Consider the following 55,744-nt stretch of genomic DNA (forward strand, 5'->3'; position numbering starts at 1 on the left):
CCTTGTCGGAAAGTTGCTGGCTCTGGCAGAAGAAGAGGCCCGCAGACGCGGCTGCAAGGGCGCCCATATCCAGACAGCCAATCCCGCCGCCACAACGGCCTACCAAAAATACGGCTATGAGATTTTCGGGACAATCGATCATTTTATCGATGATTTCGCTCTCACAATGATGATGAAGCGCTTTTAAAGATATCGACAGGTTAGCGGAGAACCGTGATGGAAAAACTCGAGGTCTTCGACGACATCTCCGAAGAGAACGAGGCTTTCATCGATCGCGTCTTGAGCGATTACCATGATGAGATGCTCGGCGGTCCCGCCAACCTGCAAAAGCTCTTCGTCCCCCTCCATGATGCCGAGGGAAAGCTGGAAGGCGGGCTGTTTGGCCGCACTGGACGGCAATGGTTGTTTATCGCCATGCTGTTCGTGCCGGAACATCGGCGTGGTCACGGCTTGGCCGGCCAGTTGCTGGCCGCAGCGGAAGAAGAAGCCCGCAGACGTGGCTGCAAGGCTGTCTATCTCGATACAATCAATCCCGCTGCCCGCCGCGTCTATCAGCGGCACGGCTATGCCGTCGTCGGCAGCCTTGAGGAGTTCGTTGAGGGATACAGCGTCACCTGGATGCGCAAAGACCTGCCCTGATCTGTATCATCCTGCATTGTTTGTATGCACTTTGTCCCGTCGAACGGTAGACGCAGGATTTTTCTGAGTTGAAATTCTGCAAGAACTTGACACGTCAAATGTTTCGTGTCGAAATTCGCGAGAATAGCTGAATATATTATTGCATATTATTACGCCTTCACGAGCGTAAAGCCCTGCGCATTTCTCCTAAATATATCTTCAAAGGGTATTTTGATGTCGCAAGCTTTCTATATCGAGCAGACGCCACCGGCAAAGCGGACCGACTGTCACCAGAGCGATCCGGCAGCCATCATTAAACAGCTATATGATTCCGAAACATTCCGGCTGCTGGCGCAAGTGGTCGTCGGGCGGCTGAGCGACCATCTCGAACAGGTCCAGAGCCGCAATGGCAAGGTGATGACGGCACGTCCGCCACGGCTCAATCTGCTCGATGCCCGGGCATGGCTCGATGCGGCAACGGCAGCGACACCAAGCGATGCAAGGACACTGGCCGACCGGGCGGGCACCATGATCGACGACCTGCTGGCCAACAGCCAGCGCCTGCATCATCCCGGCTATATCGGTCATCAGCTGGCCCCGCCCCTGCCGCTGGCCGCAGTGTTCGAGCTGGCGGCAGCCCTCGTCAACCAAGGCATGGCGATCTACGAGCTCGGCCCCTGGACCACGGCGGTCGAGAAAGCCATGGTGGAGCGGTTGGGCGAACAGCTGGGCTTTGTCCCTGGCAGCTTTTCCGGCCTGGTGACCTCAGGCGGCACGCTCGCCAACCTGACCGCCCTGATCGCAGCGCGCAACAAGCTGTTGGGCGATGCTTGGAGCCAGGGGCTGACAGGACTGGAGACGAAGCCCGTGGTGATCACCCACATGGAATCCCATTACTCCATCGCCCGGGCGGCGGGCATTATCGGGCTCGGCGCCGAGCAATGTCTGTATGTGGCGTCGGATGCTGCCGGCCGCACCGATCCGCAGGCCTTGGCTGATCTGCTCGACGACCTCAAGCGCCGCGCCGTCCCCGTAATCGCCGTCGTCGCCTCGGCTGGCGCGACCCGCACCGGCTCCTTCGATCCGCTGCCGGCCATTGCCGATCTCTGCGAACATCATGGCATATGGCTGCATGTCGATGCCGCCCATGGCGGCGCGGTGAGCTTCTCGAAGGCGCATCGCCATCTGATCGAGGGCATCGAGCGGGCCGACAGTGTCATCTGGGATGCCCACAAGATGCTGTTCGTGCCGACGCTCTCCACCTATCTGTTCTACAAGAACCCCCGCAACAAATATCTCGCCTTCAGCCAAGACGCGCCCTTCCTGTTCGTCGAGGACAGCGACGATGCCCATGAATTCGACTGTGGCCTCGCCACCGCCGAATGCACCAAACGCGCCGCCGCGCTCTCGCTCTGGGCGGTGATGTCCCTCTATGGCGGCTCGGTCTACGAGACCCTGATCGACCGCATCTGTGAGATCACCGCATTGTTCGTCGCCAAGCTCGCCGCCATCGAGCAAGTGGAAATGCCGGTCGAGCCCCAGTTCAACATCGTGCTGTTTCGCTACGTGCCGGAGCGGCCGGACATCGATGTCGATGCCTATAACAAGGCGCTCCGGGCCTTCATCGTCGAGGATGGCAGCCTGTATCTGACCACCACCACCTATCGCGGCGCGCTCTATCTGCGCTTCGTAGTGATGAATCCGCTGAGCAACGAGACGGAGGTTGAGGCGCTCATCGAAGCACTCACAACATTTGCCGCGCGGCATGATGGCGATGGTGATGCGGCCTTTGCGGCGGAAAGGACGGGGCAGTCGCATTTGAAGGTGTAGACGCAGGTATGCTCCCTCCGCCCCGAGGGGCCTTTCAGACCTTACACTCTCGATTTTGAGATGAGCTTCTGCGCCGGTTTGCGATGGCTTTCTCGATACCAGGGACGGCGTGGCGATCGAACCAGGTGACCATCTTTCTAATGTCATCTTCTGCTGGAGCCTTGGGCTGGTGGGATCCGATTATTTCCGCTGCGGCTTGGGCCATGGCGATAAGTATGCGGGAAGCTTCCGGCACATAGGCGCGATCGTCTGCCTGATCATGTCTTTCTCGGATGATCGCGTATCGAATATTTTCCGGGTAGGTCCACGCGCTTGTCAGAAAATCCTGGATGCTTACGTCTACGCCTCCCACATTAGCAACCGCGTCCCTGTCGTCCTCATCGTATCCAGCAGCCTCTACCCGCTCGCATGTATCGATCGCTGCCGCCATCATGTCTCGGATAAGATTCCAGTCAGTCATCCATTCCCTCCAGTTTCGCTTTTTCCCGTTGCCCGAAAGTCGACAGACCGGCCCCTTGCGGTAACTCTCGACCTGCACTTTGCTATGGCATATCGTTCGGGAACAGACGGCTCGCGGCGGCTTCCCCGGCATGAATTATGTCAAGCAGCGAGGGCGAGGCCAACAGGTTTGAACGCCTATGACAGAAAGAAAGGCCAGCGTGGAAACCATCCGGATTCATGATGTGAGCGAGAACGGCACCTTGGCCTTTGACCTCATCGATTTCTTGGCGCTTCTCGCACCGCGATCGATGCAAGCCGTGTGGCGGGTCTCGACAATCAAATCCGTCCTGCCCCAACTCGAGCGGTTCGACGCAACAGGCGAAGGTGGCGAGAAGCTGGAAGCCTTTGCAAACACGGATGAAACGCTGACCGGTCGACATCTACGGGCTTTGGCCAAACAAACCACGCAAGTTATCTGGGGTGAATTCACAGCGTATCTGTCAGGCAAAGATCGGCAAGACTCCGACCACGGCCCGTGGCTGACGATCCGCGCCATCGACAGCAGCTACTTCGAGATTGCCACCGGTGATGAAGCCGCGTTGAAAACACTGCGAGGAGCTTTCAAGCAAATCGGCCCTGCCGATCCACCCTTCACTCTCCGATCCTAGACATTGCGCAAGGAATCACGGCTAGCTCTGCCCACCTGTCGGCGACGAACCAAGATTGGGGGATACAACAAGAAAGCTCTTGATGCCTATCGATTCAAGGCATCGCACGGCGCTGTCGGTGGTCTCGCCAACCCCATTGTGCTAGTGCCGCCTCGGCCCCTTCGGCAATGGCAGAATTCTCGAGAAATGGGGAAATACGGATGTCCATCCAGATTGTGCCGCCACGACCAGAGTGGGCGACGGAATTCAAGGTCATTTCCGAGACATTGACTGAGGCCTTCGGCACCCTGGCCGTCAGAATTGAGCATATCGGCTCCACCTCGGTACCGGGACTGGCAGCCAAAGACATCGTCGACGTGCAGGTCAGTGTGCATTCCCTCGATCTTCCCGAGGATATCAGCACCCGCCTCTCAAGGCTTGGCTTCAATCTGTTCGAGAATATTTGGAGGGATCACGTCCCTCCAAACGAAGATCCGAACCCAGAGCTTTGGACAAAGCGCTATGCAAAATCCATGGCCGGTACGCGGGCTGCAAATGTCCATATCCGGCGCCTTGGCGCTCCGAACGAACGTTATCCGAGGCTGTTTCGGGATTATCTGCGTGCCTGTCCCGCAGCCGTGGCAACCTACGCCCTGATCAAGAGAGAACTGGCGGCGAGGCATTCAGACGATCTCGACGCCTATTACGCGATCAAGGATCCGGTCTGTGATCTGATTATCGGCGCGGCAGAGCAATGGGCAGTCGAACACTGGATCGATCAGACGCCGCAGTGATTGATCAGCCGTTGGCGACCAGCAACACCGGCTCGTAATCCTCGTCATCGGCCACATCTTCGACGGCAATGGTCTCACCCTGGCGCCAGGCGATGGCGCCTTTCAGCCGTGCATGAACGTTTTCCACGAGCGGCACGACCAGAACCCTGTTCGGATCGACAGGACCAGGAAATTCCAGGGCCTTGTAGGCGATTTTTTCAAAGCCGAGCGGCATGTAATAGGGGGGATCGCCGACCAGGATCACCGCTTCCGAACCGGCCCTGCGGGCAGCCTCGATGGCGATGCGCACCAGTTCCCGGCCAATGCCGAGACACTTATGCGAGGGGCGCACGGCGAGCGGGCCGAGCATGTGGCCTGTGACGCTTCCGGCCAGGACAGGCGTCATCCGCACCGATGCGATGGTTTCGCCCCGGTCGGCGCAGACGAAGGACAGCGTCCGGTCATGCGGGCCTTGCTCGCGGATACGGGCGGCGGCCTTGACGAAGCGGCCGGGGCCGAAAGCTTCTGCATTGATGAGTTCGATGATGGCGTCGTGCGACGCGTCCTCGGTGAGGTAGACGAGATCGTGGCTGTTCATGAAAACCGGAACCGTAAAGCGAATTGCGCAAAGAGTGGTCACCACCAGCCAGGGTGGTTCAGCAGCATCAGCGTCGTCGCGGGTTCCGGTTAAGGGTCATGGGATCAGCGTCCTTTTTCAATGGCGATTTGCATAACAACAAAAATTCTGCCCGTCCATCCCAAAACACACTGTTCATCGGCAAGGCCATCGCAATTCGTGACCGCTGTCGCATATAAGACTACTGAAAACTTCAATAAAGTAACGGAGGAAACACCTTATGGGCATGCTGGTCGATGGCGTCTGGAGCGACGCCTGGTACGATACGAAAGCCACCAAGGGCCATTTCCAGCGTTCGGCAAGCCAGTTCCGCAACTGGCTGACGTCAGATGGCGCGCCGGGACCGAGCGGCAAGGGCGGCTTCAAGGCCGAGGCCGGGCGCTATCATCTCTATGTTGCGCTCGCCTGCCCCTGGGCGCATCGCACCCTGATCTTTCGTCGGCTGAAACAGCTGGAGGACCTGATTTCCGTCTCTGTCGTGCATCCGCTGATGCTGGAAAACGGCTGGACCTTTGTGAAAGACGATGCGGCGACGGGCGATGATCTCTTCGGCTCGGATTACCTCTGGCAGGTCTATCTGAAGGCCGATCCGCATTATAGCGGCCGCGTCACCGTGCCTGTCCTGTGGGACAAGCAGAATGAAACCATCGTCTCCAACGAATCCGCCGAAATCATCCGCATGTTCAATTCCGCCTTCAACGGCTTGACCGGCAATGACGCGGATTTCTACCCCGAGCCTTTGCGCGCAGAGATCGACGCGCTCAACGACCGGATCTACGACACGGTCAACAATGGCGTCTACAAAGCCGGCTTTGCCACCACGCAAGGAGCCTATGAAGAGGCGATTGCGCCGCTGTTCGAGACGCTCGACATGTTGGAAGCCCGGCTGACAGGTCAGGACTTTCTGTTCGGACAGACGCTGACGGAGGCGGATTGGCGATTGTTTACGACGCTGGTGCGCTTCGATGCCGTCTATGTCGGCCATTTCAAATGCAACATCCGCCGCATTGCCGATTACCCGGCCCTGTCTGCCTATCTGTCCAGGCTCTATCACTGGCAAGGCGTGGCCGAGACTGTTAATCTCGACCATATCAAGCGGCACTACTATGGCAGCCACAAGACCATCAACCCGACCGGGATCGTCCCCGTCGGCCCTGACCTGCCGTTCCTTCACCAGAGATCGGGATAAGGACCGTTGGTTTCCAGTTCCCGCAGCCGGCGCAGCGTCGCCGGCGTCACCCCCTCGGGCAAGGCGTCGAGGGGGAAGAAACCGCATTCAGCAATTTCCCGATCCGGCAGGCGCGGTGCGGTCTGGCGGACGGTGACGCGGTAAAACAGCACGTGATCACGCCGGCTGGCGGTGCGGTTGAGGCAGCATTGCAGCAGATCAGGCGGCGCCGTCATCACTAGATTGCCCTCTTCGCGCAATTCCTTTTCCAGCGCCTCTGAGGCTGTCTCGCCGCGCTCCACGCCGCCGCCCGGCATGTACCAGCCCGGCAGATAGGTGTGGCGCACCAGGAAAATCCGGCCTTGCGCGTCAAAGCACGCCGCCCTCACCCCAAGCGTCATGCCGCGTGTCAGCGCAAAATACACGTGCAGCAAACGGATCACAGCTTTTTTCACGGAACCGAGCGGCTTGTCATCCGGTTGAGGTGCAGGCTGTTTCACAATTGCGTCGGCCCGAAAATCGGCAGCCGGTTTTCGGATCCTTCGCGCAAAACCAAACAATGTCATTGCGCTTGCCCCGCCTCCTGGATGGTATAGATACGTCTCATGTTCAAGCTCGCTCATATCTCCGATATCCATCTCGGACCCATGCCCCATCTGACCTTCCGGGAACTGGCGTCGAAACGCATCACCGGCTATGTCAACTGGCATCGCAACCGGGCAAAACATATGGGCTCGGGCACGCTGGATGCGCTGGTCGCGGATATCCACGCGCAGGCACCCGACCATTTGACCGTGACCGGCGATCTCGTCAACCTCGCGTCCGGCCTGGAAATTAACAAGGCGGCCGACTGGCTGCGACAGCTTGGCAACCCGGAGACCGTTTCTGTCGTCCCCGGCAATCACGACGCCTATGTACCGGGCGCCCATGAAAAGGCGATGCACGCCTGGTATGATTATGTGCGAGGCGATACCGACCCTCAAACATGGCGCAAGGAATTCAAGCTTTGGCCCACCCTGCGCCGGCGCGGCCAGGTGGCACTGATCGGTTGCTCCACCTCCATTGCCACCCCGCCCTTTTCCGCCAGCGGCTATTTCAGCTCCCGCCAGGCCCGTGAGACCGCGCAATTGCTGCGCGAAGCCGGTGAGGAAGGCCTGTTTCGCGTGGTGCTGATCCACCATCCGCCGATCCGGGGTGCGGCTTCCCAGCACAAGCGGATGATCGGTATCCGCCGCTTTGCCGCCGCCGTGTCGCTTGGTGGAGCCGAACTGGTCCTGCACGGCCACACCCACCTCAACACCCTGAACTGGCTGCACAACCGCCATGGTCGCGTGCCTGTGGTCGGCATCGCATCGGCGAGCCAGGGGCCAGGCAGGAGCAAGCCACCGGCGGCCTATAATCTGTTTTCGATTTCGGGCGAAAAGGGTGCCTGGGTGCTCGATTGGGAGCGGCACACGCTGGGTGAAGATGGCAAACCGCTCACCGTCACCGACAGCCAGCGGCTGAGCGATTAACGGTCACTCTGCCGGATCAAGCCGCCAGCAATTCGGCCTTGGCAAGCGCCTGCTGCAGCGCCTCGATGCAGGCCGCGTCATGGCTTGTGCCAGCACCCTCCCAGAGAATGTCGAGCGCATTGCGCACCGTCATCGCCGCCCGGTAAGGTCGATCGGCGGTCAGCGCATCGAAGACATCGGCGGTCGAAACGATCCGGGTTTCCAGATTGATCGCATCGCCTTTCAATCCGCGCGGATAGCCTCTGCCGTCCAGCCGCTCATGATGGGCGCCGCCGATAACGGCTAGATCGGCAAAGGCTGCGATTCGAGACAGGATGTTTTCGGACAGCTCGGCGTGGCGGCGCATGGCGGCCCATTCCGCCTCGTCGAGCTTTGCCGGTTTGTCGAGCACGCTGTTGGACACGCCGAGCTTGCCGATATCGTGCAGCAGGGCCGCCCGTTTCAGCCGCCGGCGCTGCATGTCATCAAGCCCCATCTGTTCGGCGATCAGGTCGGTAAACAAAGCCACCCGATCGCTATGGCCAGATGTATAGGGGCTTTTCGCATCGATCACCCTGGCAAAGGCGGCGGCGATGTCGTCGAGATAATCCTCATCGGCCATGATTGCATGACGGCCGGGCTCGGCGCCCAGCACTATCCGCTCCAGATCCGGCGACGATAGCTCCGCCCAGAAAGCGGGATTGACCGAGATGCCGGCAAATGCCTTGACGATCGCAGGATCGAACCAGGTGCCCGACCGGCTTTCCACTTCGCGCACCGCCGCCTCAGAGCCGCCGGCCTTGAAGAACACGTCGGCGACCTGGGCCAGTAGCGCTATGCGCGCAAACATGTGGATGTCGGCGCCTGCAATCCGCATCGGCAACCCACCGCCGTCGAAATGTTCGTCGAGATCGCGGATGCCGAGCGCTACATCCTCGGAAAATCGCATCTGACGGGCAATATCGGCGCCGCGCTGGCAGCGGGTCTGGATCATCTCCACCGCATGCTTGCTGCCGTTTTTCATGACACCGAGCAGCACGCGCAGCCGCTCCGCCAGCCCGGTCTGCATCCCGGTATGCGACAGCAGGAACTGGATGACCTGGCGGAAACTGCCGTCGACCAGCTTGAAGTCGCGTTTGAAGGCAATGTCGTCACCGAGATAGAGCTCGCAGATCCGTGCCGCATTGCTGGAACAGCCGAGATCCTTGAGCATCAACGCATAATAGAGATCGTGCAGGCTCTGCTCGGATAAGCCAAGCGCCCGTCCGACAGTGGTGCCGATATGGCAGCAGCGGATGCAATGGCCAGCCGGCTGGCCCTCGGTCATATCGAGAGCATAGCTGAGCGCTTCGATGATTTCGGCAAGACGAATGCGTGACGGCATGGAAGGTCCTCTTGCAAAATCCTATAAATCAAGAGGGGTTAACCACAGGTTTTAGCTGATCCTAAATCTTGAAAGGTAAGCCAAATATCAGGGCGGAAATCATCTATGTCGATCCTAGAGCGGCGTGCTTTTAATCAGAAACGCCCGACGCTCTAGGTTCCTTTTTTGCGCATCGGGTTCACGAAAAACCGGATTCCACTTTTTCGCCCGATACTCTAACCTCCTGTTCACCTCTTCCATGCTTGTGTTTTTCCAGCATTGTTTTAAGCCTTGAGACGCACTATGTGCGGGTAAGCAAAACGCAAGTGAGGATTGCCGAATGAACGAAGAAGACGACGACAAGAGCAAGGAACTGCCGCTCGGCAAGGAAACGGAAGCGAATCTTTTCAAGTCGCGTTCGATCTTCATCTATGGCGGCATCACCATGGAACTGGCCCAGAAGGTCTGCACGCAGCTCGTGGCGCTTGCCGCAGCCAGCGACGAAGATATCAGGGTTTATGTCAATTCCCCGGGCGGCCATGTCGAGTCGGGCGATTCGATCCATGACATGATCAAATTCATCAAGCCGAAGGTCTGGATCATCGGCACCGGTTGGGTCGCTTCCGCCGGCGCATTGATCTACGTATCGGTGCCGAAAGAACAGCGGCTTTGCCTGCCCAACACCCGCTTCCTGCTGCACCAACCCTCTGGCGGCACCCGCGGCATGGCGTCTGACATCGAAATCCAGGCGCGCGAAATCATCAAGATGAACCACCGGCTGATCAAGATCTTCTCCAAGGCCACCGGCCAGACGGAAGAAAAGATCGCCAAGGACATCGACCGCGATTACTGGCTGTCGGCCGAAGAAGCCAAGGACTACGGCCTGGTATCGAAGATCGTCGAAAGCCAGGCAGATATCGGCTGATATCGCCTGTTTCCAAAACAAACCCCGTCGGAGCGATCCGGCGGGTTTTTTGTTTGCAGGCCGCTATCCACAGCTCGCCCTACCAGCGCAACATCCGCCTTCCGACACCGTAACCCGTCGCCGTCACGAGGCAGACGGCAAGTCCGTACCAGGTAGCGACAAATAGCGGGCTGTCGTCAGGGCAGTGCCAGGCATAGATGGCAGCAGCAATGGCGGACGCTGCAAGGCCGGCGCTGGCCCCGGCAAGACCTGGATTGCTTGGCGCGCCATGTTTCAGCGCGGCTAGCAGGCCAAAGAGTGGCGCCAGCGACAGGACCGGAATGAAGAAGACGCAGAAGGCAGCATGAACGCCGACAAGGCGACTCGACCATTCTGCGCTCGGAACCGCCGTCAGCTCCAGCCCCATCGCGAGAATCAGCAGCGCGAGCGGGATTAGCAGGCAAAAACCGAGCGGCTTCAGGCTTGCATCGGGCCGGCCGACGCGCAGGACGAGGCAAATAGCAGTCACGGCCAGAAGCAGCGTCAGCGTCACCTTGAAGGCCACCCGCAATGTCTCGAGTGCTGCAGTGATATTGGGACGAAGCCCGACCGTTGCCAGCAGCAGGACTGCAGCAACGACGGTGCCGACGCCAAGCGCCAGCCCCACCCGCCGCCCCAATGGGAACCGAACAGGAGCATCTTCTGCCATGAGGCGAATGAGATCGTCTGTCTTCACTGCATGTCACTCCGATAGATGGCCGCCAGGGCTTTCAGCGCCCTGTGAAGCGTCACCCGCACTGCACCTTCGCTCATATTGAGGCGTGCTGCGGTTTCGCGCACCCCGGCACCGTTGAGCGAAATCGACCTGACGATGTCGCGCTGCGGGTCCTTCAGCTGTTCAAGCAGGCGTTCTGCGTCCATGTGATCGGTGGCGTCGGCCCCGGTTTCTTCGGCCAGCGTCGCCGCCACGTCTTCGATCGGCACTTCGACATGACGACCGCGCCGACGCAGGCTGTCGATCAGCTTGTTGCGCACGATCACCGTCAGCCACGGCCCGAGCGGCCGCGACGGGTCCCAGGTGCCGCGTTTGAGATGGATCGCCAGCAGCACGTCCTGAACTACGTCTTCCGCCTCGCCCTTGGGCGCGCCGAACTGGTCGCAGCGCCGCCGGGCCATGGCCCGCAGATGCGGCGTCACCGCTACGAGGAAACGCTGATAGGCCTGCTGATCGCCCGCCATAGCGGCCCGCAGCCAGTCTGCCCATTGCTGTTCACGCGCAAAATGCTTCACCACTCCCCCTATACGATGGCGCATCGGCGTTTGTTACAAGCCCGGGAAACATTTCTTCGACGCTGCCCGGCCGGGTGCTGTTTTAGCAGTTTCACCACGACCCAGTGAATTTTTTTCTGAGCAATCTGTAACGAAAGCTTGCGGCGGCCCGTAGCCCCAGATGTCAGCCAATCACGGCCGATCATCCGAGGAGAACATCATGACCAACCGTATCGCCGCCTTCGCTCTTGCCGGCTCGCTCGCATCCGCTCTTGCCGCCGTTGCCGCTCCCGCCAGCCAGGCCGCCGACATGTCCGGCAAGGAAAAATGCTATGGCGTTGCCATGAAGGGCCAGAACGATTGCGCCGCCGGCAAGCACGACTGCGCCGGCAAGTCGACGATGAATTACGACAAATCGTCCTTCAAACTGGTTCCGACCGGCACCTGCACATCGATGAAGACACCGCATGGCCACGGCATGCTGAAGTCGGCCTAATCCTCGCCGTCTATCGAAACCTAGACCATAGAAACCAGGGACCATATCCATGAACAAGCTCCCCATGACCCTTGCCGCCTCGCTCACTGCCGCTTTGGCGCTGTCCGGCAGCCTCCCCGCCCAGGCCGCCGATGCAGCCAAGGAAAAGTGCTACGGAATCGCCATGAAAGGCCAGAATGACTGCGCCGCAGGCGCTGGCACCACCTGCGCCGGCACGTCAAAGATCGACTACCAGAAGAACGCCTGGAAGCTGGTGCCCGCCGGCACCTGCGAGACGATGAAGACCCCGAATGGTCATGGTGCGCTGACCCAGGGCCCCGCCCCGGTCTAATAGCCCGCCCAACACGGAAGGAAGGCGGGCACCGCCCCGCCCGCCTCCTCTCCAACCCATTCTTTTACCACCCACTTTGCCAGGAATTGCCACCATGAAGGCCTCGCATCTGCCATTGCATGCCGGCACCGGCTTCAAGCCGGAGCATTTCGCCAGCATCATCGAAGCCCGCCAACCGCTAGGCTTTTTCGAAGTGCATGCGGAAAACTACATGGGTGCGGGCGGTCCGCCGCATGCGCAACTGGCAAAGCTCAGGGCCGATTACGCGCTCTCCATCCATGGCGTCGGCCTGTCCATCGGCTCGATGCAACCGCTGGACCGCGACCATCTGGCCCGGCTGAAACTACTCTGCGACCGCTACGAGCCGGAGAGCTTTTCCGAACATCTCGCCTGGTCCTCGCATGACACAGTGTTTCTGAACGACCTGCTGCCCCTGCCCTATACACGCCGGACGCTCGATTGCGTTGCCGACCATATCGATCAGGTGCAATCCTGCCTGAAGCGGCAGATGCTGCTGGAAAACCCGGCCACCTACGTGATCTTTGAGGAGAGCACGATAGAGGAAGTGGATTTCCTGGCGGAACTCACCGCCCGCACCGGCTGCGGACTGCTGCTCGACGTCAACAACGTCTTCGTCGCCGCCACCAATCACCGGCTCGATCCGCGCGCCTATCTGGCACGCTTTCCGCTGGACAAGGTGCGGGAAATCCATCTGAGCGGCCATAGCGAAACCGTGGACGACCAGGGCGCACCGCTGCTGATCGACAGCCACGACACGCCGGTCAAGGACCCTGTCTGGGCGCTCTATGAAGAGGTGCTCGCCCGCACCGGGCGCCGTGCGACCCTGATCGAATGGGACAATGACGTGCCGGACTGGCCGGTGCTGCTGGCCGAGGCTGAGGCAGCTGAGGCGCTGCTGGCAAGGTCGGCGCAAACCGGCATCCGGGCGGCATGAGGTAGATGATGTCGGTCTTCCCATCCCCATCCGACACGGCAGCCGCGCAGCAGACACGCTTCGCCGACGCCCTGCGCAATTCCGACGCACCCATCCCCGAGGGCGTTGCCGCCTGGAACGATCCGGCACCCGCCCGCCGCTTCGCGGTCTATCGCAACAATGTCGCCTCCAGCCTGCGCGGGGCGCTGGCCGCCCGCTTTCCCGCTACCCAGGCTATCGTCGGCGAGGACTTCTTTGCCGGCCTGGCAGCAGCCTTCATTGCCGCCCATCCGCCACGCTCGCCGCTGCTGCTCGACTATGGCGATACGCTCGCCGGTTTTGTCGAGCAATTCGAGCCGGCGGCAGAACTGACATACCTGTCCGACGTGATCAGGCTGGAGGCACTGCGCAGCAAGGCCTACCACGCCGAAGATAGCGCGCCGCTCGACCCGGCCGAGCTTGCGCAGGTCGATCCCGACCGCATCGGGCTCATACGATTTGCGCCGCATCCCTCGCTTGGCCTGCTGCGCTCGGCGCATCCTGTCGTCACCATCTGGGCGATGAATTCGGGGGAGCAGGACCTTGCGCCTATCGAGCCCTGGCGTGGCGAGGACGCACTGGTGATCCGCCCGCAGATGATCGTGGAGCTACGGCGCCTGCCGCCAGGTGGAGCCGCTTTTCTCGCTGCACTCGCCGCCGGAGAAACGCTTGGCGATGCCGCGGAAGCGGCCCTAACCGACAGCCTCGAATTCGACCTGACCATCAACCTGGCCGGAGCGCTGCAAAGCGGCGTCTTCACGGCGATATCCTAGAGGAAGCTCCATGCAGATCGCCGCCACCGCCGACAAGGCTACAGCATTGCTGGGCCGCATCCCGCATGATCTGATTGCGCTCATTGCCAGGCTGTCGATTGCCGCCGTGTTCTGGCAATCGGGGCAGACCAAGGTCGAGGGATTTCACGTCACCGACAGCGCCGTCTACCTGTTTGAGACCGAGTACAAGCTGCCGCTGGTCGACCCATGGCTTGCCGCCCATATGGCGGCCCTCGCCGAACATCTGTTTCCGATTCTGCTGGTGATCGGCTTTGCCAGCCGGCTTTCGGCGCTCGCCCTGCTCGGCATGACCCTTGTCATCGAGATCTTCGTCTATCCCGATGCCTGGCCAACCCATGGCACCTGGGCCGCGTGCCTACTGATCGTGATTGCCCGTGGCCCCGGTGTGCTTTCAATCGATCACTGGCTGAAGACCATTAGAGTTTGTCAGGGGAAAGTGGAACCCGGTTTTCCCGAAAAGACAAACGAAAACAAAGGAATATAGAGTCTGTCTGGTTCAATCTGAACCTGACAGACTCTAGCCTGTCGCGCCGTCGCAGCGCGGGCGGCACCCTCGCCTGACAACCTGCCGCAGCGCGTGGTTGTTCACCCGGACTTGATGGTGTTTTGCGGGCGGGCGTACCCGCTTGACGATGGAAAGCCTTGCGTCCGTCAGAAAAACCTGATGTTCCAGCCGCATCTTCCTGCGTCCGGACCGTCCTCATGCTCAAACACTTCTCGCCGCAAAGCCTGTTCATGGGCCTGCTCGTGGCCTTTGTCGGCTTTGCCAGTTCCTTTGCCGTCATTCTCCAGGGCTTGAAGGGCGTCGGCGCCAGCGATTTGCAGGCGGCTTCCGGCTTGATGGCGCTGTCGGTCTCCATGGGCATCTGCGGCATCCTCGTCAGCATCAAGACCAGGATGCCGATTTCCATCGCCTGGTCGACGCCGGGTGCTGCCCTTCTCGTCACCGCAGGCGTTCCTGCCGGCGGGTTTCCAACAGCCGTCGGCGCCTTTCTGGCCTGTGCGGCGCTGATCGTGCTGGCCGGCCTGTTCCGGCCGCTTGGCCGGGCCATTGCCGCCATTCCGAGCCCACTTGCCAATGCCATGCTGGGCGGCGTCATCGTCGGCCTGTGCTTTGCGCCCTTCAAGGCCGTGGAGCAAAGTCCGGCGCTTGGCCTGCCGATCCTTATTGCCTGGGCCGTGGTCGGCACGATCAACCGACTCTATGCCGTGCCGGCAGCGCTTGCCGCCTTCGTTCTCGTGCTCATCTTCGGCGTGCCGCTGCCGGACGGCGCCTTTGCTGCGCTTGGCTCAGCCCTCGTGCCACCGGTCGCTTTCGTCATGCCGCAATTCACCCTGGCCTCGATGATCTCAATCGCCCTGCCGCTGTTCATCGTCACTATGGCCTCGCAGAACATTCCCGGCATCGCGGTGCTGAAGGTGCATGATTACCATCCACGCCCCGGCCCACTTTTTACCGTAACCGGCCTGTTTACGGCACTCGCCGTGCCCTTCGGCGGCCACGCCATCAATCTCGCCGCCGTCACCGCCGCCATGGCGGCCGGCCATGATGCCCATGCCGATCCGGCGCGGCGCTACTGGGCGGCGATCATCGGCGGGGTCGGTTATCTCGTGCTTGGCCTGATGGCCGGGCTGGTTACCTCCTTCGTCGCGCTCGCCCCGCCGATCCTGATTGAATCGGTTGCCGGGCTGGCACTGATCGGCGCTTTTTCCGGCTCACTGGTCGCTGCCTTCCGTGAACCCTCCACACGGGAAGCCGCCGCAACAACCTTTCTCGTCACCGCATCGGGCATTTCGCTGCTTGGTATTTCCTCCGCCTTCTGGGGCCTGATCGGCGGCCTTGCCATGCTCGGCCTGAGCAGGCTCGCCATTCGGCTGAAGCCCCGCCGCATAATTCCTTAAATCGGAATCGATTTAAGGAATTATGCGGCAGATTTAAAATGTTACAGCGTCCTTGGCGCGTTTTATAAAACGCGCGGCGCTGTATTCAAAATTGTCCTTGCCAGTCCGAAACCAGCTGATTATAGGTTTTGATCATGAAGACATCGGGCCATTCCATGACGAAGACTGCAAGCTGCTGCATCGCCAGCCGCGCAGCATCGTCGCGCGCCCTATCCTCGCTTCTTCTTCTCGACCTTATCCGCGGTTGCCGGGTCCATTGAGGAGCGCCCGGCGGCCGGGTTAGCCGTCGCAGGCGATTGCTCCTCATCATCCACAAAATCGAACAGATGACCCGCCCAAGGGCCGGATAGAACATTCGCAAACGCCGCATGACCGGCTATAGAGCGATCTATTCGGGACGAGAAGAGAAGAGACCATGTCGAATACCCATTCCGCCAGCAAAGGCATGCCGGACGCAGCGAAAAAGTACCGGGCCTATCCGCAGATCGATATTGCCGATCGCACCTGGCCGTCGAAGACCATTACCAAGGCGCCCATCTGGTGCTCGGTCGACCTGCGCGACGGCAACCAGTCGCTGGTCAACCCGATGGGCCATGACCGCAAGGCCCGGATGTTCCAGCTGCTGCTGGACATGGGTTTCAAGGAAATCGAAATCGGCTTTCCCTCGGCCTCGCAGACCGATTTTGACTTCGCCCGCTGGTGCGTCGAACAGGGCAACGTACCCAAGGATGTCTCGTTGCAGGTGCTGGTCCAGTGCCGGCCGGAACTGATTACCCGCACGTTTGAAGCTTTGGAAGGCGCACATCAGCCGATCATCCATTTCTACAATTCCACCAGCGAATTGCAGCGCCGCGTCGTGTTCGCCAAGGATGTGCCCGGCATCAAGCAGATCGCCGTCGACGCCGCCAAGATGATATCAGACATGGCAGCGAAAGCCGGCGGCGGTTACCGTTTCGAATATTCGCCTGAGAGCTTCACCGGCACCGAGCTGGACGTGGCCTTGGAGATTTGCAACGCCGTCATCGCCGAAATCAAGCCGACGCCCGACAACAAGCTGATCCTCAACCTGCCCTCGACGGTGGAAATGGCCACCCCGAACATCTATGCCGACCAGATCGAATGGATGTGCCGCAACATCGACAACCGCGAAAACGTCATCATCTCCTTGCACCCCCATAACGACCGCGGCACCGGCATTGCTGCGACCGAACTGGCGCTGATGGCCGGCGCCGACCGGGTGGAAGGCACGCTGTTTGGCAATGGCGAGCGCACCGGCAATGTCGACGTTGTGACGCTGGCGCTGAACATGTATACCCAGGGCATCGACCCCGAGCTGGATTGCTCTGAAATCGAGCGCATCAAGGCGGTCTACGAATATTCCAACGAGATGACCATTCCCGAGCGCCATCCCTACGTCGGTGAACTGGTCTACACCGCCTTCTCCGGCTCGCATCAGGATGCGATCAACAAAGGCATGAAGGCGGTGAAGAAGGCCAATTCCCCGGTCTGGGAAGTGCCCTATCTGCCGATCGATCCGCAGGATGTCGGCCGCTCCTATGAGGCGATCATCCGCATCAACTCGCAGTCCGGCAAGGGCGGCATCGCTTACATTCTGCAGGAGGACTACGGCATCAACCTGCCGCGCAATCTGCAGGTGGAATTTCGCGAGGAAATCCAGCGGATCACCGACGAAGAAGGCGTGGAACTGCCCTCCAAGCGCATCTATGACAGCTTCATCGCCCGCTATATCGACCAGCCCAACGGTCGGCTCAAATTCGTCGATCACCACACCTATCCGGACACGGCGGTGAAGGGCATGCGGATCGTCGCCGCCGAAATCACCGATGGTGGCGAGGTGAAGCGCATCGAAGGCAAGGGCAATGGCCCCATTGACGGCTTCGTCAACGCGCTCTCCACCTATCTCGGTGTCGAAATCTCCGTGCGCGATTATTCCGAACATTCGCTGCAACACGGCTCCAACGCCGCAGCTATCGCCTATGTCGAAATTGACCATCCCGGTGGCCGCCTGTTCGGCGCCGGCATCAACAAGAACATCGTGACGGCCTCGCTTGAAGCCATCGTTTCGGCAGCCAACCGAGTGCTGGAGCTGCGGGGGAAGTAACGAACAGACGGCAAACGGCGGGAAATCCCGCCGTTTGCCTTACCTTCATTGCATATACATGTTTCGCAACAAGCCTTGCTCCATCCATTAAATGTGATACAATAAATCGATGAAAATCGCTTATGATGAGAATAAGCGCAAAGCCAATCTTGAAAAGCATGGCCTTGATTTCGCGGACCTGACGATCGATTTTTTCGAAGACTGCATGGTCTATCCAGCCAAGCAGAATCGCTTTCTGGCAATCGGTGAGTTCAAGGGCCGGATCATCGTCGCCGTCGTATTTCGCCCGCTGGGGACCGAAGCAATTTCAGTCATTTCCATGCGTGTCGCGAGTCGTAACGAAAGGAGGTTCTGATGTCGATACCATTCTCCTCGAAACGGCCACTGACCGATCTGGAAGAAGCCGAAATTCAAAAGCGGATCGCTTCAGACCCAGACAATCCGGAACTGACCGATGCTCAGCTTTCCAAGGGTCGATCGTTTCGCGAGGCTTTTCCCGATCTGGCGACGAGCATTGAGCGCGAGAAGGCCAAGCGTGGCCGCCCGAAAGTGGAAACACCACGGCAGCAGATCTCCGTGCGTCTCGATCCCGAAATCATCAGCTACTATAAATCCACCGGCAAGGGCTGGCAAAGCAGGATGAACGAAGACCTGCGAAAAGCCGCCGGCCTCTGACGCTTTCTGGACATCACCGCGCGATCCGCGTCGACAGAATGATTGACGACAGCGTCCGCTCCACCCCCGACAATTCCCCGATCCGGTCGATCAGCCGGTCGAGATCCTGGATGGACGGCGCCGCCAGCATGGCAATCAGGTCGTAGGGGCCGTTGACGGAATGCAGCGCCGTCACCTGCGGTATGGCCGCCAGTTCCGCCGTCACCAGCGACAGCGCCTTTGGCGCCATGGTTATCATCACATGCGCGCGGATCAGCCCGCTTTGATAGGCATCCGACAGCCGCAGGCCGTAGCCGGCAATCACCCCTTCCCGCTCCAGCCGTTCCAGCCGGGCATGCACCGTGGTGCGCGACAGGCCGAGGCGGCGCGCCAGCGTGGCAACCGGCATGCGGGCGTTTTCGCCCAGCAGCGCCAGTAATTCGCGGTCCTTCTCCGAAACCTGCATTCTGCGCAAACCTCTCGTCATTTTGCCTAATATCATAAGCGAAATCGCGCAAATCACCACTGTGAATCAACAGGCACTGGTCCCACACTGGAGTTTCTTTAAAAGCATCCGGGGAACGATCATGAAAAACATTTCCATCATTGGCGCAGGCAAGATCGGCGGAGCCATTGCTCATCTTCTGGCCGAAACCGGCGATTACCGCGTGATCGTTGCAGACCGCAGCGCCGAACAACTGGCCAAGCTGGACAAGCACCCGGCCATCGCTACGGCGGAACTGGACATTTCTGACAGCGTAGCGCTCGACGCACATCTCGGCGGCCAGTTCGCAGTGCTCTCAGCCGCCCCGTTCCACCTCACCGGCGCCATTGCCGAAAGTGCGGCGCGCACCGGCACCCATTATCTCGACCTCACCGAAGACGTTGCGACCACCCGACGGGTCGAGGTTCTGGCCAAGGGCGCAGCGAATGCCTTCATTCCGCAATGCGGGCTTGCGCCCGGCTTCATCTCCATCGTCGCCCATGATCTGGCCAAGCGCTTCGACAAGCTGGATAGCGTGCGCATGCGGGTCGGCGCGCTGCCGCAATATCCGTCCAACGCCCTCAACTACAATCTCACCTGGAGCACCGACGGGCTGATCAACGAATATATCGAGCCCTGCGAGGCCATCGTCGAGGGTCGGCTGATCAGCGTGCCCGCCATGGAGGAGCGCGAAGAGTTTTCTCTCGACGGCGTCACCTACGAGGCCTTCAACACCTCAGGCGGGCTCGGCACACTGGCAAAGACGCTGGAAGGCCGGGTGCGCACCATGAACTATCGCACCATCCGCTATCCCGGCCATCAGGCAATCATCAAGGCGCTGCTCAACGACTTCAACCTGAAGAACCGCCGAGACGTGCTGAAGGACCTGTTCGAAAACGCCCTGCCCGCCACCATGCAGGACGTGGTGGTGATCTTCGTCACCGTCTGCGGCTGGCGCGATGGCCGCTACCTTCAGGAAACCTATGCCAACAAGGTCTATGCCGAAACGGTCGCGGGCGTCAGGATGAGCGCCATCCAGATCACCACGGCTGCCGGCATCTGCACCGTGCTTGACCTGCTCGCCGGCGGCCTCCTGCCGCAATCCGGATTCGTGCGCCAGGAAGATATCGGCCTCGACGCCTTCCTCGCCAATCGCTTCGGCCGCCTCTACCAGCCAGGAGCCGCCGCCGTGAACGGCAAGATCCAGACGCTCGAAACGCTGAAGCCCGCGGCCGCCTGAGCGCTGGCACGCTGGCGGGTAAGTCCAAGCCATGGTAGAGCGGCGGTTGCCCGTTGAACGGAACCGCCGCCGTCATGCCAATTCCCGTTTCCCAACCCATCGCCGGTCCGGCTCGTCGCTGCGGCACCTGCACGCTGTGCTGCCGCCTGCCAGACATCGAGGAACTGGACAAACCTGCCAATCAGCCTTGCCGCCATTGCAACCAAACCGGCTGTCGGATCTATGAAGCGCGGCCGCAGCTCTGCCGTGACTTCCTCTGTCTGTGGATGGAAGGCCATATCGGGCCGGAATGGCACCCCCAGGACAGTCATATGATGGTCTATGGCCAGGGCGCGCAGGTCACGGTCCTTGTCGATCCGGCCTTTCCCGATGTCTGGCAGCGCCCTCCCTATTCCGACCAGATGCGCCGATGGGCCAGCCAGGCCGAACCGAAGGGCGGCTACGTCATCGTGTTTATCGGCGACACTGTTGTGAAGATCTCTCCCCAGATGTGATGTAGTGTCTGGTCAATCGACCTTGGCCTTACCGGTAACGATCTTTTCAAGAAGAGACCGCCTGAGATCTGCAGTTGATTTTTTGCCATGCAACGGCTGCCAGCAGCCGTTGCGATGCGCTATCAATGCGCCCGTTGATACTTTCTCTATTCCAGGAACCCAAGATGTCATTGACCGCCCTGCTCGTTCCCTCCTTCAAACACATGCTGCAGACCCTGACCGTCGTGCTCGACAAGGCAGAGAAGCAGGCCCCGGACCGGATGCAGGAGCTGCTCATGTCCCGCCTGGCGCCGGACATGCATCCGCTTTGGACGCAGATTTGCTTTGTCGCCTATCAGGCGCAGGATACGGTGTTTCGGTTGAAGGGCGAGGACAAGCCGGAAAGCCTGCAGGTCGTCGCCCGTCAGGGACGCGAGGCCGACGCGAACACGGTGTCGCTGGCGAAAGCCCGCGCCTTCATCAAGGATGCCTCCACGTTTCTGGATACGCTTGGTCCCGACGAACTCGACGATGCAGCTACCCGGATGATCGCCCTCGCGCTGCCGAACGGCGCGGCCTTTGACCTCAACGGCGAACAGTTTGCGCGTGATTGGGCGCTGCCGCAGTCGTATTTCCACGCCACCACCGCCTATGCCATCCTGCGCAACCACGGCATTGGCATCGGCAAGGCCGATTTCGTGTCACATATGGCGGCCTATGCGCGGCCTGCCCCGCAGTCGAAGGGATAATACACTGGCTTGCACACCGGGAGGATGACCGGAGATCACCCTGAGCTCCTCCCGACCTGTCAAGCAGCCGCACGCAGAAGAGACCTCGTGCGGTTCAACCGGATGCTGATGCGCCACCGTCTTGCTGGCACCCTGGACTATCAGAGATATATTGACCGTCCGGTGCAGATGCCTCTTGGCCGACAACACCACACTCTGAAAGAGCGGGAATACACGATGTATGACAGCTACATCATCTGCACGTCGCCACGCAGCGGCAGCACGCTTCTGTGCAAGCTGCTGGGGGCAACCGCTGTGGCAGGCAACCCGCGATCCTATTTCCATCGCGGCTCGATCGGTGATTGGCTTGCCTATCTGAAGCTGGATCTCGACCCATCCCTGCCCGAGATCGATCATTTGGAAGCGATTTTCGCGGAGGCGCTCAAGCAGGGTCGCAGCCAGACGGACCTGTTCGGCCTGAGGCTGCAAGGTCACAGCTTCGAGCAGTTCCGCGACAGGCTGACGCTGCTCCACCCGGCTGTCGCCACGGATCGCGATAGGATCGAGGCCACCATCGGCCGCACATTGTTCATCCACCTTACCCGGCTGGACAAGGTGGAACAGGCGATTTCCTACGTGAAGGCGCAGCAAACCGGTCTATGGCACAAAGCGCCCGATGGCAGCGAGCTGGAACGGTTATCGGCGCCCACAGAGCCCGTTTACGATGCAGCGACAATCTGCAAGGCTCATGACACTTTCACGGGTTATGACGATGCCTGGAAAGCTTGGTTCGCCGACCAAAACATCGACCCGTTGCGGTTGACCTATGAAGCCCTTTCAGCCGACCCGATCGCCAGCCTGCAGCAGATCCTGTTGCACCTGTCGCTGGATCCGGCCTCTGCGCAATATATCCTCCCCGGTACCGCCAAACTTGCCGACGAGATGAGCCGGTCCTGGGCGGATCGCTTCCTGGCTGAACTGAACACCGCGCGCAACTCAGCCTGACCTCACCCGCCCCTTCCAAGCAGACAATAGCTCGCTCCCCTGTCGGTTGCACGATCCACAGCAGCCTCGCCGTAAAGCCGAAACCAACCTTGACCTTTTTGGAAACTCGCCTAATTTCGTCATAGATACAGCGCAAACAAGACATTTGACAGGCGGTTACCGAACCGCGGTTAGAGATAACGGCGTCTCATCCGAAAATGAAACATTAAGTGCGATAGAGCACTTCCATCATCTTCAATCTGACAACGCCGTGTTACTGGATGGATCAACCTCTTTGACCTGCAGAACAAGGCAGAAATATTACGCCACGCCGATACACGCAAAGACAACTGGATCGAAATCAGGTTCAAAATTCGTGGCTAGATTTCGATTTATCACTATTATCGCTTGCGGAATAATATTGTTCGGTTTCAATGCCGGCCATTTTTTAACACCGGATATAATTCCTGGTGACGCGGTCGGATTCGAGGTGCCGTTATCTGCAAAATTTTTTGTCTTGTTCGTTTTAGGTGCAACGATATACCGATTTTGTCATGCGCTGCCTTGTGCGCTAGCAATTATTTTTTGTTTTATCGCAGGTATTCATGTTTCCTTCGGCCAGAGCGGCAGCTTGAATGCATATCTATCTGGCATTTTGCCGTTGGGTATAAAAATACCAATCTGCTATAATGACAGAGACAATGCCCTCACGTTTCTCGAGCTGCCTTCAACGGATACTAGTACGCTTGCGACTTTTCATCAAACCTTTTCATGCGAAGGGAAGTCTGGATCTGTCTTAGGGTACGGTTACCTTTGGTATCATACGGGATCATCTTAGAATGAGGCGTATTAAACGCATATGTTCCCGATCAACCCAAAATCAAGCCGTCGCAATGCGTGTATTTAATAAGGTAGCGAAGGAAGATAAGATTTCCCAGTATATTCTTATATCAGTAATTCTCATGTGTTTTTTCATTGTATTTTACCTAATTCTACGAATTGAATTTCCCGGGTCTACAGTTATTTATCTGGCAATATTGATAAATATATTAATATGTAATATTATTATATATAAAAAAATTAAAAAATAATTGTTATGCTTATGGCGCCCATGCCTGTTCTTCCTGCCCGGAGCCGAGCCTTGGCGGCGGGGTCGCCGACGGTGTTCATCAATGGCAGGCCCGCCGGACGGATCGGTGATGCTATCAATTGCGGAGGGGCGGCGGATGTGTTTCTGGATGATGCAGGCTGAACGCCAGGGCAACCTTCAAAAACAATGAAGAATTTTATAATTTCGATGATATGGATTGCGGCAGGGATAATGGGAATTATTCTGATGCTGTCTTCAGGACTAATAATTTCCTCTCTTTTTCTATTTAATGAAAGCGATATCAAGCTCTACAATTTCGGAATATTGTTTATATCTGTAATGTTATTCGCAATAGGGGCAGTCCTGTATTTTAAGGGGACCCATAGATGAATGTGGTAAAAAAGCGATTTTTGTGATGCGTTGATAGGAGCCGCTTACCTGGGTAATCTCCCGTTGATCGGGCGAAACGTGAGGCTGAAAAACGTCTTCTAGGCAAAGCAACGTACAATGATCCAGGAGTATCTTGAGGAAGAAAAAATATGGATTGAGGTGGTGTGTACTGGTGCTGTTCAATGAGCGAAAAATGAAAACTTATATCCAAGTCTCACTCATGCTACTCCTCTTCTTCGGCTTCTCGTATAAGATGCTGCATATTGAATTCCCTGGGTCGACCGTAATATATCTAACAATACTTTTAAACACTTTCATCTGCACAATCCTGCTGTATAGGCGAAAGCCTTGATTCTGATTCTCTAAACGCCTTCTCACAGGCTTAACTTGGACGATCTGATACGCTGGAAGGAAACGCCATGCCCGGCATCACCCGCCTCGGCGATATCGGTTCCGGTCATGCCTGCCACTTTCCGTTCACGCCCTAGATCGAAACGAGCGGCGACGCCATCGATTGCGGTGGTGCTGCGGCTGAAGGGGCGGCGGATGTGTTTCTGGATGATGCCTGCTGAATCTAGATCAGCGATCAGATTGACGGCGCATCGTTAGGCCGAGCCAAACCTTTTCTTCACCACCGGACGCAGCGTGTTGTTGGCCTTGTCAGTATCTTCACATCACGTCTGGAAGCGGGAGATCCCATGAAACGGCTGTTTTCAGTTCGTGCCACATTCCTATTCCTGGCTGCCGTAGCGATCTCTGGTTGCTCCGACCAAAGCTCCGACGATAACGGCATGCGCGCCCAACTCACGATCTATGTGGCGCCGCCTCTTCTTGAAAAAGGCGGAACGGTGATCGTGGTGTCAAATTCGATGCCGCTTGACCAATGGCGCGACCTTCCACAGGGTCGCAATCCGGCCCGCGACGATCCGCACAATGAGAAGAAGAAGGATATTCGCCAGGGCGACCGTCTGTTCGGTGCGGTGGCATCCGAAAAGGTATCGATTATTGAGTTCGTCTATCCCGAAGGCGGCACATTCGGTTTCAATCTAGTCCCTTTGCCACAACCTGATGGCGGCGGCAATGCGCCGGCTCCAGCGCTGATGACGAAGCGCGTACTGGTTGGCGACGGCGGCTACAGAGATTGGAAAACAGGAAAAGAGTATCTCTGGGAAAGCGTTTCGACGATCTATGTTGCCGGGCCTGAGGCGTCCGAAGGTGACAGCCGGGGCACCAGTTTTGTGGAGGCGGAGATCATGAACCTTCCTCCGCAGAAAACCACATATGAAGGCACAACTGTATACACACCAACGAACGAACAATTGGAGCAGGTTCTTATCAAGCCACACGATTGATACAAAGAGTCATTGGAAATGAGTCCTTGTATTCCATTTTCGAATATCTCAAACCTTTGATGCCTTTGAGATATTCGAAACTCTTCAAAGGCGAGGATGCGTCAGCATGTCAGAGCCTTGGTATGAGACGCGATGCGAAGGGGTAGCGGGGCATAAAGTCTTTGCATTTCCCTATCAGCGGTAATGCGCTGACACTGATTTGGTTACCGCCTCCGGCTCCTCACGTCCCGCAAAACGTCCGCGCCACCCTCTCCTCCACGCTCGGCGGCAGCATGAGATCGGCCGCTTCAGCCCGTTCCTCATAGGGCCGTTGCAGGGCCTCGGTCAGGCGTTCGAACAGGGAGTAGTCGCCATAGACCGCAGAGGCGATGGCCTCTTCGATGCGGTGGTTGCGGGGAATGAGAGCGGGATTGACGGTGTTCATCTCGGCCTCGATCACGTCGGCCGGGCGGTCCGTGCCGAGGCGGGCGCGCCAGCGGGCCAGCCAGGCGGTCAAAGTCTCGCTTTCCGGCATGAGATCCAGCGCCGGGCGGCCGCCGGCGATGGTGCCCAGGCGGCGGAAACTCAGGGTGAAATCGGCCTCATGCGCCGCCATCAGCCCGAGGAAGTCGTTGATCAGGGCGAGATCGCCCTCGTCCGTGCCGGCAAGGCCGAGCTTGGCGCGGAAGGCAGCAAGCCAGTAGGTCTGGAACACTTCGCCAAACCGCACCAGCGCCGCATTGGCATCTTCCACTGTCTTTTCCTCGTCTCCATCGAACAGCGGCAGCAGGCATTCGGCCAGCCGCGCCATGTTCCATTGGCCAATGCCGGGCTGGTTGGCATAGGCATAGCGGCCGCGCTGGTCGATGGAAGAGAACACCTTTTTCGGATTATACTCGTCCAGGAAGGCGCAGGGGCCGAAATCGATAGTCTCGCCCGAGACCGCGACATTGTCGGTATTCATCACCCCATGGATAAAGCCGATCGACAGCCAGCGGGCGATCAGCGAGGCCTGCCGCTCGGCAATGGCATGGAGCAGCGCCAGATAGCGGTTGTCGGCGTCTTTCAGGATCGGATAGTGCCTGTCGATGACGTGGTCGGCCAGCGCCTTCAGGCTATCGACATCCTCGCGCGCCGCAAAGAACTGGAAGGTGCCGACCCTGATATGGCTGGCCGCCACCCTGGTCAGCACCGCGCCGGGCAGCGCCACTTCGCGGCGCACCGGCTGGCCGCTTGCCACAGCCGCCAGCGCCCGCGTGGTCGGCAGGCCGAGCGCGTGCATCGCTTCCGACACGACATATTCGCGGATGACGGGGCCGAGGGCCGCGCGCCCATCGCCATTGCGGGAAAACGGCGTTGGGCCGGCGCCCTTCAGCTGAATGTCGCGGCGCCGACCGTGGCGGTCGAGCACTTCGCCCAAGAGAATGGCACGACCATCGCCAAGCTGCGGCACGAAATTGCCGAACTGATGCCCGGCATAGGCCATGGCAAGCGGATTAGCGCCCTGCGGAATGCGGTTGCCGGAGAACATGTCGGCCAGCGCCTGATCGCCCTGACCTTCGACGTCGAGACCCAGGTCCTGCGCCAGCGCGTGGTTGAAGCGGATCAGCTGCGGCCGTGCCACCGGCTGCGGCAGCACGCTGGCATGAAACGGCGACGGCAGGCGGGCATAGCTATTGTCAAAGGCAATCATGGCGGTCTCCGGACCGGATTTTGGCTAGGCTTATATGTGGCGCGGCGGGAGGACAGTGCAAGGCGGGAGGGCCATAACTCTTGCCGATAAGGCCTGCGACCGGCAAATTGCGCATGGACAATTGAAAATGGCTACCGTTAAATTGCCGAACGCCATAAAGAGGAAACCGGCGGGACCGAATCCCGGACGCCAGGTTGACCATAAAGAGGGACTATCATGTTGAAACGCATCTCGTTCACGGCCGCAATCTTTGCCGCTGCCGCCGCTCCGGCCTTTGCCCATCTCAATCCGGCCGAACATGGCTCGGTTCTCGCGGGCATCTCCCATCCGCTGACCGGCCCCGACCATATCATGGCCATGGTGGCCGTTGGCCTCTGGGCGTCGCAGCAGGGCGGCAAGGCGCTCTATGCCGTTCCCGCCGCTTTTGTCGGCACCATGGCGATCGGCTTCCTGCTGGCGCTTGCCGGCGTACATCTTCCCTTCGTCGAGCCGGCGATCCTCGCTTCGGTCATGGGCCTTGGCCTGCTGGTCGCCACCGCCGTACGCCTGCCGGCCGCCGGTGCCTCTGCCGTCGTTGCGCTGTTTGCGCTGTTCCACGGCTATGCTCATGGCACGGAAATGGCCGGCGCCGGCGCGCTGGAATTCGGCCTCGGCTTCCTGATCGCTACCGCCTTCCTGCATGCCGTCGGTATCGGCCTTGGCGTTGGCCTCAACCGCTTCGGCCCACGCGTGACCCGCATGCTCGGCATTGCCACCGCCGTTGGCGGCGCCGCCCTGATGCTCGGCTGAGAATACAAAGTGTCTGGAAGCAGCAATGGCGGGAGAAATCCCGCCATTTTTCTTTGTCCAACAGCAGACGTTACATATTTGTAATTCAAAAGGGCTTGGAACAGCCATGATTGCCACCCTACATCCCATGTTAAGTAACCGCGACAACAGTGGAGAGTGGACCCATGTCACCGGAAGAACGCCAGTTACTGACCCAATTGTTTGACCGCGTGCGCCAGGCTTCATCGACCCCGCGCGACCGCGAGGCGGAAAGCCTGATCGAAGGCGAACTGCGCAGCCAGCCCTATGCCACCTATTATCTGGCGCAGGCCGTGATCATCCAGGACAAGGGCCTGGAAGCCGCGACCGCCAAGATCCGCGATCTCGAAGACCAGATCGCTCATCTGCAGGACGAGTTGTCGCGCGCGCAATCCCAAGCGCAGGCGCAACCGCCGGCCCAGCAGCAGGGCAGCGGCGGCTTTCTCGGCGGCCTCGGCTCGATCTTCGGCAGCGGCAATTCGGCACCTGCCCCGGCCCGCACGGCTGGACCCTCTGCCGGCCCCTGGGGCCAGGCCCCGCAGCAAAACCGTGGCTATGACGATTACGGCCGCAGCCCGCCTCCGCAATCGGGTTCCTGGAGCGGCGCGCCCTCCGGCGGGCAATGGCAGCAACCGGCCGCGGCCCCTGCCGGCGGCGGCTTCCTGCGTGGCGCGCTGACCACGGCAGCCGGCGTTGCCGGCGGCGTGCTGGTGGCTGACGCCGTGCGTGACATCTTCTCCAGCCACGGCGGCGGCTTCGGCAACATGCTCGGCGTCGGAGGCATGGGGGGCAGCATGGGGGCAATGGGCGGTCTGGCTCAGGCCCCGGTCGAAGAAACCATCATCAACAACAATACCTACAATATCACCGAAAACGGCAATGACCGGACTGGTGGTGACGATAGCGGCTTCCAGCAGGCAAGCCTCGACGACACCGACGACAGCTATGACGACGGTAGCGTTGATGATGGCGGCTTTGGTGGTGATGACAGCATGAATGCTTGAAGACGACTTAAACCGCTAAGAGACCAAGGGCGCGGAGAAAGGTTATTTTACTGCCTTCCTCCGCGCTTGGCTTAGGCGCACGGCGCAGAAGACAATGACAACTATGAAAAGCGGAGCCGGAAGCAGCTTTATTAAATGGGCGAGCAAGAGCGTTTCGCCAGTGATCGCAAGATAACCGAACGACACCGTCACAAAAGCTGCTGTAACGGCAAGCAAATAGTAGTTTTTTTGCCAGACAGCCGCATCGTCCTGGGGCGGAAATGCAAAACGACCGAGTTTTCCAGGTGTTGTGAATATGCCAAGCGCTAGGAAACACAACAAAGCTGGCAGGAATTTTAAGGTCCATCTCAACAGAACTGAGAATTCCGTCTGCTCGAAAGTGGCATAAGCCAGGCGGGCGAGGCCGATATTGACGAGGCTGTTGACCAGCAGGACAAGCATTACGCGCCAGAGCAACGACCACAAGGCGTTTAAAAAAATCATTCCTATGCTCCAACTGCAAATGTCTGCACAGCGATCAGCGTTTGGAAAGACCATCGCACAGACACATCGATCACAATGCGCCTTCAACTGATAGTCTGAGCGTAAAAACAACGCCTGGCGGTATGCTCAGATCATACTCCGAGGGTCCCATGGGAATTGGACGCGGCGTCGGATTTTCCGATCGCTCGTGCGCGAAAATCATTGAGTTCCTGCACAACAAGCTCCGCCTTAAGAGACCAGGTATTCGGAATCGTCGCTTCGGCACCAAGCGATCTTTTCTTCAAGGCGCGCCAAGTTCTGTTGAAAGCAGGCCAAGAGCTATTTTTTGAAAATCCTGGCTCGTAGTTGTAGCCAATCTGCTTACCGGCACGCGGCAGATGGAAGACAAAAAAGCCACTGACATTGACCCAATACTCTCTCCGTCTTGGGACCAGTCCACCGACGAGCTCAAATCCAGACTGATCAAGCAGAAGACGTTGTGGCCGCAACACTAAGATTGCAAATACGAAAGCGCAAAATCCGAAGACCCCTATACCAAGCCAACAAAATGCCACCGATGATCCGTGACCAAGGAGCCCAACAGACAAAGCAACGAATGCAAGCGAACCCGCCAACAAACACAAAATCTTCAGGTTCGATTGACGAATTTCTTTCTGCTGCATTTATCACTCCCGGAAGGATATTCCAGAACGGACAGCACGATCGATCACTCGCAGGCCCTCACCCCCGCCCGCGATAGGTCGGCACGCCCTGGTCGGGCAGCCATACGCCCGCTGGCACCTCGCCGGTCTGCCAGAAGACGTCGATGGGAATGCCGCCGCGCGGGTACCAATAGGCGCCGATACGCAGCCATTTGGGGGCGAGCAGATCGACCAGCCGCTTGGCAATGTAGATCGAGCAATCCTCGTGGAAGGAGCCGTGGTTGCGGAACGAGGTCATGAACAGCTTCAGCGACTTTGATTCGACCAGGAAATCGCCGGGAATATAGTCGATGACGATATGGGCGAAATCCGGCTGGCCGGTCATCGGGCAGAGCGAGGTGAATTCGGGCGCGGTGAAGCGCACGACATAATCGGTTCCGGCATTGTTGTTCGGCACCTTTTCCAGCACCGCTGTTTCAGGGCTGGTTGGCGCTTCCACCTGGCTTCCCAGCATGGAAAGGCCGGATACGTCTGTCTTACTCATCGTCTCATCCTTCAACCTTGACATCCACGCCATGGGCCTCTTCGCTTTCGGGCTCCACATGGATGGTCACCCGTGCGCCGGGCTGGGTCTTCTTTATCGCAGCCTCCAGCCGGTCGCAAATCTCATGCGCTTCACCAACGGACATGACGGAGGGCACCACGAGATCGAAGCCGACGAAGGTCGCCGCGCCCGCGCGCCGCGTGCGCAGATAATGCACGCCGATCGAGCCCATGGCATTTTCGGCAATCGCCCGCTTGATGGCGCTTTCCTCGTCCGGTTCCACCGCCTTGTCCATCAGACCCGCCACCGAATGGGTTATCACCTTCCAACCCTGATAGATAATGTTGCAGGCAACCAGAATGGCCAGCAGCGGATCGAGAATGGCATAGCCGGTCAGCACGACAAGAACCAGACCGATGAGAACGCCGATCGAGGTCACGACATCGGACATGATGTGCTGGCCATCCGCCGTCAGTGCCGGCGAGCGGTGCTTGCGCCCTTCGCGGATCAGAAGCTGCGCCCAGAGGAGATTGACGACACCAGCCGCAAAATTGATGGCCAGACCCAGCACAGGTGCATCGAGCGTCGTCGGATCTGCCAGCGCGGGCATCGCCTCCTTGATAATCAGCAGCGCCGCGATAACAATCAGCACGCCTTCGAGAACCGCTGAGATATATTCCGCCTTGTGATGACCATAGGGATGGTCCTCATCGGCGGGCTTTTGCGCATAACGAATGACGAAATAGGCGATGAAGGCCGCGACCACGTTGACCGTGGATTCCAGCCCATCCGACAACAGAGCCACCGACCCGGTGACCCACCAGGCCAGCAGTTTCAGCCCCAGCACACCAAAGGACAACGGAATGCCCCAAAAGGCCAGACGCTGGACGATAGAATTCTGCTCGGACATCACGCCCACTCCTGCATTTGCGATCCACTTGCAAAAATCCGCCCGTTAAGACGGCAAAACCGCCCGAGCCCCATTGGGGTTCGGACGGTTTATGCGGTCCATATGCTGAAAAACGGCCGCCCTGTCAAACCGCAAAAACGGTTCGTGCAGAGCTTAGTGCAGCAACATTAGTTATTTCTTACATTTATTCATCGAAGTGTTTTCAGCCAAGCCTCAAAACTGCATCCGCCCATCGACCACCAGCAGCTTGCCATCACGATCCTCCAGCCAAAGCCGGCCGTGGCCAGCCTGGACGGCAATGGGACAAAAAGCCGCCAAAGCGATACGTCGCTGTTGATCCGCCTCGATCTCTTTCCAGCCGCGAGTACCCACATGCAAAATCCCCTTATCCTTGCGAGGATAGTCCACATATACGAAAACGCCTTGAGCCTGCCACACATCAAGCAGGATCATTTCGTTGCGGCAGGCGATCTCCGGCGGAGTGCTGGTCAAATCATCGGCAGCGACCGGCAAGGCCGTAGCCGGCAAAAGGATTGCAGCGAGAACGGCAGCCGGAATCCACTTCATAATTGCCCCAACAGTTTCAGAGAGACCAGCAAGTCAGGCCCTTAAGATCGCCATATGGATGACATCGACAAAGCGTCCGTCGATCCGCACAGCCTCGCGAGCGACCCCTTCGCGGACAAAGCCAACGCTTTCGTAAAGGCGGATGGCGCGGTCGTTGTCGGCATGGACGTCGAGTTCCACCCGGTGCAAGCCGATCTCCCAGGCCGCAGCAAGCGTGGTGTCGATCAGCCTCTTACCGAGCCCAGCCCCGCGATAGCCGTCGATGATGCCCATGCCGAGCGCGCCGCGATGGGCATGCACTTCACGGTCATGGCGACGGATATCGCACCAGCCGACGACGCGGGCGCCATCCAGCGCCACGAATTGCGGATTGCCGCCGACGCGCAGGCTGGCCACGAAATCGCGCAGATGCGCGAGCGGCGGCCCTTCCAGCATGCTGAGATAACGGCGCTCACGACATACACTGTCGAGAGCTTCATGAAAGCTCTCGACGAGGTCCGGCTGCATCGCCTGAATGACAATCTCGCTCACGCGGCTTTGACCTTCTTCCGCTTGGCCAGCTTCTCCACGACATTCTCGATCATCCGCATGCCAGCATCATTGCCGAGCGTCATGATCGATTCCGGGTGGAACTGCACGGCGGCGACAGGCTCCTTGGTATGCTCGATGCCCATGATCGTGCCGTCCTCGCTTTCGGCGGTGACGGTGAAATCCTTGGGCAAGTTCGCCGGGTCGGCATGCAGTGAATGGTAGCGTCCAACCGTCACTTCCTTGCCCAGACCGGCAAACACCGTTCCCGCATCGAGCACGCGGATACGCGAAGGCTTGCCATGCATGGGCACGGAAAGCTGACGCAGCGTACCGCCATAGGCTTCCGTCAGCGCCTGCAAACCGAGGCAGACGCCGAAGATCGGCAGATCGCGGTCCCGGGCCTTGCGGATCGTTGCGGTGCAATCGAAATCAGACGGCGAACCCGGTCCGGGCGACAGAACGACCAGATCGGGGTTCAACCGGTCGAACACCTCTTCCGGCACTGGCGAGCGCACCGTGCTGACATTGGCGCCCGTCTGGCGGAAATAATTGGCGAGCGTATGGACGAAACTGTCCTCGTGATCGACCAGGAGAATGTTGACGCCATGCCCGACATTGGCCACATCGCGCTTCACCTTGGCATTCTGGCCAGTCTTGGCGTCGAGAATGGCTGATATCATCGCTGATGCCTTCAGTTCGGTCTCGGCCTCTTCTTCATGCGGGTCGCTGTCGTTGAGCAGCGTGGCGCCGGCGCGCACTTCGGCAATGCCGTCCTTGATGCGCACGGTGCGCAGCGTCAGCCCCGTATTCATATCGCCATTGAAGCCGACCATGCCGACCGCGCCGCCATACCAGGCGCGCGGGCTCTTTTCATGCGCCTCGATGAAGCGCATCGCCCATAGCTTCGGCGCGCCGGTGACGGTCACCGCCCAGGCATGCGACAGGAAGGCGTCAAAGGCATCCATGCCGTCGCGCAAGCGGCCCTCGATATGGTCGACCGTGTGGATCAGCCGCGAATACATTTCGATCTGGCGCCGGCCGATCACCTTGACCGAGCCCGGCTCGCAGACCCGGCTCTTGTCGTTGCGGTCGACATCCGAGCACATGGTCAGCTCGGATTCGTCCTTCTTCGAGTTCAGCAGTTTCAGGATCTGCTCGCTGTCAGCAATCGGATCGTCGCCGCGCTTGATAGTGCCCGAGATCGGGCAGGTCTCGACCCGGCGGCCGTTGACGCGCACGAACATCTCAGGCGACGCCCCGACCAGAAATTCCTGATGGCCGAGATTGATGAAGAAGGAATAGGGCGACGGATTGATCTCTTTCAGCCGCTTGGAAATGTCAGAGGGCTTGCTGTCGCAACGCTCCATGAACTTCTGTCCCGGCACGACTTCGAACAGGTCGCCCTTGCGGAAGCTTTCCTTGGCTTTGATAACCAGTTCGGCATATTCGCCGGGACGGTGATCGCCGCGCGGCGGAATGGTATCGACATGGCGGAAGGGTTCCGGCGCAATCTCGCCGCTCTTGCCAGCTGTCGTCTCGCCATCTTTTTCAAAGTCGTAGCGGTCGATCCAGGCCTTGGCGGAATAGTGGTCGACGACAAGGATCTCGTCGGGCAGGAACAGCACCATATCGCGCTGGTCGTCGGGACGGGTGAGCTTCAGGTCAATGGCGTCGAACTGGAAGGCGAGATCGTAGCCGAAGGCACCAAACAGGCCGATACTGCTATCGGCTGGCGAATGAAAAAGATCAGTAATTGCCCGCAGGACCGTAAACACGGTCGGCGCCTTGGAGCGTTCTTCCTCGGTAAACACCCGGTCCGGCACCTTGACCGTCAGGTCGAGACGCTGCGCGGTGCGGGCGCCGAGTTCAAGATCCGACACAGTCTTCAGCCGATCCGCGATGAAGGACAGCAGCACTTCGCCCCGGCCATTATAGGCCTCGATCCAAACCTTGCGACCGAAGGAGGACAGGCCGAGCGGCGGATCGACGATAGCCGTATCCCAACGGGTATAGCGACCCGGATACTCATAATTGGAGGAAAACACCGCGCCGCGACGCTCGTCCAACTTCTCGACATAGCTGGAAACGGCATCGGCATAGGGCGTCTCGCGGCGCTGGCGCGTCACGGTTATTCCGCCCCGTGTCTGGTAGATCTCGCTATTGTCATCGCGAATGATGGTTGCCATGGCGTATAGTCCTCGTCATCAAGCTCGGCCATCGAGGGGCCATGAATACAAAAAAGCCGCCTCAGGGGTTCCGGGCGGCTTTGGGGTCAATCGTCTTCAGACATGACTGGTCAAGGCCGCGTTAGCGAACCCACCACCAAGCATTCATGGACAAAGCGATCTTCATGGGACGATTTCTTAACCCGGTCCGATCCGCCGCGCAAGGGAGATTTTTGGGCGGGCATGCAGCGCTCGCCGGGAGGCACAGATCGCGTTGAGCCTTGAAACTATTTAGAGGTTCAAACGTTCCCTACTCCGGATGAAATCGTGGGGACGACGCATGACGAGAGTAAAAGCGCTGCTTCTGGCGGGTGGCATGAGCTGTCTGAGCCTGATCTGCCTGACCGGTGCATCGCAGCCGCCAAGCGCATCGTCGCAGCAAAAGGAGGCCCTTCCCGAACAGGGGCCTGTTCCCGATCCCAAGCCGAAAACCGCTGATGATGCGAAGCCTGCGCAAAGCGAAGATCCGCAAGCTACCGGTAAAAGCTCCGGCAAAGGCGATGACAAGACCGACGGCAAAACCACCGACGCCCCCACCCAGAATCCCGCCGGCAATGCAGCAGGTCAAGCCCCTGTTCCTGCCCCGGAAACCGTGCCGGTCCCTAAGCCTTCGCCAGCAGCACCGCCCTCATCCACCCCAGCCGCTCCGGACGCCAAAAGCGATGCGGCACCGGGCAAGGCGGGCGGGCCCTCTTCCGCGCCCACCGAAACTGCCACACCACCTGCACCTCCCCCGCCGCCGCCGATCATGGCCGAGGACCCTGCGGCCTACGCCCAATGCCTTATCGACCTGAAGGCCGAGGGTGCCGAATTTACCGAGAAGCCGAAGATCGATGATGGCAATGGCTGCGGCATCGACAAACCGCTGGAGGTTACGGCCATCCTTCCGGGCGTGACGCTGAAGCCCAAGGGAACTTTGCGCTGCGCCGCCGCGCTCGAGCTATCGCAATGGCTGAAGACCGTGGTGATCCCCGCCGCCGACCAGGCCCTGCCCGACAAGGGCAAGCTGAAGGGCATCGACCAGGCCTCTACCTATATCTGTCGCAACCGCAACAGCCTCAGCACCGGCAAAATGTCCGAGCACGCCAAAGGCAACGCCATCGACATCGCCGGACTGGAATTCGAAAAAGGCCCGGTGCCGATGAAGATCGTGCCGGACAGCGAGCCCACCCTGCCCGGTGCCTTCCAGCGCACGGTCAATGCATCTGCCTGCCTGTATTTCACCACGGTGCTGGCCCCAGGCGCCGACGAGACCCACAAGGATCACCTGCATCTCGATCTGATCAAGCGCCGCAACGATTACCGGGTCTGCCAGGAGCCGGATTGACCGGCTCCTGACGTTGGTTTTGACTGTCCAATTGTCTACGTGTTTCCGGACGGAAAACCGGTTCCCACTTTTCCTGGAAACACTCTAGAACTTCTGCGAAATGGCGATCTTGAAATACCGGCCCGCTTCGGAATAAAGCGCGTTGGCGTTGGCGACATCCTTCACCTCAAGCGCGTCGTAATACTGCTTGTCGAACAGATTGTAGACGCCGGCCTGCAGCCGCAGCCCCTTGGTCTGTTCCGGCTCCCACCAGCCCGTCAGGTTGACGGTGCCGTAGCCGCCGGGCTTGGTGGAGGCATTGGACTTGTCGGAGACGGCGGCGGCCGCGACCATGCTGATATCGGTGCCCCAGGTTTCCCGCTCGTAACCGATGCCGACAATGGCCTTGAGCGGCGGCACGGTATCCAACAACACATCCGTATCGAGATCGGTGCCGCGCGCATAGAACATCGAGCCATGCAGGTTGATGCCATTGGTGAAGGTCTTGTGACCCTCGATCTCGACACCGCTGATACGGACATTGGCGCGGTTGATATATTCGTAGGTGCCGATGGCATAACCAGGCGTGCGGACCGGGTCTGACGTATCGATGAAATTCTTATAGCGGGTGGTGAAGGCGCTGATCCGGCCGCCGAAATCCTCATTGCCGAGATTGGCGCCGACATCGAAGCCCCAGCTGGTTTCAGGCTTCAGATCAGGATTACCGATCGAGCGGTAAAGCGGCGAATTGTCGTAATCGACATAGAGCTGGTAGGCATTGGGCGACTTGAAGGCGGTGGAAAACTGCGCGTAAAGCTCCGCATCCGGCGTCGCCTGCCATGCGGCGCGCAGCTTGGGCGAGATGTGGGCACCGTCCTGGCCGTCGGGCATGGTGCCCTTGTAGCTCGCGGTATTCTGCGGGTCTTCCTTGTACCAGTCGAAGCGCAGGCCTGGTGTCAGCGAAACGGGGCTGTCGCCAAGCGTAATCTTGTCCTCCACAAAGGCGCCGAGCTTGTAGGAGTTTATGTCCGGCGAATAGGCCTGGTTGATGTGGTAAAAGGCGCAGGCCGCAACATATCGGACCGAGCAACTGTCCGCGCCCGACAGGTAATAGCTGCTGGCGGTATATCTGACATCGGCGCCGAAAGTCAGCCGATGCTTGAAAACCCCGGTGCTGAAATCGGAATTGGCATAGCCGTTGAAGCCGATGTCGCGCTGTTCACTTTCCATGGAACGGTCGTAGATGCCGACCGGCGCGCTCAAGCGGTAGGCATTGGTGCCTTCAACACGAGTGGCGCGCTGCCAGTAGAGCGTTGCAAAAGCGCTGTCGATCCAGCTGTCGGCGGACGTGCTGTCATATTTATAATCCAGCGAAACCCGGTCACGGCCCTTGTCCTGGATATAGTCGTAGTCGCCGGCCCGGTAGGTCGTGCCGTAGGCGCTATAGGACTTGTAATCCTTTTTGGAATTGTAGCTGTAATGCTCCGCCGTGACGCCAATCGTGTTGCCGCCTTCCAGCTCCTGGCGAACCTTGAACAGAAAATTGCGGTCGTTATAGCTCATGGGATCGGCTTCGGTGCGGGTTCCCCTGGTGCCGCCGACATCTCCGGTCGTCTCGGTCTCGTGACCGTATTTGTAGGACGACTGGAACAGCACCGAGGTGTTGTCGAATTTCTTGGCGATGGCGCCTGATGTAGTCCAGGACCGATCGGAACTGTCATAGCCCAGCTTGGCGATGCCACCGAAGCTCTTGCCATCGCCGATCAGGTCTTCCGGCTCATAGGTATGCAGCAGCAGCGCGCCGCCGAGCGCACCGGAGCCCGCACGGCTGGAATCGGCGCTGTGCAGCACGTCCACAGACGAGAGCGAGTTGAAATCATAGGTGTCGGCGCCGCCACCGTAATTGTAGACGCTGTCAAAAAAGTAGGGAACCGGAATGCCGTCGATCGTGGTCAGCACCCGATCGGCCTCAAGGCCGCGAATGTTGACGCTCTTGGAATTCTTCACATAGGTCACGCTCGGCTCGACGGTGTTGCCGAGGTCGTCGATATCGTCGATCTGCTTCTTCTGCAGTGTCTCGGCATTCGTGCGGGTGGCAAGCGGCGTATCCTCTACGGACCCTTTGGGCACAGCCTGACCCTTGACGCTAATGGTCGTCAGCTGGGTTTCGCCCTCGTCCGCCGGTTTCTTAACCGCGTCTTGCGCCAGAGCCGAAACCGTTGCGACCACTGTGCACAAAGCGGTGCAGGTGAGCAGAAGAGGCCGAATTCCCCTAGAAGACATGGTGCTAACTTTCGATAAGGCGCGCGAAAGCACACGGCCACCGAATGTGTGGTCGATTTCGAACGCGAGTGATGGTCCCCGAAAAAGGCACAGCCGACTTGGCTGGCCTCAATTTGGACACTTATAAAACATGATTTTTTCTGTCAACATTAAAAACATGATTTAAAAACTCATATTTTTATTTCGGCGAAAACTACGCTATTTTCCAATGTATTTGGAAATAGGACGGCGCTTTCAGCGGCACTGGTCCGCGGCCTTGGGAAACGGGTTAGAACAGCCCTTCGACAAACCCCTGCTCATCGAGCCGGATGGTTTCGGCCGCCGGTTTGCGCGGCAGGCCGGGCATGGTCATGATGTCGCCCGTGATCGCCACGATGAAGCCCGCACCCGCAGACAGCCTGACTTCGCGCACATGCACTTCATGACCTTCGGGCGCTCCAAGCAGGGTTGGATCCGTCGAAAAGGAATATTGGGTTTTGGCAATGCACACAGGTAGCTGGCCGTAACCCATCGCCTCGAACTGGGCGAGTTGGTCGAGCACGGCGCGATCCGCCGTGACGCTGCCGGCCCGGTAGATCTGCTTGGCAACTGTTTCAATCTTCGCAAACAGTGGCATGTCGTCGGGATAGATCGGCTGGAAATCAGCCTTGCCGCTATCCGCCATGGCCTTGACCTTCTGCGCCAGTTCCTCGATGCCCGCCCCGCCCTCAGCCCAATGGCGGCACAGCACCGCCTCGACGCCAAGCCCGCTGGTGTATTCCTTCAGGGCCGCAATTTCGGCGTCCGTATCGGATAGAAAATGATTGATCGCAACGATCACAGGTACGCCGAAGCTGCCGACATTCTCCACATGACGACCGAGATTGACGGCGCCGCGTACAAGCGCTGCCACATCTTCACGACCAAGCTCGGCGCGTGCCACACCGCCATTCATCTTCAAAGCACGAACGGTCGCGACGATCACGGCGGCGGCCGGACGAAGCCCGGCCTTGCGGCATTTGATATCGAAGAATTTCTCTGCGCCAAGGTCAGCGCCGAAACCGGCTTCCGTCACGACGTAATCGGCAAGCTTCAGCGCCGCCTTGGTCGCCACCACGGAATTGCAGCCATGGGCGATATTGGCGAACGGCCCGCCATGCACGAAGGCCGGGTTGTTTTCGAGCGTCTGCACGAGATTGGGCTGGATCGCCTCCTTCAACAGCACCGCCATGGCCTGATGCGCCTTGATGTCACGGGCATGCACCGGCGTCTTGTCGCGCCGATAGCCGATGACGATCTGGCCGAGACGCTCTTCCAGATCGGCGAGATCGCGGGCCAGACACAGGATTGCCATCACTTCTGACGCGACCGTAATGTCGAAGCCGGTCTCGCGCGGGAAACCGTTGCGCACGCCGCCAAGCGCGCCGACCATGTCGCGCAGCGCCCGGTCGTTCATGTCGACCACGCGGCGCCAGGCGATGCGGCGAAGGTCGAGATCCTGCTCGTTGCCCCAATAAATATGGTTGTCGATCATCGCCGCCAGCAGGTTATGCGCTGATGTGATTGCGTGGAAATCGCCGGTGAAATGCAGGTTGATGTCTTCCATCGGCACGACCTGCGCCCGCCCGCCACCGGCCGCCCCGCCCTTCACACCGAAACAGGGACCGAGCGACGGTTCGCGCACGCAAACGACAGCCTTGGCGCCAATCCGGTTCAACCCATCGACCAGCCCGACCGTGGTGGTGGTCTTACCCTCGCCCGCAGGCGTCGGATTGATGGCGGTCACCAGGATCAGCTTACCGTCGGGCAGATCGGTCAGCGACTGCAGGAAAGCAGCGCCGATCTTTGCCTTGTCATGACCGTAAGGAGACAAGTCGGCCGGTTCGATACCCAGGCGCTGGCCGATTTCGCCGATCGGCAACTTCCTAGCCGCCCGTGCAATTTCAATATCCGACATCAGCCCCTAAACCTCTCGCATAGACAAATCCCCCAGCCGCGCCACGCAATGCGCGAAACACGACACGGATGTCTAAGCTCATAAAGCTCAATGCCTCTGGCAGGAAGTGTTTAGCACCGCTTTTCCATGGGAATCATGCACCGAATCCAACATTCCGTTCGTGCTCGTGTGCGCGCATCTCACCCTCCAGCTTTGAAGAAACCAACGTTATTACCTTGACTTCCGGGGGGTATTCGGGCTCATTAACAAAACTTGACAAACGGTTACAGGTTGCCGCGACTTCCTCAGACTATTAAGGTTACCGGGTCAGTCGAGGCTCGTTGACGATAATCTGCCGACCCGGTTTGCGCCAGTTAGAGACGTGACCGCGACACGGCAAATGCGTCGGCTACCGAGGTGCAGACGACGGAAAAAAGCCGTTACAGTGGTGAAGACAAATTGAACCGACCTCTTAATCGACGCTATAGAGATAGTGATTATAGTCCAGTGCATGTTCACGGGAATTTGAGGAAGATCCATTCAAAGCCCGTCAATCAGAACTTTCTAAAACTCAACGATGGGTTATATGATGTGCTTGCTCGTTTCGAGCGGTCGTTAATCCAGTCACCCACACCTCGAATTCAGTCGCCCCCATGTTGATCGCCGAGCGCCAATCACTGCTCAGTTCTGAAATTACCGCGATGGAGTCGCGCGATCATTGCACGGATGTGCTGCGGCGCGTGGCCCAGTCGTTCGGCATGACGCATGGCAGCATCATGCTCGTTCCCAGTCCGGGGGACGTGCGCCTCCTGCCGCTCGTGCTCGAATCTACCCTGCCAATCGAGTTCGGCCATGAATTCGACCGGCATCAATTCATTCGGTACTGCCCAATCGTGTGCAAATTTGCGGACTCGATCCTGCCGCGCACCTGGGACCTGAAATTCCGCAGTGATCCTGACATGGAAGCGGAATGGCCACCGGCGATGCGAGATCTTATGATGCGCTTCGGACTGGTTATCGGCGTGGTCTTCGTCTTCCCCTCGCCCGATTCAAAGTTGTATTTCGTCCGCTTCGATGGCGATCGCCCCCCCTTGGCGCAATGCGAAATGAACGAGCTCAGCATGCTCGCGATGACCGTGTTCGACCAATATGATCGCCTGCGCCGCAACGAGTTGATGCATGTCGACGTACTCTCCGCGCGTGAGCTGGAAGTGGTGCGCTGGACGGCACAGGGAAAGACTTCGGTCGAAATAGGTCAAATCCTCTCCTTGTCTGACCACACGATAAACGCGTATATGACGACAGCTATGAAAAAGCTTGATTGCGTGAACCGAACGCAATTGGTAGCAAAGGCCATAAGGCTGAAGATCATTCAATAGATATGCGCTTCGGTCAGGCCGACAGGAGGTTTGACTTGGCTTGGCGTTCCTACGAAACGCGACATCGCCCACTTGAAAACTATCATGCGATCGGGCTGCATGAATGCGACGTCATCGCCCTCGCCCAGGCCATGCAACTTTGCGGCTTCTGGAAATTGGATATCGATAAGGGCCTTTTTTTCGGCACCAAGCAGATTTCTGACATTTTCGAAATCGAGCATATCGAGGGGCCGATGAACATTCAGCAACTCGCAGAGCGCATTCATCCCGATGACCTCGACCATGTCTCGGAAACTTATTTTCGGGCCTGCTCGGCACGCGGCAGGTTCCACACCATTCACCGGATCATCACCTCGACAGGGGTCGTAAAACACATCCGCTCCGTCGGTCTGCATCGCGCGACAGACATCGGGTCGGGAGAATATCGCGGCATGCTGCACGAACTGTTTCCGCTGCAGCCGATGGCGAGTGTCGTGGCACTATAATCAGGCCGCATTGATCTCTTGATCGAAGCAAAACAGGCTAGGAGCAAACGGAGCGGTCGACGCTCCGTTTGCTTATGAAATCAGCGCTGCAGCACCGCGCGCAATTCCACCATATTGGCCCGTACCCGCAGCGTGTAGAACCCCATGGTCGAAAGGTGGTTCGGCATGAAAATGCCATCCTCGCTGCCGTTTGACACGATCAGCGGCTGGATGCGCAGCGCCGACTCGAACTGCTTTTCAAGCTCGGCCCAGATTGCCGTCAGATTGCGCTCGCGCACCACGTCGATGAAATCAGCCCGGGCTGCCTGGAAAAGCGCGTACTGCCCATAGAGCTGACCATAGGCGAACCAGAAACGGTCGTCGGCGCGCGTATCGAACCAGCCGCCGCCATGTTCTTCAGAGCGCCTGCGCAGGATGTCTGACGTATTGCCGAGATCGCTGGCCAGCCCGTCGAGCAGCTTGACGAGATTGTCGGCGCGCGCGTCGAACACGGCGTTGCAGGTCTCAAGCGAGGAGTTGAACTTGCGCCAGCTGCTGATCGCGGCTCGGTAGTAGCTCGGTGTCGGCGTCTTGAAGCCGAACGGATTGGCGCCGAAATACCAGGTGCCCTCGTTGAATTGGATATTGCCGCGCGCGTCCTGCAGGTCGGTATTGATGCCCGATGTGCCGCGCACACGGCCCAGATCGTCAGCCAGCACGATACCGACGCGACGCGCCACTTGGTTTACGCCGCGCTGGAACGAAGCCTTGTTGTCGAAGAACGGCGTGTCGTCCCAATCCAGCCCGAAGAAGCCGAGCTTGTAGAGCAGTGCCGAGGACACCCAGTCGTTCTGGTTGACATTGAAATCGGTCAGGTCAGCGACCGTCGTCACGATCGCCGAATTTTGGCAGGTACCAGGCTTGTCGCCCACCTGCTGGCCTGCCGCCACTTTGCGATCGGCAAAGCCATAGGCCTTGGCAAAGGCCGGATCGAAACCGTTCCAGACCTGGGTGCGCCAGAAGAACTGGGCATAGGCCGCAATCAGAACCAGCACGACCAGCGCCACGGCGCCGCGAAAAAGATATGCCCGCCGTCCGGCCTCGCTGTGGCGGGCACGCAGAGGCCAGGCCACCGCCGTGTAGAGAAGACTGCCCGCACGCCGTACCGCGCCCCACAGCGCCTGCAAAACCCGTCTTAGCGCATCCAGCATATGCTTCGTCTCCCGTTCAGCACGCGTGCCATCGTCGCTCAACAGATATGTCCGCGGTGCAGCAATGACAACGTGAGGCGAGATTTTTTAACGGAGCCGGTTTGCCGCAGCTGGCCTTTGCCGCCTTAACCGTTGAACAATTCGTCCCAATGCAGCCGGCAGAAGGACATGTATTTCTCGTTGCCGCCCACCTCGATCTGCGCGCCCTCGCGCATCACCTTGCCCTCGGCATTGAAACGGGCGTTCATCGTTGCCTTGCGGCCGCAATGGCAGATCGTGCGAATTTCGCGCAACTCGTCGGCAATGCCGAGCAGCAGGCGCGAGGCCGGAAACAGTTGACCCTGGAAATCGGTGCGCAGGCCGTAGGTCATGACCGGAATGTGCAGCCGGTCGGCAATGCGGGCCAACTGCCAGACATGATGCTCGCCCAGAAAATTGGCCTCATCGACGAAAACGCAGGCCAGCGGCTCCTCGGCATGCATGGCCTCAACCACCGCAAAAAGATCCGTCTCCGGCTCGAAGGTCTGCGCCTCACTCGACAATCCAATGCGAGAGGCCACCCGGCCTCGTCCGGCGCGATCATCAAGGGCAGCCACGAAGATTACCGTGCGCATGCCGCGTTCCTGATAATTGTAGGAGGCCTGCAGCAGCATGGTGGATTTGCCAGCATTCATCGCGGCGTAATTGAAATACAGCTTGGCCATCGCCGTCGTCTTCCTTCGTCGACAGCATCATCCGTTATCGATGGCACGATGCTGTCACGCTTCAAATCTACTCAACGCCGCCTTCCCACCACAAAAGCCAGCGCGATTGAACCCGCAAATATGGCTCGTCCAAAGCTTTCTGCCGCCGCGGCCCGCCCCCGGATTATTTTCCGACACCCCGTTGCCCGCATCAGACACAAAAAAAATTTATGCCGCGGTTTGAAGAAGGTTTGTGCGAGCCGATTCCCCTGATTTTGCGGCACTGCGGCAGTTTTTCGCATGCAGGATGACAAAATGTCGCAAATGCCCCCTATGGACCGGCGCGAACACGCAGGCTTGCCTCACCTGTTTATGTATTCATAATGGTGGGAACTAAAAAAGGGAGCATAATAATGCCGATTGCCAAGACTCTGAAATTTGCAATGACCCTGGCTGGATGCGTCGCAGCATTCACCCCGGCAGCCTTTGCAGCGGAAGCCGCCAGCTGCGGCACCGTGCGCATCTCCGATGTCGGCTGGACGGACCTCGCCTCGACCAATGCCTCCCTCGTCACCGTTCTGGACGCGCTGGGCTACAAGACCGACGTCAAGACGCTTGGCGTGCCTGTCACCTACTCCTCGATGAAGAACAAGGATATCGACGTCTTCCTCGGCAATTGGATGCCGGCCCAGAAGGAAGCCATCCAGCAATATCTCGACGACAAGTCGATCGACAGCGTTGCCGTCAATCTCGAAGGCGCGAAATACACGCTGGCCACCAATGCCGCCGGCGCCAAGCTCGGCATCAAGAGCTTCAAGGACATCGCCGCCCACAAGGCCGATCTCGACGGCAAGATCTACGGCATCGAGCCGGGCAATGAAGGCAACGGCATGATCGTGTCGCTGATCGATGCCGACAAGTTCGGCCTCAAAGGCTTCAACGTGGTCGAAAGCTCCGAACAGGGCATGCTGAGCCAGGTCACCCGCGCCGACAAGGAAAACAAGCCGGTCATCTTCCTGGCCTGGGCACCGCATCCGATGAACACTGCTCACCAGATCACCTATCTCGCCGATGGTGACGACACGGTGTTCGGCCCCAATTATGGCGGCGCGACCGTCTACACCGTTGCGCGCGGCGGCTATGCCAAGGAATGTCCAAATGTTGGCAAGCTCCTCGGCCAGATGAAGTTCTCGCTCGACATGGAAAATGCCATCATGGGCAAGATCCTCGATGACGGCGAAGATGCCGACAAGGCCGCCAAGGCCTGGCTGAAGGCCAATCCTTCGGTCATCACCCCCTGGATGGCCGGCGTCACCACGAAGGACGGCAAGGACGGCCTCGCTGCCGTCAAGGCCAAGCTAGGCCTCTAAAGTCAGAGCATCGGCCGAAAAGTGGGAACAGGTTTCGGTACATCCGATGCGAAAGCAAAAGCTCACAGCATCGTGCCGATTCTGGTTCGCGGCCCGGTGCTGTAAGAACCACAGCGCCGGGGCAGATTTGCAAAGATCCGCCTCGGCACGCTTTTCCTGACTGCATGACGGTTGCGCTGGATCGGCCCGCGCGCCACCATGTGGAATTATAAATATTACAGCCTGCCGGGATGCATGCCGCTTCATCAGAGGACGCAAATCCAGGCACATGGCGCTGTAGTCTCATTTCAAGGATGCGTTTCAGTGGATTGGCTGACTGATTTCAAAATCCCCATCGGCTCCTGGGCTAAGATCTTCGTCGACTGGCTGACAGCCAACGGCGCCTGGTTTTTCGATTGGCTCTCACATGTGATTTCCGGCAGCATCGACGGGGTGCTCTTCCTGCTGCAATTCCCCCCACCGCTGGTGGTCGCGCTTATTATCAGCATCATCGCCTGGCTGCTGCGCCGCTCTGTTATCGTTGCCATCTTCACCTTTCTCGGCTTGGCGCTGATCATCAACCAGGGCTATTTCAAAGAAACCACCGAGACCCTGGCGCTAGTGCTTGCCTCCACCGCCGTCTGTATGATCATCGGCGTGCCACTTGGCATTCTCGCCGCCCGCCGCGCCTGGATCTATGCGCTGATGCGCCCAGTGCTCGACCTGATGCAGACCATCCCGACCTTCGTCTACCTGATCCCGGCGCTGATCCTGTTCGGGCTCGGCATGGTGCCCGGCCTGATCGCCACGGTGATCTTCGCGGTGCCTTCGCCGATCCGGCTGACCAGGCTTGGCATCGTCTCCACGCCGTCCTCGCTGGTCGAAGCCGCCATTGCCTTCGGCGCAACGCCAACTCAGGTGCTGCGCAAGGTGGAACTTCCCTATGCCCTGCCGCAGATCATGGCGGGCCTCACCCAGACGATCATGCTGTCCTTGTCCATGGTTGTGATCGCCGCGCTGGTCGGCGCCAGCGGCCTTGGCGTGCCAGTCGTGCGGGCGCTGAACACCGTCAACATCGCCAAGGGCTTCGAGGCGGGTCTCTGCATCGTCATCCTGGCGATCATTCTGGACCGAATGTTCCGCATTCCATCCGCGGGAGACGACCAATGAGCGACGCCGTCATCTTTGGAAATGTCGATATCATCTTCGGCGATCGTCCGGAAAAAGCGCTGGCCATGGTCGACAAGGGCAAAACGCGCGACGAGATCAACAAGGAAACCGGGCTGATCCTCGGCGTCGCCAATGCCTCGCTGACGCTCAAGGAAGGCGAGATCCTTGTGTTGATGGGGCTATCAGGCTCGGGAAAGTCGACGCTGCTGCGCGCCGTAAACGGCCTCGCCCCTGTCGTGCGCGGCTCCGTATCGGTCAAGTCGCGGGACGGTTTCGTCGATCCCTACCAGACGAGCCGCAAGGCGCTGCGCGACCTGCGCATGCACAGCGTCTCCATGGTCTTCCAGCAGTTCGGCCTCTTGCCATGGCGCACGGTGGCCGACAATATCGGCTTCGGTCTCGAGCTTGCTGGCGTCGGCGAGAAAGAGCGGCGAAAGATCGTTGCCGAGCAGCTGGAACTGGTCAATCTCAGCCAATGGGCTAACCGCAAGGTCGACGAACTCTCGGGCGGGATGCAGCAACGCGTCGGCCTTGCCCGCGCCTTTGCGACTGGCGCGCCGATCCTGCTGATGGACGAACCCTTCTCGGCTCTCGACCCGCTGATCCGCACCCGGCTTCAGGATGAATTGCTGGAATTCCAGACCCGGCTGAAAAAGACCATCCTGTTCGTCAGCCACGATCTCGACGAGGCTTTCCGGATCGGCAACCGCATCGCCATCATGGAAAGCGGCCGGATTATCCAATGCGGCACGCCGCAGCAGATCGTTCAGAACCCGGCCGATCAGTATGTTGCCGATTTCGTGCGCAACATGAACCCGATCAACATGCTGACAGCCCGCGACGTGATGAGCGGTGTAACGAACACCGGCGGCGGCGTGACTGCCACGGCCGCACCTGAAACACCGCTGATCGACATTCTCGACGCCATGGCCCGACAGCCCGGCATGGTCGGCGTGGTGGAAAACGGTGCCATCATCGGCGCTATCGGCGCGCAGGATGTTGTCTCGGCGCTAACACGGCACCGCCAGAACTAGAGTTCGTCAGAAAAAGTGGAATGCGGTTTTCCGTCCGGGATGCATTTACACAAGGGCTTAGTGCCTTCAACAGACAAAGACAGGGTCGCGGCAACGCGGCCCTGTCTTTGTTATGGCGGCTTGTCGCTGTTGGGGCGGTTGGCTATCGTGCAGTCCTGCATCATTCCCAATAGATGAGTCTGCCATGACCGCAAGTGCCCCTCCCATCCGGCCCTCCCCCATCCGGCCGACCGATGACGAGGCCCGGAAACAGGCGCGCATCCTGTTGCGTGGTGCTGTGCATGTCGCGCTTGGCGTGATCGATCCCGAGACCGGCGGCCCATTCGTCAGCCGCGTCGCGCTCGGCACGATGCCTGACGGTACGGTGATCTTGCTGGTGTCGCGGCTGTCGGCCCATACAAAAGCGATGCTGGCGGATGCAAGGGTATCGCTTTTGGCGGGCGAGCCCGGCAAGGGCGATCCGCTCGCCCATCCCCGTCTGACCGTTCAGTGCCTGGCAAAGCCTGTCGAGACCGATAGCTCGTTGCACGAGGCGATGCGCAGCCGCTTCCTCGCCCGGCATCCAAAGTCGAAACTGTATATCGATTTTCCCGATTTTCTGTTCTTCGAGCTGACGCCACAACGGGCAGCTCTCAACGGCGGCTTCGGAAGAGCGTTTCTTCTGAGCGGCAGCGACCTGATGATTCGCAAACGCCTAGCGTTCCCAAACGGGAAAACCGAGGCTCAAACCATACAAGATTTAGGGTATGCTTTGACTGCAATTGTTAAAAATCCCCCTCACATTAAGGGTGTGAAGCGGGATGGAAAAGTCCAAATCTGCGGTCTGGATGCCGCCGGAATCGACTTTTTTTGGGGTAATTCGTTGATTCGCAGCGAATTTGACGTCGAACTCGATCGCCTCAAACTGCCAAATTTACCAAATCCTAATAAAGGCTAGGCGATACCTTAAATTTAGGCATATACAATCCTACTCATATTGGTAGACTTTAATCGTAGGGTTAATTGTGGGATTGCAACAACCGGCCTGCCATGTGTGCAGGCTCAATCGCTTCAAAGGAAGACCGAGAGATGAAAGCCAATGACTTGTCTGATCACTCAAATGCAGCTGCTGGCCTGCTAACGGCCATGGCCAATCCAAAGCGACTGATGATATTGTGCAGCCTCGTTCAAGGTGAAGTTCCGGTCGGTGTTCTCGCATCGCAGGTCGGTCTTAGCCAGTCGGCCCTGTCTCAGCATCTTTCCAAGTTGCGAGCTCAGAAACTGGTAAAAACCCGCCGTGACGCTCAGACCATCTACTACTCCAGCACCTCGGATGCGGTCATGAAGGTTCTCGGCACGCTCGAGGATATCTTCTGCCATCAGGAAGCCAGCCGCAACGCGGCCTAAATGATAACGCTGGCATAAAAGCGTAAACTAAATTAGTTGGCGGCGTGGCGATTAATTCGCGCAGGCCGCCCCAAAAAAGATCACATAAATTAGCGGTATACTCCTGCGACTTCCTCCCGCATGAGTAGAAACGCCCCATTTATTTTAACAAACTCTTACTCACATGCATTACGCGTAGAAGTGTAATTCCGATCAGTCGCAGCGATGCGGCACTTATTAGATCAGTACATATTAGATAAGTCTTTAGATTTGCTGCATAACGCCTTAAACCGGTTAGGATTTAAGAGTTATGCAGCAGCCTTCCCTGCCTGCAGCGTGCACGACCTGCGATCCGTTGCTCCCATTCAACGCCGCCAGCCGAGATTGCGTTGAGCGCTCAAGACCTCCCGTCTCTGACGGCCTTTCCTGACACGAAGCTGAACACCGGCGCCCTACACCTGTCGAACCAATTCCGGCGATCCATCAAGGTAAGCGTTTTCTTAATAAACCAGTCGGCAATCGAAAATGCCTTGCGACTTTAGGCGCGGCTTTGAACGGCAACATTCGTCCGCCGGCCAATTTGTATTCGAGCCAGGCGACAGCGCTCTCCCAACCAAAAACAGGCCCCGCCCCCGCGACTGCGGGACGGAACCTGTCATGGCCTTGGCCGATCGCCGCCAATCGAACTGCCCTTCGATTGGTCTCTGATCATCGATGCATTTGCCCATGGTGAGCTTGCCCGGGCCTTGCCCAGGAGTTGAAGGACCGCACACCGTCCCGCCTCGGAACAAGCTTTGTCATCTTCCCAGTGGTTTCCCGCTGCTTTTTGCGCTCCGGCGCATCTGCCTGCTTGACGGCACAAAGTCGGCTGCTAATTTGACCGCGCGGTCAAATTATGCGGCATGATCGGTCTTCTCGGATCTGTCCGGAAAAAGGGAAACCAGGTTTCCAGACAACGGGCGCAAGAACCCGCTCCGCAGCTGATCGAGCCACTCGCTATGGCCCCCGAAACAACCGACAGGGCCCGCGAAAGGGCCATGGAGAGCATGATGTCCAATCGCACCACCATTCCAAACGACCTGCGCGCGTTCTGGATGCCGTTTACCGCCAACCGCCAGTACAAGCAGGAACCGCGCCTTTTTGTCGGCGCCAAGGATATGTATTACACCACCCATGACGGTCGCCAGGTTCTTGATGGCACCGCTGGCCTATGGTGCGTCAATGCCGGCCACTGCCGCCCGCTGATCACGGAAGCGATCCGCCAGCAGGCCGGCGAGCTCGACTATGCACCGGCCTTCCAGCTTGGCCATCCAAAGGCCTTCGAACTGGCAAACCGGCTGGTCGACATTGCGCCTGATGGCATGGACCATGTCCTTTATACCAACTCCGGCTCTGAATCGGTCGATACCGCGCTGAAAGTGGCGCTCGCCTATCACCGCGTCAAAGGCAATGGCTCGCGCTTCCGCCTGATCGGCCGCGAGCGCGGCTACCACGGCGTCAATTTCGGCGGCATCTCAGTCGGCGGCATCGTGTCCAACCGCAAGATGTTCGGCACACTGCTGACCGGCGTCGACCATCTGCCGCACACGCATCTGCCGGAAAAGAACGCCTTCACCAAGGGCCAGCCCGAGCATGGCGGCGATCTGGCCGCCGAGCTGGAGCGGATCGTTACCCTGCATGACGCATCGACCGTCGCCGCCGTCATCGTCGAGCCGGTCGCCGGCTCCACCGGCGTGCTGATCCCGCCGAAGGGCTACCTGCAGAAACTGCGCGAGATCTGCACCAAGCATGGCATCCTGTTGATTTTCGATGAAGTCATCACCGGCTATGGTCGCCTCGGCGCGCCGTTTGCGGCCCAGTATTTCGACGTGAAGCCCGACATCATCGTCACCGCCAAGGGCCTGACCAATGGCGTCATCCCAATGGGCGCGGTGTTCGTGACTGCCGAAATCCACGATGCCTTCATGGCCGGCCCGGAACACATGATCGAGTTCTTCCACGGCTATACCTATTCCGGCAACCCGATCGCATCCGCCGCAGCCCTTGGCACGCTCGACACCTATAAGGAAGAAGGCCTGCTGACCCGCGCCAGCGAGCTCGCCCCCTACTGGGAAGAGCAGCTGCACAGCCTGCGCGATTGCCCTCACGTCATCGATATCAGAAATATCGGCCTGATCGGCGCCATCGAGCTAAAGCCTATAGACGGGGAACCGACCAAGCGCGCCTTCAACGCCTTCCTCAAGGCCTATGCCGACGGCCTCTTGATCCGCACCACCGGCGACATCATCGCACTGTCACCGCCGCTGATCATCTCCAAGGCCGAAATCGACGAATTGTTCGACAAGCTGCGCAAGGTGCTGATGAGCAATATCTAACGGCGGTTGTGCGTTAGACTCTATAAAGGCGGCGGGTTTTCCTGCCGCCTTTTTGCGTGCAGGTCATGCCCCTGAACACTGTGTTGAAGCAGTTTATCCGTTTGCGATATGTCGCTTTCAGAAGATATTCCGAGACCTAAATTTACAGTTCAACCCTTCGTTTTCAAGAACTTTCGGTTGAAATCCCGTTGCGAACCTTTCCCGAAAATGATCTAATTGCGCCATGATCGACATCTTATAGCGCTCTGCGGCGGATAGAGACATCTCCCTGCCGAAGCTTTCGAAAATGGGGGAATTGTGCATGGATATCACCGCATCTGCTGCATCCGTCTCGGGCTTATCGGTTCAGGCAAAGCTTGAAACCGTCCTGCGCAAGGCAGCCGCCCTCCTCCCCGCCGACATCGGCAATCGCCTTCTGTCACTGATCAGCCCGGCATCGCTTGCCCTCATGGCTGGCGTCGTAGTGGTATGGGCGGGGTCGCATTTCTTTGGCGTTGGTGAAATTGCCGACGTGATCCTTCTGGCCGCTGGTTGGATCATGGTTGGTGGCGCCGCGATCCAAGGGGGCGAAAAGCTCGTTTCCTTCGCGGTGGGCACGAATGCCGCAAAGACCACAGCGGATCTCGACAAGGCGGCAAAGGATCTGGCTGATGCCATTACCATTCTCGGCGTCGATGTCGTGCTCGGCCTGCTGCTCAAAGGCAAACCGAAAGGAACGTTCAAGAGCGTCCATGGCACGATGCCCAGCTATGGCCAGTTTGCCCGAGCAATGCCCAAGGCAGGGCCGATGCGAATCTATGAGGCGAAATTGGTCTTCTCGCGCCAGAAATTTGCCGGTCAGGGCGGCACCCGCCCGGACAATGTTGCAACAATTGGTCGCGACTTCTTTCCCGGAGCGAAGCCTTTTCCGGAAGTCGTCCGTTCCGTTCGCCAGACCGTTTATCACGAACGTGTCCATCAGCGGCTCACCCAAGCCTTTTCCCTGCTTGGCCGCCCCGGTCTCTACATGAAGATGGGCGCTTACAAACGCTCATACATCCTGCGTTATATCGAGGAAGCCGCGGCAGAGGCTTACGGACTGGCACGCACCGGCGGACCAAAAACGGGTGAACTTTCGGCAATCCAGTTCCCGCTAAACGGTAATTACGGCATCACCGTCGCTAAAATGGGTCAAGAGGCAAAGGGCGTGTTGCTTGGTCCTGTCACCCTGGGAGGCGCTGCTTACAACGCCTATTATGGGGCGAAGAATGATCACTGAGCAGCAAGCAATCGAGGCCTCCCAACATTTCGTAGCCCAACGAAAGCACACACCTTTGGACGTGAACTCCATAAAGGTGACATTTTCTGAAAACCAGGGCCGCCCAACCTTCATGGTCTCAGCTTACGACGCCATTCCCCACGGGGAAGAAGAATGGATGCAGCCGTCGAGAGTGCCTTTAGCCTTTCTCGTCGACGCAAATGATGGAACAGTTTACGGTTATGAGACCGAACGTGGACGCACAGTATTCGGTTGAACTCCTACGCGAGTGTCCACCACATGACGGCTTGATCGAAGATGCTCTCTGAGGAAGAGGCAAGAAAGGCGCTGCGCGAGTTCCTTGCACAGAGGAAACACTCGCCTTTGCGGGAAAGCCTGACGACTGCAGAGCGAGGAATGATCGAAGACCGCGACACCTGGGTGCTCAGTGGCGTTCCCGAAGACTCCCCTGAAGACAAGGATTGGATGTATTTTCTCGTTCAGCCGACGCTTTATTTTGTCGATGCCGCCACAGGAGCGGTGTTTGGCTTTGAAACCGAGCATGGGCGCACGATCTTCAAATGAAACATTTGAGCCTGGCTTGATTGCGCCTCGTCCAACGGCGGGGGAGAGATGAATTTTCACTTTCCGGCCCCGTTCAAAGAGACTTATTAGTCTATGGTTGCCTATTGGCGGCCTTCCGGTCGTCGGGTTTTTCCGTTACATCCACAGTCAATGCGGGGAGCAAAACAGAACAACCTGAAAGGCGTAAAAACCGGCATAGATCGGAACGCCGACCCAAGGAGACAACAATGAGACTTCATCTTTTGGCGGGCGCTGCCTTTGCCGCCCTTCTGGCCGCCGCTCCCGCTGCCCGCGCCGATATCACCATTGGCCTGATGGCACCGCTGACCGGGCCTTTGGCTGCCATTGGCGCCCAGATCAAGAATGGCACGGAAACCGCGATTGCAGACATCAATGCCAAGGGCGGCATCAAGGGCGAGAAGCTCGCGTTGAAGAGCGCCGACGATGCCGGCGAGCCGAAGCAGGGTGTATCCGCGGCCAACCAGCTGATCGGTGAAGGCGTTCATTTCGTCGTCGGTCCGGTCACCTCGGGCGTTGCCGTTCCGGCTTCCGACGTCTTTGCTGAAAACGGCACGCTGATGGTCACCCCGACCGCGACCGCCCCAGGCCTTACCAAGCGTGGCCTGCCGACCGTGCTGCGCACCTGCGGCCGCGACGACCAGCAGGCCGAAGTGGCGGCGAAATACGTGCTCGCCCATTTCAAGGGCAAGAAGATCGCGATCCTCAATGACAAGGGCCAATACGGCAAGGGTCTCGCCGACGCCTTCAAAGCGGCTCTGAACGCCGCAGGTGAAAAGGAAGTCTTCAACGATTCGCTGACCGCTGGCGAAAAGGATTTCGGCTCGCTCGTCACCCGCCTCAAGTCGGCCAATGTCGATGTCATCTATTTCGGCGGTTATCACCCGGAAGCCGGCCTGCTGGTGCGCCAGATGCATGATGCCGGCCTCAACGCCGCGCTGGTTGCCGGCGATGGCCTGTCCAACAGCGAATACACCACCGTTGGCGGTGCCGCGGCCAATGGCACGATCTTCACCAATGCCAGCGATGCGCTGAAGAACCCCGATTCCAAGGCCGCAGCGGATTCGCTGACCGCCAAGGGCATTCCGGCAGAAGCCTTCACGCTCAATGCCTATGCCGCCGTGCAGGTCATTGCCGCCGGTATCGAAAAGGTCGGCAGCGCCGAAGACGCCACTGCCGTTGCGGCAGCCATCAAGTCCGGCGAGCCGATCTCGACCGCCATCGGCAAGCTGACCTACGGCGAAAGCGGCGACCTGACCTCGCAGAGCTTCTCCGTCTACAAGTGGCAGGACGGCAAGACGGTTGCTGCCGAGTAAGTGATGCCTACACAGGGACGCGGCTGAAACATGCCGCGTCCTTTGCCTTTTCCGGGTCATGAGAAGGCGTTAGACGATGGAGCAAGCGGCGCCCCTCACCCTGCCTCCGCTGCGCTCGGCACCCCTCTCCCCACAAGGGGGCGAGGGACAGTCGCCAACACTGCGGCCTTACAAAAGGCTTGAGAGGATGAGACGACGCGGCATATCCCTTCCCCCCTTGTGGGGAGAAGGTGGCGCCCTCATTCAGTAAATAAAAGGGCGGATGAGGGGTTTAGAGCATTTCCAGGAAAAGTGCGTCGCGGTTTCCCGTCCGGAAATGCGTGAAAACAAGGAGTTAGGGCGGTTCATTGCTTCCGTGAAACAGTGAACCGCTCTAAAACCACATATTTGCCAAAAGGAGAACCACCCATGCCCACGCTCACTGAAATCGGCAACGACCACCTCGCCGTAGCGGTCTCCTCGCTTGGCGCGGAAATGCAGGTGCTGAAAACTTCTGATGGCAAAGACCTGCTCTGGAATGGCGACGCCGCCTATTGGACCGGGCGCTCGCCGATCCTGTTTCCCATCGTCGGCAAGGCGCCTGACGATACCGTGGTCATCGACGGCAAGCCCTATGCCATGGCCCAGCACGGCATTGCCCGGCGCCGCGAATTCGCGCTTGTCGAATCTGGTCCGAATGTCTGTCGCCACGAACTCACCGCCAATGACGACACCAAAGCCGCCTATCCCTTCGATTTTTCGCTTTTGCTGGAGCATCGGCTTGAGGGCGCGAGCCTCACCGTGTCCGCCACCGTCACCAATCGCGGGGCAGAGCCAATGCCTTACGGTCTCGGCTTCCACCCGGCCTTTCTCTGGCCGCTGCCGGGCGCTGAAGGCAAGCCGCATGCGGTAACGCTTGCCAATGGCGGCGAGCCGCCGCTGCTGCGGCTGGAAGGCGGCTTGCTGTCTGAAGAACCGCGCCGCTCGCCCTTCCATGGCGGCCGGCTGGTGCTCGACAAGAGCCAGTTCGAACAGGACGCGATGATCTTCCCTGAAGGCACGGGCACCGCTCTGACTTACGGCGCCGAAGGCGCGCCAAGCCTGCAGTTCGGCTTTGAGAACCTGCCCAATCTGGCGCTCTGGCAAAAGCCGGGCGCGCCCTTCATCTGCATCGAGCCCTGGCACGGCATGGCCGCAAGCCACGGCAAGGGACCGGAACTCAAGGACCGGCCTTACACGCTGACCCTGCCCGCCGGGGAAAGCATGCGGCATGGGTTCACGGTGACGGTTGCGGCGTAATGCCGGTCGCGCCCTGGCATGATGCCGACCTTGGGCAGATCGTCATCTTGAACGGTGCGCCCCGGTCCGGCAAAACAAGCATTGCCAGGGTCATGCTGGAGCGCTTTCCCGGCCTCTGGGTCAATCTCGGCGTCGATGCGCAGATGGCGATGATCGGCGAGCGGCTGAAGCCCGGCATCGGCCTGCGCCCGGGCGGCGAGCATCCCGAGAAGGAAGGGACGGTCACGCGTCTCTAT

Annotated in this window: 59 protein-coding genes (2 of these 59 running past the window's edge); 40 read left to right on the forward strand and 19 right to left on the reverse strand. The window is 59.0% G+C overall.

Going from position 1 to position 55,744, the window contains the following annotated elements:
* The 3 genes from BJF91_RS14055 to BJF91_RS14065 form a co-directional block, all read left to right on the forward strand.
* Positions 1-187: the final stretch of a GNAT family N-acetyltransferase gene (locus BJF91_RS14055; protein WP_075615096.1), read on the forward strand. The gene continues 242 nt to the left of window position 1, outside the view; only the last 187 of its 429 coding nucleotides appear in the window; its start codon lies beyond the left edge, outside the window; its stop codon occupies positions 185-187.
* 29 nt (positions 188-216) lie between these two features.
* Positions 217-639, forward strand: coding sequence for a GNAT family N-acetyltransferase (locus tag BJF91_RS14060; RefSeq protein WP_075615097.1), 423 nt, complete (start codon positions 217-219; stop codon positions 637-639).
* Positions 640-852: 213 nt separating this feature from the next.
* Positions 853-2,448, forward strand: coding sequence for a pyridoxal phosphate-dependent decarboxylase family protein (locus BJF91_RS14065; protein WP_075615098.1), 1,596 nt, complete (start codon positions 853-855; stop codon positions 2,446-2,448).
* Between the two features lie 34 nt (positions 2,449-2,482).
* Here BJF91_RS14065 and BJF91_RS14070 read toward each other — a convergent pair whose 3' ends face one another.
* Positions 2,483-2,908 (reverse strand): hypothetical protein, encoded by a 426-nt coding sequence (locus tag BJF91_RS14070; protein ID WP_075615099.1) that lies wholly within the window; start codon positions 2,906-2,908, stop codon positions 2,483-2,485.
* A gap of 178 nt (positions 2,909-3,086) precedes the next feature.
* Between BJF91_RS14070 and BJF91_RS14075 the strand changes: the two genes are divergently transcribed.
* Complete coding sequence (locus BJF91_RS14075) at positions 3,087-3,557, forward strand: hypothetical protein (RefSeq protein ID WP_075615100.1); 471 nt, start codon at positions 3,087-3,089, stop codon at positions 3,555-3,557.
* Positions 3,558-3,757: 200 nt separating this feature from the next.
* Positions 3,758-4,330, forward strand: a complete 573-nt coding sequence (locus tag BJF91_RS14080; protein ID WP_075615101.1) for a GrpB family protein — start codon at positions 3,758-3,760, stop codon at positions 4,328-4,330.
* 4 nt (positions 4,331-4,334) lie between these two features.
* On the opposite strand, the gene BJF91_RS14085 is transcribed toward BJF91_RS14080, so the two are convergent.
* Complete coding sequence (locus tag BJF91_RS14085; RefSeq protein WP_075615102.1) at positions 4,335-4,907, reverse strand: GNAT family N-acetyltransferase; 573 nt, start codon at positions 4,905-4,907, stop codon at positions 4,335-4,337.
* Positions 4,908-5,166: 259 nt separating this feature from the next.
* Here BJF91_RS14085 and BJF91_RS14090 point away from each other — a divergent pair, with 259 nt between their 5' ends.
* Positions 5,167-6,135, forward strand: coding sequence for a glutathione S-transferase family protein (locus BJF91_RS14090; protein WP_075615103.1), 969 nt, complete (start codon positions 5,167-5,169; stop codon positions 6,133-6,135).
* Here the strand turns inward: BJF91_RS14090 and BJF91_RS14095 are convergent.
* Positions 6,117-6,515: an NUDIX domain-containing protein gene (locus BJF91_RS14095; protein WP_083943345.1), complete on the reverse strand. Its 399-nt coding sequence runs from the start codon at positions 6,513-6,515 to the stop codon at positions 6,117-6,119. The genes BJF91_RS14090 and BJF91_RS14095 overlap by 19 nt on opposite strands.
* 204 nt (positions 6,516-6,719) lie before the next feature.
* On the opposite strand from BJF91_RS14095, the gene BJF91_RS14100 reads away from it, so the two are divergent.
* Positions 6,720-7,628 carry a metallophosphoesterase family protein gene (locus BJF91_RS14100; protein WP_075615104.1) on the forward strand — a complete coding sequence of 303 codons (909 nt, stop codon included), beginning with the start codon at positions 6,720-6,722 and terminating at the stop codon, positions 7,626-7,628.
* Positions 7,629-7,644: 16 nt separating this feature from the next.
* Here the strand turns inward: BJF91_RS14100 and BJF91_RS14105 are convergent, their stop codons facing one another.
* Positions 7,645-8,991: an HD-GYP domain-containing protein gene (locus BJF91_RS14105; RefSeq protein ID WP_075615105.1), complete on the reverse strand. Its 1,347-nt coding sequence runs from the start codon at positions 8,989-8,991 to the stop codon at positions 7,645-7,647.
* 319 nt (positions 8,992-9,310) lie between these two features.
* Between BJF91_RS14105 and BJF91_RS14110 the strand changes: the two genes are divergently transcribed.
* The gene (locus BJF91_RS14110) at positions 9,311-9,895 is read left to right on the forward strand and encodes an ATP-dependent Clp protease proteolytic subunit (RefSeq protein ID WP_075615106.1); all 585 of its coding nucleotides are present in this window, start codon (positions 9,311-9,313) and stop codon (positions 9,893-9,895) included.
* 79 nt (positions 9,896-9,974) lie between these two features.
* Here BJF91_RS14110 and BJF91_RS14115 read toward each other — a convergent pair whose 3' ends face one another.
* Together BJF91_RS14115 and BJF91_RS14120 are read right to left on the reverse strand one after the other, a co-directional pair.
* Entirely contained in the window at positions 9,975-10,610 is a 636-nt protein-coding gene (locus BJF91_RS14115; RefSeq protein ID WP_075615107.1) for an NrsF family protein, read from the reverse strand.
* Positions 10,607-11,164 (reverse strand): sigma-70 family RNA polymerase sigma factor, encoded by a 558-nt coding sequence (locus BJF91_RS14120; protein WP_075615656.1) that lies wholly within the window; start codon positions 11,162-11,164, stop codon positions 10,607-10,609. The genes BJF91_RS14115 and BJF91_RS14120 overlap by 4 nt, the downstream gene beginning before the upstream one ends.
* Before the next feature lie 199 nt (positions 11,165-11,363).
* Between BJF91_RS14120 and BJF91_RS14125 the strand changes: the two genes are divergently transcribed.
* The 9 genes from BJF91_RS14125 (at position 11,364) to BJF91_RS14165 (ending at position 18,436) form a co-directional block, all read left to right on the forward strand.
* The gene (locus BJF91_RS14125; RefSeq protein WP_075615108.1) at positions 11,364-11,639 is read left to right on the forward strand and encodes a BufA1 family periplasmic bufferin-type metallophore; all 276 of its coding nucleotides are present in this window, start codon (positions 11,364-11,366) and stop codon (positions 11,637-11,639) included.
* A gap of 49 nt (positions 11,640-11,688) precedes the next feature.
* Entirely contained in the window at positions 11,689-11,970 is a 282-nt protein-coding gene (locus BJF91_RS14130; RefSeq protein WP_075615109.1) for a BufA1 family periplasmic bufferin-type metallophore, read from the forward strand.
* Between the two features lie 94 nt (positions 11,971-12,064).
* Positions 12,065-12,925, forward strand: coding sequence for an MNIO family bufferin maturase (gene bufB / locus BJF91_RS14135; protein ID WP_075615110.1), 861 nt, complete (start codon positions 12,065-12,067; stop codon positions 12,923-12,925).
* Between the two features lie 5 nt (positions 12,926-12,930).
* Positions 12,931-13,716, forward strand: a complete 786-nt coding sequence (locus tag BJF91_RS14140; protein ID WP_234801622.1) for an HvfC/BufC N-terminal domain-containing protein — start codon at positions 12,931-12,933, stop codon at positions 13,714-13,716.
* 10 nt (positions 13,717-13,726) lie between these two features.
* Positions 13,727-14,221 (forward strand): DoxX family protein, encoded by a 495-nt coding sequence (locus BJF91_RS14145; RefSeq protein ID WP_083943312.1) that lies wholly within the window; start codon positions 13,727-13,729, stop codon positions 14,219-14,221.
* A 218-nt stretch (positions 14,222-14,439) separates the two neighbouring features.
* On the forward strand, positions 14,440-15,639 hold the full coding sequence (locus BJF91_RS14150) for a benzoate/H(+) symporter BenE family transporter (RefSeq protein WP_075615111.1): 1,200 nt from the start codon (positions 14,440-14,442) through the stop codon (positions 15,637-15,639).
* A 415-nt stretch (positions 15,640-16,054) separates the two neighbouring features.
* Positions 16,055-17,761: a 2-isopropylmalate synthase gene (leuA, locus tag BJF91_RS14155; protein WP_075615112.1), complete on the forward strand. Its 1,707-nt coding sequence runs from the start codon at positions 16,055-16,057 to the stop codon at positions 17,759-17,761.
* A gap of 109 nt (positions 17,762-17,870) precedes the next feature.
* A complete protein-coding gene (locus tag BJF91_RS14160; RefSeq protein ID WP_075615113.1) occupies positions 17,871-18,116 on the forward strand; it encodes a BrnT family toxin in 246 nt (81 codons plus the stop codon).
* Positions 18,116-18,436, forward strand: coding sequence for a BrnA antitoxin family protein (locus BJF91_RS14165; RefSeq protein WP_075615114.1), 321 nt, complete (start codon positions 18,116-18,118; stop codon positions 18,434-18,436). The genes BJF91_RS14160 and BJF91_RS14165 overlap by 1 nt, the downstream gene beginning before the upstream one ends.
* Before the next feature lie 13 nt (positions 18,437-18,449).
* Here the strand turns inward: BJF91_RS14165 and BJF91_RS14170 are convergent, their stop codons facing one another.
* Positions 18,450-18,881, reverse strand: coding sequence for an Lrp/AsnC family transcriptional regulator (locus BJF91_RS14170; RefSeq protein WP_075615115.1), 432 nt, complete (start codon positions 18,879-18,881; stop codon positions 18,450-18,452).
* 121 nt (positions 18,882-19,002) lie between these two features.
* Between BJF91_RS14170 and BJF91_RS14175 the strand changes: the two genes are divergently transcribed.
* From BJF91_RS14175 to BJF91_RS14215, 6 genes are all read left to right on the forward strand, one after another.
* On the forward strand, positions 19,003-20,139 hold the full coding sequence (locus tag BJF91_RS14175) for a saccharopine dehydrogenase family protein (RefSeq protein WP_075615116.1): 1,137 nt from the start codon (positions 19,003-19,005) through the stop codon (positions 20,137-20,139).
* A gap of 74 nt (positions 20,140-20,213) precedes the next feature.
* A complete protein-coding gene (locus BJF91_RS14180) occupies positions 20,214-20,633 on the forward strand; it encodes a hypothetical protein (protein WP_075615117.1) in 420 nt (139 codons plus the stop codon).
* Positions 20,634-20,797: 164 nt separating this feature from the next.
* A complete protein-coding gene (locus BJF91_RS14185; protein WP_075615118.1) occupies positions 20,798-21,361 on the forward strand; it encodes a DUF1993 domain-containing protein in 564 nt (187 codons plus the stop codon).
* 87 nt (positions 21,362-21,448) lie between these two features.
* Positions 21,449-22,345: a Stf0 family sulfotransferase gene (locus tag BJF91_RS14190; protein ID WP_234801623.1), complete on the forward strand. Its 897-nt coding sequence runs from the start codon at positions 21,449-21,451 to the stop codon at positions 22,343-22,345.
* 1,090 nt (positions 22,346-23,435) lie between these two features.
* The gene (locus tag BJF91_RS14200; protein WP_234801624.1) at positions 23,436-23,576 is read left to right on the forward strand and encodes a PAAR domain-containing protein; all 141 of its coding nucleotides are present in this window, start codon (positions 23,436-23,438) and stop codon (positions 23,574-23,576) included.
* Positions 23,577-24,502: 926 nt separating this feature from the next.
* Complete coding sequence (locus BJF91_RS14215) at positions 24,503-25,156, forward strand: hypothetical protein (protein ID WP_075615122.1); 654 nt, start codon at positions 24,503-24,505, stop codon at positions 25,154-25,156.
* A 220-nt stretch (positions 25,157-25,376) separates the two neighbouring features.
* On the opposite strand, the gene BJF91_RS14220 is transcribed toward BJF91_RS14215, so the two are convergent.
* Positions 25,377-26,828 carry a protein adenylyltransferase SelO gene (locus BJF91_RS14220; protein ID WP_075615123.1) on the reverse strand — a complete coding sequence of 484 codons (1,452 nt, stop codon included), beginning with the start codon at positions 26,826-26,828 and terminating at the stop codon, positions 25,377-25,379.
* Between the two features lie 216 nt (positions 26,829-27,044).
* Here BJF91_RS14220 and BJF91_RS14225 point away from each other — a divergent pair, with 216 nt between their 5' ends.
* Positions 27,045-27,617: a HupE/UreJ family protein gene (locus BJF91_RS14225; RefSeq protein ID WP_075615124.1), complete on the forward strand. Its 573-nt coding sequence runs from the start codon at positions 27,045-27,047 to the stop codon at positions 27,615-27,617.
* A 164-nt stretch (positions 27,618-27,781) separates the two neighbouring features.
* The gene (locus BJF91_RS14230; protein ID WP_075615125.1) at positions 27,782-28,639 is read left to right on the forward strand and encodes a DUF2076 domain-containing protein; all 858 of its coding nucleotides are present in this window, start codon (positions 27,782-27,784) and stop codon (positions 28,637-28,639) included.
* Between the two features lie 42 nt (positions 28,640-28,681).
* Here the strand turns inward: BJF91_RS14230 and BJF91_RS14235 are convergent, their stop codons facing one another.
* From BJF91_RS14235 to BJF91_RS14265, 7 genes are all read right to left on the reverse strand, one after another.
* Entirely contained in the window at positions 28,682-29,122 is a 441-nt protein-coding gene (locus BJF91_RS14235) for a hypothetical protein (RefSeq protein ID WP_075615126.1), read from the reverse strand.
* Positions 29,123-29,253: 131 nt separating this feature from the next.
* Positions 29,254-29,784: a hypothetical protein gene (locus BJF91_RS14240; protein ID WP_075615127.1), complete on the reverse strand. Its 531-nt coding sequence runs from the start codon at positions 29,782-29,784 to the stop codon at positions 29,254-29,256.
* A gap of 58 nt (positions 29,785-29,842) precedes the next feature.
* The gene (gene queF, locus BJF91_RS14245) at positions 29,843-30,307 is read right to left on the reverse strand and encodes a preQ(1) synthase (protein WP_075615128.1); all 465 of its coding nucleotides are present in this window, start codon (positions 30,305-30,307) and stop codon (positions 29,843-29,845) included.
* A 4-nt stretch (positions 30,308-30,311) separates the two neighbouring features.
* Complete coding sequence (locus tag BJF91_RS14250; RefSeq protein ID WP_075615129.1) at positions 30,312-31,217, reverse strand: cation diffusion facilitator family transporter; 906 nt, start codon at positions 31,215-31,217, stop codon at positions 30,312-30,314.
* Positions 31,218-31,430: 213 nt separating this feature from the next.
* The gene (locus BJF91_RS14255; RefSeq protein ID WP_139310699.1) at positions 31,431-31,730 is read right to left on the reverse strand and encodes a hypothetical protein; all 300 of its coding nucleotides are present in this window, start codon (positions 31,728-31,730) and stop codon (positions 31,431-31,433) included.
* Between the two features lie 87 nt (positions 31,731-31,817).
* Positions 31,818-32,291 (reverse strand): GNAT family N-acetyltransferase, encoded by a 474-nt coding sequence (locus tag BJF91_RS14260; protein ID WP_083943346.1) that lies wholly within the window; start codon positions 32,289-32,291, stop codon positions 31,818-31,820.
* Positions 32,292-32,311: 20 nt separating this feature from the next.
* A complete protein-coding gene (locus tag BJF91_RS14265) occupies positions 32,312-34,501 on the reverse strand; it encodes an anthranilate synthase (RefSeq protein WP_075615132.1) in 2,190 nt (729 codons plus the stop codon).
* A 319-nt stretch (positions 34,502-34,820) separates the two neighbouring features.
* Here BJF91_RS14265 and BJF91_RS14270 point away from each other — a divergent pair, with 319 nt between their 5' ends.
* Positions 34,821-35,867, forward strand: a complete 1,047-nt coding sequence (locus BJF91_RS14270) for an extensin-like domain-containing protein (RefSeq protein WP_083943313.1) — start codon at positions 34,821-34,823, stop codon at positions 35,865-35,867.
* A gap of 84 nt (positions 35,868-35,951) precedes the next feature.
* Here BJF91_RS14270 and BJF91_RS14275 read toward each other — a convergent pair whose 3' ends face one another.
* Positions 35,952-38,129 carry a TonB-dependent hemoglobin/transferrin/lactoferrin family receptor gene (locus BJF91_RS14275; RefSeq protein WP_075615133.1) on the reverse strand — a complete coding sequence of 726 codons (2,178 nt, stop codon included), beginning with the start codon at positions 38,127-38,129 and terminating at the stop codon, positions 35,952-35,954.
* Between the two features lie 268 nt (positions 38,130-38,397).
* Entirely contained in the window at positions 38,398-40,065 is a 1,668-nt protein-coding gene (locus BJF91_RS14280; protein WP_075615134.1) for a formate--tetrahydrofolate ligase, read from the reverse strand.
* Between the two features lie 632 nt (positions 40,066-40,697).
* Here BJF91_RS14280 and BJF91_RS14285 point away from each other — a divergent pair.
* Positions 40,698-41,423, forward strand: coding sequence for a helix-turn-helix transcriptional regulator (locus BJF91_RS14285; RefSeq protein ID WP_075615135.1), 726 nt, complete (start codon positions 40,698-40,700; stop codon positions 41,421-41,423).
* Positions 41,424-41,458: 35 nt separating this feature from the next.
* Positions 41,459-41,908, forward strand: a complete 450-nt coding sequence (locus BJF91_RS14290) for a hypothetical protein (RefSeq protein ID WP_139310701.1) — start codon at positions 41,459-41,461, stop codon at positions 41,906-41,908.
* Positions 41,909-41,988: 80 nt separating this feature from the next.
* Here BJF91_RS14290 and BJF91_RS14295 read toward each other — a convergent pair whose 3' ends face one another.
* A complete protein-coding gene (locus BJF91_RS14295) occupies positions 41,989-43,098 on the reverse strand; it encodes a DUF2333 family protein (RefSeq protein ID WP_075615137.1) in 1,110 nt (369 codons plus the stop codon).
* A gap of 125 nt (positions 43,099-43,223) precedes the next feature.
* Positions 43,224-43,802 (reverse strand): thymidine kinase, encoded by a 579-nt coding sequence (locus BJF91_RS14300; protein WP_075615138.1) that lies wholly within the window; start codon positions 43,800-43,802, stop codon positions 43,224-43,226.
* A 392-nt stretch (positions 43,803-44,194) separates the two neighbouring features.
* On the opposite strand from BJF91_RS14300, the gene choX reads away from it, so the two are divergent.
* The 12 genes from choX to BJF91_RS14360 all read left to right on the forward strand — a co-directional run.
* A complete protein-coding gene (gene choX / locus BJF91_RS14305; RefSeq protein ID WP_075615139.1) occupies positions 44,195-45,151 on the forward strand; it encodes a choline ABC transporter substrate-binding protein in 957 nt (318 codons plus the stop codon).
* Positions 45,152-45,454: 303 nt separating this feature from the next.
* The gene (gene choW / locus BJF91_RS14310) at positions 45,455-46,300 is read left to right on the forward strand and encodes a choline ABC transporter permease subunit (protein WP_075615140.1); all 846 of its coding nucleotides are present in this window, start codon (positions 45,455-45,457) and stop codon (positions 46,298-46,300) included.
* Positions 46,297-47,334 carry a choline ABC transporter ATP-binding protein gene (gene choV, locus BJF91_RS14315; protein ID WP_075615141.1) on the forward strand — a complete coding sequence of 346 codons (1,038 nt, stop codon included), beginning with the start codon at positions 46,297-46,299 and terminating at the stop codon, positions 47,332-47,334. Before choW ends, choV begins: the two co-directional genes overlap by 4 nt.
* 184 nt (positions 47,335-47,518) lie before the next feature.
* Positions 47,519-48,271: a HugZ family pyridoxamine 5'-phosphate oxidase gene (locus tag BJF91_RS14320; protein ID WP_075615142.1), complete on the forward strand. Its 753-nt coding sequence runs from the start codon at positions 47,519-47,521 to the stop codon at positions 48,269-48,271.
* A gap of 131 nt (positions 48,272-48,402) precedes the next feature.
* On the forward strand, positions 48,403-48,720 hold the full coding sequence (locus tag BJF91_RS14325) for an ArsR/SmtB family transcription factor (protein WP_075615143.1): 318 nt from the start codon (positions 48,403-48,405) through the stop codon (positions 48,718-48,720).
* 1,028 nt (positions 48,721-49,748) lie between these two features.
* Positions 49,749-51,074: an aspartate aminotransferase family protein gene (locus BJF91_RS14330; RefSeq protein ID WP_075615660.1), complete on the forward strand. Its 1,326-nt coding sequence runs from the start codon at positions 49,749-49,751 to the stop codon at positions 51,072-51,074.
* Between the two features lie 301 nt (positions 51,075-51,375).
* Positions 51,376-52,332, forward strand: coding sequence for a hypothetical protein (locus BJF91_RS14340; RefSeq protein ID WP_075615145.1), 957 nt, complete (start codon positions 51,376-51,378; stop codon positions 52,330-52,332).
* Positions 52,322-52,588: a hypothetical protein gene (locus tag BJF91_RS14345; RefSeq protein WP_075615146.1), complete on the forward strand. Its 267-nt coding sequence runs from the start codon at positions 52,322-52,324 to the stop codon at positions 52,586-52,588. The genes BJF91_RS14340 and BJF91_RS14345 overlap by 11 nt, the downstream gene beginning before the upstream one ends.
* 140 nt (positions 52,589-52,728) lie before the next feature.
* Positions 52,729-52,896 (forward strand): hypothetical protein, encoded by a 168-nt coding sequence (locus BJF91_RS25035; RefSeq protein ID WP_162843870.1) that lies wholly within the window; start codon positions 52,729-52,731, stop codon positions 52,894-52,896.
* 227 nt (positions 52,897-53,123) lie between these two features.
* Entirely contained in the window at positions 53,124-54,230 is a 1,107-nt protein-coding gene (locus tag BJF91_RS14350; protein ID WP_075615147.1) for a branched-chain amino acid ABC transporter substrate-binding protein, read from the forward strand.
* A gap of 408 nt (positions 54,231-54,638) precedes the next feature.
* Complete coding sequence (locus tag BJF91_RS14355) at positions 54,639-55,508, forward strand: aldose 1-epimerase family protein (protein WP_075615148.1); 870 nt, start codon at positions 54,639-54,641, stop codon at positions 55,506-55,508.
* Positions 55,508-55,744 carry the start of a chloramphenicol phosphotransferase CPT family protein gene (locus tag BJF91_RS14360; RefSeq protein ID WP_075615149.1) on the forward strand. It continues 423 nt past the right edge of the window, so only the first 237 of its 660 coding nucleotides appear in the window; it begins with the start codon at positions 55,508-55,510; its stop codon lies beyond the right edge, outside the window. The genes BJF91_RS14355 and BJF91_RS14360 overlap by 1 nt, the downstream gene beginning before the upstream one ends.

The organism is Gillisella taibaishanensis, from assembly GCF_001938985.1.
In the GTDB taxonomy this organism is placed as follows: Bacteria; Pseudomonadota; Alphaproteobacteria; order Rhizobiales; family Rhizobiaceae; genus Allorhizobium; species Allorhizobium taibaishanense.

Excerpts from the sequence above, each read along its gene's own strand:
- BJF91_RS14060 (WP_075615097.1), top strand. The coding sequence starts at position 217 with ATGGAAAAACTCGAGGTCTTCGACGACATCTCCGAAGAGAACGAGGCT.
- BJF91_RS14065 (WP_075615098.1), top strand. The coding sequence starts at position 853 with ATGTCGCAAGCTTTCTATATCGAGCAGACGCCACCGGCAAAGCGGACC.
- BJF91_RS14070 (WP_075615099.1), bottom strand. The coding sequence starts at position 2,908 with ATGACTGACTGGAATCTTATCCGAGACATGATGGCGGCAGCGATCGAT.
- BJF91_RS14075 (WP_075615100.1), top strand. The coding sequence starts at position 3,087 with ATGACAGAAAGAAAGGCCAGCGTGGAAACCATCCGGATTCATGATGTG.
- BJF91_RS14080 (WP_075615101.1), top strand. The coding sequence starts at position 3,758 with ATGTCCATCCAGATTGTGCCGCCACGACCAGAGTGGGCGACGGAATTC.
- BJF91_RS14085 (WP_075615102.1), bottom strand. The coding sequence starts at position 4,907 with ATGAACAGCCACGATCTCGTCTACCTCACCGAGGACGCGTCGCACGAC.
- BJF91_RS14090 (WP_075615103.1), top strand. The coding sequence starts at position 5,167 with ATGGGCATGCTGGTCGATGGCGTCTGGAGCGACGCCTGGTACGATACG.
- BJF91_RS14095 (WP_083943345.1), bottom strand. The coding sequence starts at position 6,515 with ATGACGCTTGGGGTGAGGGCGGCGTGCTTTGACGCGCAAGGCCGGATT.
- BJF91_RS14100 (WP_075615104.1), top strand. The coding sequence starts at position 6,720 with ATGTTCAAGCTCGCTCATATCTCCGATATCCATCTCGGACCCATGCCC.
- BJF91_RS14105 (WP_075615105.1), bottom strand. The coding sequence starts at position 8,991 with ATGCCGTCACGCATTCGTCTTGCCGAAATCATCGAAGCGCTCAGCTAT.
- BJF91_RS14110 (WP_075615106.1), top strand. The coding sequence starts at position 9,311 with ATGAACGAAGAAGACGACGACAAGAGCAAGGAACTGCCGCTCGGCAAG.
- BJF91_RS14125 (WP_075615108.1), top strand. The coding sequence starts at position 11,364 with ATGACCAACCGTATCGCCGCCTTCGCTCTTGCCGGCTCGCTCGCATCC.
- BJF91_RS14130 (WP_075615109.1), top strand. The coding sequence starts at position 11,689 with ATGAACAAGCTCCCCATGACCCTTGCCGCCTCGCTCACTGCCGCTTTG.
- bufB (WP_075615110.1), top strand. The coding sequence starts at position 12,065 with ATGAAGGCCTCGCATCTGCCATTGCATGCCGGCACCGGCTTCAAGCCG.
- BJF91_RS14140 (WP_234801622.1), top strand. The coding sequence starts at position 12,931 with ATGATGTCGGTCTTCCCATCCCCATCCGACACGGCAGCCGCGCAGCAG.
- BJF91_RS14145 (WP_083943312.1), top strand. The coding sequence starts at position 13,727 with ATGCAGATCGCCGCCACCGCCGACAAGGCTACAGCATTGCTGGGCCGC.
- BJF91_RS14150 (WP_075615111.1), top strand. The coding sequence starts at position 14,440 with ATGCTCAAACACTTCTCGCCGCAAAGCCTGTTCATGGGCCTGCTCGTG.
- leuA (WP_075615112.1), top strand. The coding sequence starts at position 16,055 with ATGTCGAATACCCATTCCGCCAGCAAAGGCATGCCGGACGCAGCGAAA.
- BJF91_RS14160 (WP_075615113.1), top strand. The coding sequence starts at position 17,871 with ATGAAAATCGCTTATGATGAGAATAAGCGCAAAGCCAATCTTGAAAAG.
- BJF91_RS14165 (WP_075615114.1), top strand. The coding sequence starts at position 18,116 with ATGTCGATACCATTCTCCTCGAAACGGCCACTGACCGATCTGGAAGAA.
- BJF91_RS14170 (WP_075615115.1), bottom strand. The coding sequence starts at position 18,881 with ATGCAGGTTTCGGAGAAGGACCGCGAATTACTGGCGCTGCTGGGCGAA.
- BJF91_RS14175 (WP_075615116.1), top strand. The coding sequence starts at position 19,003 with ATGAAAAACATTTCCATCATTGGCGCAGGCAAGATCGGCGGAGCCATT.
- BJF91_RS14180 (WP_075615117.1), top strand. The coding sequence starts at position 20,214 with ATGCCAATTCCCGTTTCCCAACCCATCGCCGGTCCGGCTCGTCGCTGC.
- BJF91_RS14185 (WP_075615118.1), top strand. The coding sequence starts at position 20,798 with ATGTCATTGACCGCCCTGCTCGTTCCCTCCTTCAAACACATGCTGCAG.
- BJF91_RS14200 (WP_234801624.1), top strand. The coding sequence starts at position 23,436 with ATGCCTGTTCTTCCTGCCCGGAGCCGAGCCTTGGCGGCGGGGTCGCCG.
- BJF91_RS14215 (WP_075615122.1), top strand. The coding sequence starts at position 24,503 with ATGAAACGGCTGTTTTCAGTTCGTGCCACATTCCTATTCCTGGCTGCC.
- BJF91_RS14220 (WP_075615123.1), bottom strand. The coding sequence starts at position 26,828 with ATGATTGCCTTTGACAATAGCTATGCCCGCCTGCCGTCGCCGTTTCAT.
- BJF91_RS14225 (WP_075615124.1), top strand. The coding sequence starts at position 27,045 with ATGTTGAAACGCATCTCGTTCACGGCCGCAATCTTTGCCGCTGCCGCC.
- BJF91_RS14230 (WP_075615125.1), top strand. The coding sequence starts at position 27,782 with ATGTCACCGGAAGAACGCCAGTTACTGACCCAATTGTTTGACCGCGTG.
- BJF91_RS14235 (WP_075615126.1), bottom strand. The coding sequence starts at position 29,122 with ATGATTTTTTTAAACGCCTTGTGGTCGTTGCTCTGGCGCGTAATGCTT.
- BJF91_RS14240 (WP_075615127.1), bottom strand. The coding sequence starts at position 29,784 with ATGCAGCAGAAAGAAATTCGTCAATCGAACCTGAAGATTTTGTGTTTG.
- queF (WP_075615128.1), bottom strand. The coding sequence starts at position 30,307 with ATGAGTAAGACAGACGTATCCGGCCTTTCCATGCTGGGAAGCCAGGTG.
- BJF91_RS14250 (WP_075615129.1), bottom strand. The coding sequence starts at position 31,217 with ATGTCCGAGCAGAATTCTATCGTCCAGCGTCTGGCCTTTTGGGGCATT.
- BJF91_RS14260 (WP_083943346.1), bottom strand. The coding sequence starts at position 32,291 with ATGCAGCCGGACCTCGTCGAGAGCTTTCATGAAGCTCTCGACAGTGTA.
- BJF91_RS14265 (WP_075615132.1), bottom strand. The coding sequence starts at position 34,501 with ATGGCAACCATCATTCGCGATGACAATAGCGAGATCTACCAGACACGG.
- BJF91_RS14270 (WP_083943313.1), top strand. The coding sequence starts at position 34,821 with ATGACGAGAGTAAAAGCGCTGCTTCTGGCGGGTGGCATGAGCTGTCTG.
- BJF91_RS14275 (WP_075615133.1), bottom strand. The coding sequence starts at position 38,129 with ATGTCTTCTAGGGGAATTCGGCCTCTTCTGCTCACCTGCACCGCTTTG.
- BJF91_RS14280 (WP_075615134.1), bottom strand. The coding sequence starts at position 40,065 with ATGTCGGATATTGAAATTGCACGGGCGGCTAGGAAGTTGCCGATCGGC.
- BJF91_RS14285 (WP_075615135.1), top strand. The coding sequence starts at position 40,698 with ATGTTGATCGCCGAGCGCCAATCACTGCTCAGTTCTGAAATTACCGCG.
- BJF91_RS14295 (WP_075615137.1), bottom strand. The coding sequence starts at position 43,098 with ATGCTGGATGCGCTAAGACGGGTTTTGCAGGCGCTGTGGGGCGCGGTA.
- BJF91_RS14300 (WP_075615138.1), bottom strand. The coding sequence starts at position 43,802 with ATGGCCAAGCTGTATTTCAATTACGCCGCGATGAATGCTGGCAAATCC.
- choX (WP_075615139.1), top strand. The coding sequence starts at position 44,195 with ATGCCGATTGCCAAGACTCTGAAATTTGCAATGACCCTGGCTGGATGC.
- choV (WP_075615141.1), top strand. The coding sequence starts at position 46,297 with ATGAGCGACGCCGTCATCTTTGGAAATGTCGATATCATCTTCGGCGAT.
- BJF91_RS14320 (WP_075615142.1), top strand. The coding sequence starts at position 47,519 with ATGACCGCAAGTGCCCCTCCCATCCGGCCCTCCCCCATCCGGCCGACC.
- BJF91_RS14325 (WP_075615143.1), top strand. The coding sequence starts at position 48,403 with ATGAAAGCCAATGACTTGTCTGATCACTCAAATGCAGCTGCTGGCCTG.
- BJF91_RS14330 (WP_075615660.1), top strand. The coding sequence starts at position 49,749 with ATGTCCAATCGCACCACCATTCCAAACGACCTGCGCGCGTTCTGGATG.
- BJF91_RS14340 (WP_075615145.1), top strand. The coding sequence starts at position 51,376 with ATGGATATCACCGCATCTGCTGCATCCGTCTCGGGCTTATCGGTTCAG.
- BJF91_RS14345 (WP_075615146.1), top strand. The coding sequence starts at position 52,322 with ATGATCACTGAGCAGCAAGCAATCGAGGCCTCCCAACATTTCGTAGCC.
- BJF91_RS25035 (WP_162843870.1), top strand. The coding sequence starts at position 52,729 with ATGATCGAAGACCGCGACACCTGGGTGCTCAGTGGCGTTCCCGAAGAC.
- BJF91_RS14350 (WP_075615147.1), top strand. The coding sequence starts at position 53,124 with ATGAGACTTCATCTTTTGGCGGGCGCTGCCTTTGCCGCCCTTCTGGCC.
- BJF91_RS14355 (WP_075615148.1), top strand. The coding sequence starts at position 54,639 with ATGCCCACGCTCACTGAAATCGGCAACGACCACCTCGCCGTAGCGGTC.